The 55,199-nt window shown below is 41.7% G+C and carries 70 protein-coding genes and 1 pseudogene (1 of these 71 running past the window's edge); 9 read left to right on the top strand and 62 right to left on the bottom strand.

The window, feature by feature from the left end; genetic code table 11:
- On the bottom strand, positions 1-1,379 hold the 5' portion of the coding sequence (locus E4T82_RS05580; RefSeq protein WP_135181884.1) for a serine hydrolase. 214 nt of this gene lie to the left of the window's left edge; only the first 1,379 of its 1,593 coding nucleotides appear in the window; its start codon is at positions 1,377-1,379; its stop codon lies off the left edge, out of view.
- Between the two features lie 63 nt (positions 1,380-1,442).
- Between E4T82_RS05580 and E4T82_RS05575 the strand changes: the two are divergent.
- A pseudogene (locus E4T82_RS05575) lies at positions 1,443-1,586 on the top strand (MurR/RpiR family transcriptional regulator); the annotation flags it as partial.
- Between the two features lie 236 nt (positions 1,587-1,822).
- On the opposite strand, the gene E4T82_RS05570 reads toward E4T82_RS05575, so the two are convergent.
- The 54 genes from E4T82_RS05570 to E4T82_RS05330 all read right to left on the bottom strand — a co-directional run bounded on the left by E4T82_RS05570 (position 1,823) and on the right by E4T82_RS05330 (position 40,494).
- A complete protein-coding gene (locus E4T82_RS05570) occupies positions 1,823-2,053 on the bottom strand; it encodes a hypothetical protein (RefSeq protein ID WP_135181883.1) in 231 nt (76 codons plus the stop codon).
- Positions 2,054-2,203: 150 nt separating this feature from the next.
- Entirely contained in the window at positions 2,204-2,719 is a 516-nt protein-coding gene (locus E4T82_RS05565; RefSeq protein ID WP_135181882.1) for a hypothetical protein, read from the bottom strand.
- A gap of 261 nt (positions 2,720-2,980) precedes the next feature.
- Positions 2,981-3,739, bottom strand: a complete 759-nt coding sequence (locus E4T82_RS05560; protein WP_135181881.1) for a peptidoglycan recognition protein family protein — start codon at positions 3,737-3,739, stop codon at positions 2,981-2,983.
- Between the two features lie 10 nt (positions 3,740-3,749).
- A complete protein-coding gene (locus E4T82_RS05555; protein ID WP_135181880.1) occupies positions 3,750-4,028 on the bottom strand; it encodes a phage holin in 279 nt (92 codons plus the stop codon).
- 2 nt (positions 4,029-4,030) lie between these two features.
- Entirely contained in the window at positions 4,031-4,447 is a 417-nt protein-coding gene (locus tag E4T82_RS05550; protein WP_135181879.1) for a hypothetical protein, read from the bottom strand.
- Between the two features lie 8 nt (positions 4,448-4,455).
- Positions 4,456-4,611: a CD1375 family protein gene (locus E4T82_RS12480; protein ID WP_167753575.1), complete on the bottom strand. Its 156-nt coding sequence runs from the start codon at positions 4,609-4,611 to the stop codon at positions 4,456-4,458.
- Positions 4,612-4,648: 37 nt separating this feature from the next.
- On the bottom strand, positions 4,649-5,038 hold the full coding sequence (locus E4T82_RS05545) for a DUF1366 domain-containing protein (RefSeq protein ID WP_135181878.1): 390 nt from the start codon (positions 5,036-5,038) through the stop codon (positions 4,649-4,651).
- A 14-nt stretch (positions 5,039-5,052) separates the two neighbouring features.
- Entirely contained in the window at positions 5,053-7,086 is a 2,034-nt protein-coding gene (locus tag E4T82_RS05540; RefSeq protein ID WP_135181877.1) for a DUF859 family phage minor structural protein, read from the bottom strand.
- 2 nt (positions 7,087-7,088) lie between these two features.
- Entirely contained in the window at positions 7,089-9,665 is a 2,577-nt protein-coding gene (locus E4T82_RS05535; RefSeq protein WP_135181876.1) for a phage tail protein, read from the bottom strand.
- On the bottom strand, positions 9,666-11,162 hold the full coding sequence (locus tag E4T82_RS05530; RefSeq protein WP_135181875.1) for a distal tail protein Dit: 1,497 nt from the start codon (positions 11,160-11,162) through the stop codon (positions 9,666-9,668).
- Positions 11,159-14,509, bottom strand: a complete 3,351-nt coding sequence (locus tag E4T82_RS05525) for a tape measure protein (protein WP_228065066.1) — start codon at positions 14,507-14,509, stop codon at positions 11,159-11,161. Before E4T82_RS05525 ends, E4T82_RS05530 begins: the two co-directional genes overlap by 4 nt.
- Entirely contained in the window at positions 14,499-15,083 is a 585-nt protein-coding gene (locus E4T82_RS05520; RefSeq protein WP_135181874.1) for a Gp15 family bacteriophage protein, read from the bottom strand. Before E4T82_RS05520 ends, E4T82_RS05525 begins: the two co-directional genes overlap by 11 nt.
- A gap of 9 nt (positions 15,084-15,092) precedes the next feature.
- Positions 15,093-15,560 (bottom strand): hypothetical protein, encoded by a 468-nt coding sequence (locus E4T82_RS05515; RefSeq protein WP_135181873.1) that lies wholly within the window; start codon positions 15,558-15,560, stop codon positions 15,093-15,095.
- A gap of 44 nt (positions 15,561-15,604) precedes the next feature.
- The gene (locus E4T82_RS05510) at positions 15,605-16,054 is read right to left on the bottom strand and encodes a phage tail tube protein (RefSeq protein WP_135181872.1); all 450 of its coding nucleotides are present in this window, start codon (positions 16,052-16,054) and stop codon (positions 15,605-15,607) included.
- On the bottom strand, positions 16,051-16,455 hold the full coding sequence (locus E4T82_RS05505) for a minor capsid protein (RefSeq protein WP_135181871.1): 405 nt from the start codon (positions 16,453-16,455) through the stop codon (positions 16,051-16,053). Before E4T82_RS05505 ends, E4T82_RS05510 begins: the two co-directional genes overlap by 4 nt.
- A complete protein-coding gene (locus tag E4T82_RS05500; RefSeq protein ID WP_135181870.1) occupies positions 16,455-16,805 on the bottom strand; it encodes a minor capsid protein in 351 nt (116 codons plus the stop codon). Before E4T82_RS05500 ends, E4T82_RS05505 begins: the two co-directional genes overlap by 1 nt.
- Positions 16,805-17,146 carry a putative minor capsid protein gene (locus tag E4T82_RS05495; protein WP_135181869.1) on the bottom strand — a complete coding sequence of 114 codons (342 nt, stop codon included), beginning with the start codon at positions 17,144-17,146 and terminating at the stop codon, positions 16,805-16,807. Before E4T82_RS05495 ends, E4T82_RS05500 begins: the two co-directional genes overlap by 1 nt.
- Before the next feature lies 1 nt (position 17,147).
- Complete coding sequence (locus E4T82_RS05490; protein ID WP_135181868.1) at positions 17,148-17,540, bottom strand: hypothetical protein; 393 nt, start codon at positions 17,538-17,540, stop codon at positions 17,148-17,150.
- 26 nt (positions 17,541-17,566) lie between these two features.
- Entirely contained in the window at positions 17,567-17,758 is a 192-nt protein-coding gene (locus E4T82_RS05485; RefSeq protein ID WP_135181867.1) for a hypothetical protein, read from the bottom strand.
- Positions 17,759-17,773: 15 nt separating this feature from the next.
- The gene (locus E4T82_RS05480) at positions 17,774-18,583 is read right to left on the bottom strand and encodes a N4-gp56 family major capsid protein (RefSeq protein ID WP_135181866.1); all 810 of its coding nucleotides are present in this window, start codon (positions 18,581-18,583) and stop codon (positions 17,774-17,776) included.
- A gap of 3 nt (positions 18,584-18,586) precedes the next feature.
- A complete protein-coding gene (locus tag E4T82_RS05475) occupies positions 18,587-19,216 on the bottom strand; it encodes a hypothetical protein (protein ID WP_135181865.1) in 630 nt (209 codons plus the stop codon).
- Between the two features lie 96 nt (positions 19,217-19,312).
- A complete protein-coding gene (locus tag E4T82_RS05470) occupies positions 19,313-19,543 on the bottom strand; it encodes a hypothetical protein (protein WP_135181864.1) in 231 nt (76 codons plus the stop codon).
- Complete coding sequence (locus E4T82_RS12955; protein WP_265588306.1) at positions 19,536-19,670, bottom strand: hypothetical protein; 135 nt, start codon at positions 19,668-19,670, stop codon at positions 19,536-19,538. The genes E4T82_RS05470 and E4T82_RS12955 overlap by 8 nt, the downstream gene beginning before the upstream one ends.
- A gap of 60 nt (positions 19,671-19,730) precedes the next feature.
- Positions 19,731-19,958: a hypothetical protein gene (locus E4T82_RS05465; protein ID WP_135181863.1), complete on the bottom strand. Its 228-nt coding sequence runs from the start codon at positions 19,956-19,958 to the stop codon at positions 19,731-19,733.
- Positions 19,948-21,591 (bottom strand): phage minor capsid protein, encoded by a 1,644-nt coding sequence (locus E4T82_RS05460; protein WP_135181862.1) that lies wholly within the window; start codon positions 21,589-21,591, stop codon positions 19,948-19,950. The genes E4T82_RS05465 and E4T82_RS05460 overlap by 11 nt, the downstream gene beginning before the upstream one ends.
- The gene (locus tag E4T82_RS05455; protein WP_135181861.1) at positions 21,584-23,086 is read right to left on the bottom strand and encodes a phage portal protein; all 1,503 of its coding nucleotides are present in this window, start codon (positions 23,084-23,086) and stop codon (positions 21,584-21,586) included. The genes E4T82_RS05460 and E4T82_RS05455 overlap by 8 nt, the downstream gene beginning before the upstream one ends.
- Before the next feature lie 10 nt (positions 23,087-23,096).
- Positions 23,097-24,419 (bottom strand): PBSX family phage terminase large subunit, encoded by a 1,323-nt coding sequence (locus E4T82_RS05450; RefSeq protein WP_135181860.1) that lies wholly within the window; start codon positions 24,417-24,419, stop codon positions 23,097-23,099.
- Positions 24,412-24,696, bottom strand: coding sequence for a hypothetical protein (locus E4T82_RS13090; protein WP_322783538.1), 285 nt, complete (start codon positions 24,694-24,696; stop codon positions 24,412-24,414). The genes E4T82_RS05450 and E4T82_RS13090 overlap by 8 nt, the downstream gene beginning before the upstream one ends.
- A 198-nt stretch (positions 24,697-24,894) precedes the next feature.
- Positions 24,895-25,101 (bottom strand): hypothetical protein, encoded by a 207-nt coding sequence (locus tag E4T82_RS05440; RefSeq protein ID WP_135181858.1) that lies wholly within the window; start codon positions 25,099-25,101, stop codon positions 24,895-24,897.
- Complete coding sequence (locus tag E4T82_RS05435) at positions 25,101-26,186, bottom strand: DUF4417 domain-containing protein (protein WP_135181857.1); 1,086 nt, start codon at positions 26,184-26,186, stop codon at positions 25,101-25,103. Before E4T82_RS05435 ends, E4T82_RS05440 begins: the two co-directional genes overlap by 1 nt.
- Before the next feature lie 47 nt (positions 26,187-26,233).
- Entirely contained in the window at positions 26,234-26,698 is a 465-nt protein-coding gene (locus E4T82_RS05430; RefSeq protein WP_135181856.1) for a hypothetical protein, read from the bottom strand.
- A 361-nt stretch (positions 26,699-27,059) separates the two neighbouring features.
- A complete protein-coding gene (locus E4T82_RS05425) occupies positions 27,060-27,470 on the bottom strand; it encodes a transcriptional regulator (RefSeq protein WP_135181855.1) in 411 nt (136 codons plus the stop codon).
- Positions 27,467-27,736: a hypothetical protein gene (locus E4T82_RS05420; RefSeq protein WP_209304576.1), complete on the bottom strand. Its 270-nt coding sequence runs from the start codon at positions 27,734-27,736 to the stop codon at positions 27,467-27,469. Before E4T82_RS05420 ends, E4T82_RS05425 begins: the two co-directional genes overlap by 4 nt.
- The gene (locus E4T82_RS05415) at positions 27,733-29,061 is read right to left on the bottom strand and encodes an SNF2-related protein (protein WP_135181853.1); all 1,329 of its coding nucleotides are present in this window, start codon (positions 29,059-29,061) and stop codon (positions 27,733-27,735) included. Before E4T82_RS05415 ends, E4T82_RS05420 begins: the two co-directional genes overlap by 4 nt.
- The gene (locus tag E4T82_RS05410; protein ID WP_135181852.1) at positions 29,048-29,332 is read right to left on the bottom strand and encodes a VRR-NUC domain-containing protein; all 285 of its coding nucleotides are present in this window, start codon (positions 29,330-29,332) and stop codon (positions 29,048-29,050) included. The genes E4T82_RS05415 and E4T82_RS05410 overlap by 14 nt, the downstream gene beginning before the upstream one ends.
- Before the next feature lie 356 nt (positions 29,333-29,688).
- Positions 29,689-32,076: a DNA primase family protein gene (locus E4T82_RS05405; protein WP_135181851.1), complete on the bottom strand. Its 2,388-nt coding sequence runs from the start codon at positions 32,074-32,076 to the stop codon at positions 29,689-29,691.
- Between the two features lie 3 nt (positions 32,077-32,079).
- Positions 32,080-33,996: a DNA polymerase gene (locus E4T82_RS05400; RefSeq protein ID WP_135181850.1), complete on the bottom strand. Its 1,917-nt coding sequence runs from the start codon at positions 33,994-33,996 to the stop codon at positions 32,080-32,082.
- A 1-nt stretch (position 33,997) separates the two neighbouring features.
- Entirely contained in the window at positions 33,998-34,234 is a 237-nt protein-coding gene (locus E4T82_RS05395; RefSeq protein WP_135181849.1) for a hypothetical protein, read from the bottom strand.
- 228 nt (positions 34,235-34,462) lie between these two features.
- Positions 34,463-34,717, bottom strand: coding sequence for a hypothetical protein (locus E4T82_RS05390; RefSeq protein WP_135181848.1), 255 nt, complete (start codon positions 34,715-34,717; stop codon positions 34,463-34,465).
- Between the two features lie 163 nt (positions 34,718-34,880).
- Positions 34,881-35,381, bottom strand: coding sequence for a DUF1642 domain-containing protein (locus E4T82_RS05385; RefSeq protein ID WP_135181847.1), 501 nt, complete (start codon positions 35,379-35,381; stop codon positions 34,881-34,883).
- Positions 35,356-35,805 carry a hypothetical protein gene (locus E4T82_RS05380; RefSeq protein ID WP_135181846.1) on the bottom strand — a complete coding sequence of 150 codons (450 nt, stop codon included), beginning with the start codon at positions 35,803-35,805 and terminating at the stop codon, positions 35,356-35,358. The genes E4T82_RS05385 and E4T82_RS05380 overlap by 26 nt, the downstream gene beginning before the upstream one ends.
- Before the next feature lie 15 nt (positions 35,806-35,820).
- Positions 35,821-36,348, bottom strand: coding sequence for a hypothetical protein (locus E4T82_RS05375; protein WP_135181845.1), 528 nt, complete (start codon positions 36,346-36,348; stop codon positions 35,821-35,823).
- Entirely contained in the window at positions 36,338-36,571 is a 234-nt protein-coding gene (locus E4T82_RS05370) for a DUF3310 domain-containing protein (protein ID WP_135181844.1), read from the bottom strand. Before E4T82_RS05370 ends, E4T82_RS05375 begins: the two co-directional genes overlap by 11 nt.
- A gap of 42 nt (positions 36,572-36,613) precedes the next feature.
- Positions 36,614-37,177 (bottom strand): DUF2815 family protein, encoded by a 564-nt coding sequence (locus tag E4T82_RS05365; protein ID WP_135181843.1) that lies wholly within the window; start codon positions 37,175-37,177, stop codon positions 36,614-36,616.
- An 11-nt stretch (positions 37,178-37,188) separates the two neighbouring features.
- Positions 37,189-38,346, bottom strand: coding sequence for a DUF2800 domain-containing protein (locus E4T82_RS05360; RefSeq protein ID WP_135181842.1), 1,158 nt, complete (start codon positions 38,344-38,346; stop codon positions 37,189-37,191).
- Positions 38,346-38,669: a hypothetical protein gene (locus E4T82_RS05355; RefSeq protein ID WP_135181841.1), complete on the bottom strand. Its 324-nt coding sequence runs from the start codon at positions 38,667-38,669 to the stop codon at positions 38,346-38,348. Before E4T82_RS05355 ends, E4T82_RS05360 begins: the two co-directional genes overlap by 1 nt.
- A gap of 90 nt (positions 38,670-38,759) precedes the next feature.
- Positions 38,760-38,969 (bottom strand): hypothetical protein, encoded by a 210-nt coding sequence (locus E4T82_RS05350; protein WP_135181840.1) that lies wholly within the window; start codon positions 38,967-38,969, stop codon positions 38,760-38,762.
- The gene (locus tag E4T82_RS05345; RefSeq protein WP_135181839.1) at positions 38,966-39,301 is read right to left on the bottom strand and encodes a hypothetical protein; all 336 of its coding nucleotides are present in this window, start codon (positions 39,299-39,301) and stop codon (positions 38,966-38,968) included. Before E4T82_RS05345 ends, E4T82_RS05350 begins: the two co-directional genes overlap by 4 nt.
- On the bottom strand, positions 39,288-39,434 hold the full coding sequence (locus E4T82_RS12475; protein WP_167753573.1) for a hypothetical protein: 147 nt from the start codon (positions 39,432-39,434) through the stop codon (positions 39,288-39,290). Before E4T82_RS12475 ends, E4T82_RS05345 begins: the two co-directional genes overlap by 14 nt.
- Positions 39,431-39,583 carry a hypothetical protein gene (locus E4T82_RS12470; RefSeq protein ID WP_167753572.1) on the bottom strand — a complete coding sequence of 51 codons (153 nt, stop codon included), beginning with the start codon at positions 39,581-39,583 and terminating at the stop codon, positions 39,431-39,433. Before E4T82_RS12470 ends, E4T82_RS12475 begins: the two co-directional genes overlap by 4 nt.
- The gene (locus tag E4T82_RS12465) at positions 39,558-39,731 is read right to left on the bottom strand and encodes a hypothetical protein (RefSeq protein ID WP_167753571.1); all 174 of its coding nucleotides are present in this window, start codon (positions 39,729-39,731) and stop codon (positions 39,558-39,560) included. The genes E4T82_RS12470 and E4T82_RS12465 overlap by 26 nt, the downstream gene beginning before the upstream one ends.
- Entirely contained in the window at positions 39,728-39,997 is a 270-nt protein-coding gene (locus E4T82_RS05340) for a hypothetical protein (protein ID WP_135181838.1), read from the bottom strand. The genes E4T82_RS12465 and E4T82_RS05340 overlap by 4 nt, the downstream gene beginning before the upstream one ends.
- Before the next feature lie 91 nt (positions 39,998-40,088).
- On the bottom strand, positions 40,089-40,298 hold the full coding sequence (locus tag E4T82_RS05335; protein ID WP_135181837.1) for a helix-turn-helix transcriptional regulator: 210 nt from the start codon (positions 40,296-40,298) through the stop codon (positions 40,089-40,091).
- A 4-nt stretch (positions 40,299-40,302) separates the two neighbouring features.
- Positions 40,303-40,494, bottom strand: a complete 192-nt coding sequence (locus E4T82_RS05330) for a helix-turn-helix domain-containing protein (protein ID WP_135181836.1) — start codon at positions 40,492-40,494, stop codon at positions 40,303-40,305.
- A gap of 154 nt (positions 40,495-40,648) precedes the next feature.
- On the opposite strand from E4T82_RS05330, the gene E4T82_RS12460 reads away from it, so the two are divergent.
- The 6 genes from E4T82_RS12460 to E4T82_RS05305 all read left to right on the top strand — a co-directional run bounded on the left by E4T82_RS12460 (position 40,649) and on the right by E4T82_RS05305 (position 45,277).
- On the top strand, positions 40,649-40,906 hold the full coding sequence (locus E4T82_RS12460; protein WP_167753570.1) for a hypothetical protein: 258 nt from the start codon (positions 40,649-40,651) through the stop codon (positions 40,904-40,906).
- 166 nt (positions 40,907-41,072) lie between these two features.
- Positions 41,073-41,759, top strand: coding sequence for a hypothetical protein (locus tag E4T82_RS05325; protein ID WP_135181835.1), 687 nt, complete (start codon positions 41,073-41,075; stop codon positions 41,757-41,759).
- A 528-nt stretch (positions 41,760-42,287) separates the two neighbouring features.
- Entirely contained in the window at positions 42,288-43,121 is an 834-nt protein-coding gene (locus E4T82_RS05320) for a helix-turn-helix domain-containing protein (protein WP_135181834.1), read from the top strand.
- A gap of 72 nt (positions 43,122-43,193) precedes the next feature.
- Positions 43,194-43,709: a hypothetical protein gene (locus tag E4T82_RS05315; protein WP_135181833.1), complete on the top strand. Its 516-nt coding sequence runs from the start codon at positions 43,194-43,196 to the stop codon at positions 43,707-43,709.
- 62 nt (positions 43,710-43,771) lie between these two features.
- Positions 43,772-44,887: a tyrosine-type recombinase/integrase gene (locus E4T82_RS05310; RefSeq protein ID WP_135181832.1), complete on the top strand. Its 1,116-nt coding sequence runs from the start codon at positions 43,772-43,774 to the stop codon at positions 44,885-44,887.
- A gap of 90 nt (positions 44,888-44,977) precedes the next feature.
- Positions 44,978-45,277, top strand: a complete 300-nt coding sequence (locus E4T82_RS05305; RefSeq protein ID WP_135181831.1) for a YbaB/EbfC family nucleoid-associated protein — start codon at positions 44,978-44,980, stop codon at positions 45,275-45,277.
- 60 nt (positions 45,278-45,337) lie between these two features.
- Here the strand turns inward: E4T82_RS05305 and trxA are convergent, their stop codons facing one another.
- The 7 genes from trxA to treR form a co-directional block, all read right to left on the bottom strand.
- Entirely contained in the window at positions 45,338-45,652 is a 315-nt protein-coding gene (gene trxA, locus E4T82_RS05300; protein WP_135181830.1) for a thioredoxin, read from the bottom strand.
- 65 nt (positions 45,653-45,717) lie between these two features.
- Positions 45,718-45,993 carry a hypothetical protein gene (locus E4T82_RS05295; protein WP_135181829.1) on the bottom strand — a complete coding sequence of 92 codons (276 nt, stop codon included), beginning with the start codon at positions 45,991-45,993 and terminating at the stop codon, positions 45,718-45,720.
- 303 nt (positions 45,994-46,296) lie between these two features.
- The gene (locus tag E4T82_RS13165) at positions 46,297-46,485 is read right to left on the bottom strand and encodes a hypothetical protein (RefSeq protein WP_228065064.1); all 189 of its coding nucleotides are present in this window, start codon (positions 46,483-46,485) and stop codon (positions 46,297-46,299) included.
- Between the two features lie 38 nt (positions 46,486-46,523).
- Positions 46,524-48,857 (bottom strand): endonuclease MutS2, encoded by a 2,334-nt coding sequence (locus E4T82_RS05285; RefSeq protein ID WP_135181828.1) that lies wholly within the window; start codon positions 48,855-48,857, stop codon positions 46,524-46,526.
- 130 nt (positions 48,858-48,987) lie between these two features.
- Complete coding sequence (locus E4T82_RS05280) at positions 48,988-49,536, bottom strand: CvpA family protein (RefSeq protein WP_135181827.1); 549 nt, start codon at positions 49,534-49,536, stop codon at positions 48,988-48,990.
- Positions 49,533-49,844 carry a cell division protein ZapA gene (zapA, locus tag E4T82_RS05275; protein ID WP_135181826.1) on the bottom strand — a complete coding sequence of 104 codons (312 nt, stop codon included), beginning with the start codon at positions 49,842-49,844 and terminating at the stop codon, positions 49,533-49,535. Before zapA ends, E4T82_RS05280 begins: the two co-directional genes overlap by 4 nt.
- 68 nt (positions 49,845-49,912) lie before the next feature.
- A complete protein-coding gene (gene treR / locus E4T82_RS05270) occupies positions 49,913-50,626 on the bottom strand; it encodes a trehalose operon repressor (protein WP_135181825.1) in 714 nt (237 codons plus the stop codon).
- A gap of 192 nt (positions 50,627-50,818) precedes the next feature.
- On the opposite strand from treR, the gene treP reads away from it, so the two are divergent.
- Positions 50,819-52,795, top strand: a complete 1,977-nt coding sequence (gene treP, locus E4T82_RS05265; RefSeq protein WP_135181824.1) for a PTS system trehalose-specific EIIBC component — start codon at positions 50,819-50,821, stop codon at positions 52,793-52,795.
- Between the two features lie 320 nt (positions 52,796-53,115).
- Positions 53,116-54,741 carry an alpha,alpha-phosphotrehalase gene (treC, locus tag E4T82_RS05260; RefSeq protein ID WP_135181823.1) on the top strand — a complete coding sequence of 542 codons (1,626 nt, stop codon included), beginning with the start codon at positions 53,116-53,118 and terminating at the stop codon, positions 54,739-54,741.
- The last annotated feature ends 458 nt before the right edge of the window (positions 54,742-55,199 follow it).

Raw genomic sequence — 55,199 nt, 5'->3', positions numbered from 1 at the left:
TACTGGCTGCCTAAGACACTCTTAATGGGCGATAAATTTGGATTTTCAAACCACAGACCAACCTGCTGACCTGTTTTGTCGTTGGTAAAATACTCATAATTCCGTTGCCATAACTTGAAGAGTTCACGGCTACTATAATATGGATAGAGCTGTCTAGCAATACTGGTCCGCACACCTGCTTCGGATGCCCAAGCAGATAGACTGGAGAAACCGTAAGTATTGGCCAAATATTCATAGCCCTCATTGCTAGAATAACGCAGCACATTTTGCATGGTCCCAACACTATTTCTAAGAGCACGTGGGTTCTTAGCTGCTAGACTCGCAACAAATGGACCTTTTACAGTACTTGCTGAGTAGAATTGCTTGTCAGCATTATACTCCACTCCTTTTTTTGTATGGACATCCATCATGACAAAGCCTATATCATAGCCTTGTGCTTGGAAAGATTTGATTACTGTTACTAATTGAAGCTTGGCAGACGGTGATAAGAAATAGCCTCCGGAAGTTCCAATTTTAGCAGCAATAGCCTCATCATGCGCATACTGCGTTTGGATAGGATTCCCCAGGTGCAGAGCTTTAAATTTCACTCCTTCTTGCTGCCAATTATGCTTTGGTAAGATGCTGTATTCATTGGTATCAGTTGTCCAATGATGCAAACCACGTAGACGAGCATTGTATATACGGTAAATAGAAATATCTCCATCCGAATAAAATACTGGCTGACCGTTATTATCTTTTCGCCACCCATGACGACTAGTCAGAATAGCGACTTCATTCGTATCAGCCGTATAAAGATGATTTTGAAGAACTGGGTTATAGAGACGATAGACTGGTGTCCCCTTGCCAGGTGCATACCAAGCTACTCCCTCATAGCCCCACCCATGTCTACTATAGAGAACATTTTTCTCATTCACATCTTGTGTATATAAGTGTTCTCCATTCAATCGATTGTAGAGGCGATGGATAGCCACCTCAGTTATGGCGGATTCTTTTTCTGCTTCAGCAGTAGCTGGAAGAACATGCTCTTGATTTTCTAGATTAGAAGAATCAGATGACTCCAACACTGACTGTTCTGAATCTATTGTATCAGTCGCTGAGGTCGCCGGTTCCACCTCAACCACTTCTTCTAGACTTGTACTCGTCTCAGTATCCGTCGGGGCTTCACTCTGCTCACTCACAGTTACCTCTAGCTCCTCAGACTGACGAGTTGATGTTCCTTTTTGGCGGTTCGTTATTTCTGAACGAGCACCACTTTCTTCTACCACACTCGAAGACGACAAATTATCCATTCCTTGAGCTTGAAGAGAGGTCGGAGTTGCTCCCACAAACAATACCCCAAATCCCAATAATAGCACGCTTGCAACCGAAGATTTTTTCATACCATTCTCCTTTTTATATACCCCATTATTATACATGGCATTGATTGATTTGTAAATATCCGTTCCCTTGCCACATTAGCCCCGCTTACCCTCTTCGGCTTTAAGACAGATCTTTCTTATTTTCCTGATTTTGACGTCCACTCCGAGCTCCCTCTTTTTATCCTGTCACGCATTTTACTAGGCGCTTATGCCGCTAGCCTCCGTTAAAAATATGGTATAATGAAGAGTCTATTATATGACATCATCTTATCAGTCATGATGAAAAGGAGAATAACCCACTATGATGAACATGCAACAAATGAAACTCCATCTTTTCATTAATTTTAAATAGTTTTGAAAAACTTGTAAAATCAACGTTTCTAAGGGGTTGATTTCTACTAATTTTTAATAAATTTGAATACTTTTGAAATTTTTTGCCCCAAAATTGCCCCACGAAGACCTTTTTAAAGGGTCTTTTTTAGCTCCCGTCCTACAATATGTTGGTGTTGATTTGACAACATTATTAAATACGCTATTGCCAAACTAAGCACATCCGCATATTGAACTTTAAACACATCAAACTCATAGTAATCCAGATCGCCGTCCAGCCAGCGATGAATTATTTTCAGCGTTCCAATCACCGTAAGCAAATCCGATACCAGATACTCATATTCATCTAAGATATTATTTTCCATATATTCACCTCCTATCTATTTATTCGCAATTTTTGACAAAATCGTTGTTTTGTAAAAAAATTCCGATATAACGGCAATTATCAAAAAAGTCTGTTATAACAGCAACAAAAAAACACCAGCTCAGTGGCTGGTGCAGGAGATTATGAAAAATTAATTTAAATAATCTTTTTCAGTAATTTGTTTCAATCTATCTGTATAATTGACAAACGTAGAAAATTTGAATCGCCGAGGATCGTTTAATTTATTCAGATCATTTTGGCTAACAGCTTGATTATAATCTATAATAGATTTTATCAATTTATTAATAATCAGACGGTCATTGTCTACTATTTTGTAATAATCGACAACTTCTCTAAGTTGAAAATTTGTATTCAGTAAATATTTAGAATCCTCAACGACAAGTGTTTTTCCAATATCTAATCCCTCTATATAACCTGGCTTTTTGGAGTCCCGTAACTTATACTTCAATTGATACTTCTTAGGCATATTGCTTCGCAAAGGAATGGCAAAAATCAATCCTTGTATCTTAACTAAGACAGTGGCGAAACCACGACCTTTATTGTATATTCGCTTTGTCTTATAATCATAATCCATTGCTTGTTTTAAGTTATAATCGCGACACATTTTTAAATCAATCTGAGTTAATCTTAATCTCTTACTTTTCATTTACTACCTACAAAAGAAAAATCCTACCAACTGGGTATTGGTAGGACGCATTGCCAACGGGATACTTCTGTTAACGAGCGCGTCCCTCCGCCCCCTCATTGCCATAAGGCGTGGAGTTTAACGACAATCGAGGTCGGAACAAGCGAGGAGGTATCTTTTCCTGTATTGTTCAATATCATTATTTCATAACTTATCACAACTTGTCAAGGAAAAATATTCACAACAAAAAGACCCGCCCAGTTTCCTGAGCGGGGTTGTCTGCTATTTAGAACCACGTTTTTGCCATTCGTCAAACGTTCTTTGAGAAATCTGTACTACTTTGCTACCGATTCGTTCCTCAAGTTTACCTACGTCCTTAATATCAAGAACTGGCAAGAAACGACCTCCTTGCACCATCGCAATACCTCGTTTTTCTGCTGAAATTAAAATTGCCATATCGTCTGTCTCCTTTGTAATGTTTGTATTTTCTAAATTTTTACTGCTACCTGCAATCATCTCATCAACGGTTTTACCGATTGATTGATAATGCTTAATGCGACTAATAAAATAGTCTTTGACGGCGTTAACCGACTGACCATGTAAGTCCCAGCTTCTGTGTGGGCAACTAGTTGGAACAAACTCCCGGTGCAAGCGCACCGTTTCACGGTTGACTGGCAGATTGTAGAAAAGCATGTCTTCTGCAACTTGCATAAAGGTCATTTCTTCGTTAGCTAGAAAGTCTTTATCGCTAGCTCCCATAGACTGGCAGACCTCGTAGCCAATGTAGTTAGCGTTCCCACTAGTGGATGTAAAACCGTCTCCGGTATGATACGCAATCTTATCTGTATCAACCACACGAGCAATCGCATCTCTCGTGATGTAGTAGTGAGCAATCCCTAAGGATTTATCACGACCCCGTAGCCAATTGACATACCATTCAGGCGTTCCTAGAGTTGACCCTGCGTCATTGTGGATAACCACACCTTTGATAGACCATAAAGAGCCTGCATTCATCAATGATACATTTATTTTCTTTACCATTTAGTCTCCTTTACTTGTTTGGTCTCTCATAACCCATTGCACGTTCGCTATCAGATAGCCCCGCGGTTGTCGGGTCTGGCAGGATATTGATTGCGTTAACAATAGCTAGCCCAATTAGGTACGGGTTAGCCACAAAATCTAACAACACCTTTCCAACAGCCTGCCAACTCGTTAGGTCTTCAAATTTTAGCCCTAGGTAAGCCAAAACCGGCACAATGACCGCTAACGCAAAACGACTAATAAAAGCCTTGTTCTGCTTTGTAAATCGAATCTTCCAGTTGATTTTCATAGCTATTTCTCCTTTATTTCTAGCTCAACGTAACGACTATAGAGCTTATCGATGTAACCATTGCCACCGAGGGCTTTGTAATTGCGATACATACGATTGATGAATTCAAATTCTTTTGGACACGTATAGCCTAATTTGAGAGCTGTATTGATTTTCTCTTCTAAACGTCCATACATCGTAACTAAGTGACTTTCATTGTGATTAGCGATAGTCTGCTTCACATCTGCTAAGCTACGATTATTCGCGTCTCCTACTTCTTTCACATCGTCAACACTAGATTTGATGTCTGATAGCTCAGATTTGATGGTGCTAACCTGCTCTTTGTTTACGTGTTGAGCTTTCACGCCCAAATAACCGAAAAAAGCAGGAACACCGTACATCATAAGATGCGGAAAGACTTTATCAAAATAATCCAGCATATAGCCTCCTAGCCCTCTTTTGTTAGTTCTTCAAGCAACTCTTCATCTTCTACTACTTTTGCTAAGTAGTTCTTGATTTTTTGCTTGATTTTGGCTGAAAACGGCAATTCGGAAAACTTAATCGTACCTTCCATAATTTCAATCGCGTATAATTTAATCAACATATCTTCTCCTTTTCTGTTTAATAATAAAATAATAAGGCTATTCTTCATCGAACAAACCCAATTCTTCCATTTCTTCATCTGTCAACACTTCTTTCTCGTACAACTTCATCATGACTTTTAAGAATGCCCCACGAGATGTCGCTGAAAGCTCCTTGACATCCTGCGCTACGGAATTTACTCTGTCAATCGCATCATCGACCTGCGCTATCTTCTCTCCCATCGTGTTGAATTTCTCATTCTCGGCACGCATTGGGAAATTAACTTCATAGATCGTATCAAGCGCCTTCTCAAACAACTCCTGATTCGTCAAGTTAATCAAGTCAGCCGAAAGATAGACAGGTACATTGCCGCCCTCAGCTGTTGTCAAAATGACCTTGGTCAAGTCAGGGTCGTACTCCAGCGATTTTGAATGAAATTCAAACTTCATGTTCTTTCCTCCTTCTAGGCGGTTCGTCGCCACATATAAACTGTGATGTACGGTGGCATGTTTGACGGTGTATAATTGACTTCTGCTGAATTGTTATTTTTTGAGGTTGAAACAACAGCCCTACCAGCATAACTAGTTGCGGAAGACAAACCAAACGAAGCTCCGACCTTTTTTAAATCTGATATAGTTTTAGATCCGCCAGTTTTAGACGCTGCGTTAAAGTAACTATCGCTTTCGTCTACTCCGACGAGCATACGACCATTTCCAAAGCGCGTCCAAGTTCCACCCATGTATTGAGAGGGGTTGGTATTTGTGGTAGTGATATGAATTGATCCGACAGGATAAAAATTATCAATTCCAACAGCTTTAAATTCGCTGTATTCTCCTGTAGAGTAAGAGCGGTATCTACCGAATTGGGCACCGCCATCATGAGAGGTCCAAGTCTGAGTAGCCTCTTTTTCTGTCGTGTAGAAACTACTGAAAACACCGTTGCCAGTCCATCTTGAAAAAAACGAAGATATGAGGCCCCAAGCGAAGCCCGAAACAGACGGAGCTACACTTCCGACCCTTGCAAGAAATCCTTTCGCCGAATCTCCCGAAGTCAATGCGTGTTGCTGAATAGGTTTGTTATTGACAATAATATTCCCGTCTACGTACACATCGCCCTTGACATCAACTGCGCCACGTTCACGGATTTTCTGAACACCAACGCCGTATTTGTCATAGCTGACAACTACTTTTTCAGTTGCTACCGTCACCCGAAATTCGCTTCGGGTAAATTTATCGCTTAAAATTCCGATAACATCAAACGACTTATTCGCTGGATACGTTCCTGCTAGGTTCGCAGATGAATCGATTAGTTCGTGGCGTGTCGTCCACGTACCACTTGCTGGACCATTGTCTGCTACGAAATTTGAACTACCACTCGGCGCTACTTTGAACGCTAAGGCCATTTCATTCAATTGCTTGCCATTAACCGTAATAGGCGCTACTCGTGCTGTTCTCTTAACGGTGAAAGTACCTGCGGTCGCGCCGCTTCTGATAACATCAAAATTCAATATCGGCGCAAAATACGGCAATACGGTCACTTGCTTATCGATACTAGCGCTTGTCCGCCCTCGGCTGTCTGTAACACTAGCCCTGATTGTGATAGTTCCTGAATAGTTCATCGCTCCCAGCGTTCCGCCATTTGCGTTTGTGGATTGCTTCTTGCCGACAATTTCCGCTCGATAGCCTGTAATAGTTGACCCGCCAGCGCCCCTAGCACCGCCAAAGGTAACTTTGGGATTTGACAGGATTTGTAAGAACACCGACTGCCCCAATTGATGAGCGACAGCCGTATTCGTATCTGTCACACTAATTGAGGTTAAAGATGGTTTCATCACAGTAGGAACATTCGCAGTAAACGATACGCTCTTTTCCCCAATTTTAGAACTACCTTTGTACGTATCGACATAGATAATACCTGTTCCGCTCGTAGAATTTGGAATGTTGTTCGCAAAATCAAGCGGGATAGTCCAGTTGGTGCTAGTCTCTACGTTTGTCGCAATCGTTCCTGATTTCCCGAACCACTTGTAACGCAACGTGTGACGGAACTCCGATGAAGCCCGCTGGATATTGATTGCTAGACCACTTCCAATCGTTCCAGTCCCAACACTTGCGCTACTCGCTCGTGGAATCGTCGCTAGATTGACTGTTTGACGAACTGTGGCCGAACCGTAACCAACCGAATTGATGTCCAATGTGACCGATACTTCAAACGATTTTGAGCCATCAGAGTTATGCGTAATATCATACTCTTGCGACCAAATCAAATAGCTAGAAGACGTCCTCGTATTAATCGCCACTTGGTGAATCGCGCCACCCCCGTTGATATGAACGGTTAAAGGAGCGGTTATGCCGTATGGATAAGCGTACTGGTTTGTTATCAAGGTTGCCCATACACGCACCCTAGACTGGTTATTTGCGATACTTTGAGATACCGTGCCTGTTTGCACGTCAAGGGTCAGATTGTGGCCATATTGACCGCTAAAGGTTGCTTGTGCCATCGTTAACTACTCCCTCCTAAATCACCGACATAGCGAATGACATTCATGTCTAAATTTGCGTGATACTGCTCTGTCCGAAAGCGCCCAATTTGAATCGTCTTCGTGAAGACCCCATTGTCAATATGAATCACCCCTTGCGTTATCCACATGACTTCTTTACCAGCAGACCGCATGGCGATTCGGTCGTCAGAAATTAAAATCTCTGTCGCACTTTGCTTATCACCTATAATCAAGCCCTCATTTTGCGCCCGCATATAAGTATCAATGAAATCCCATTCTTGCGCCTTCTCGCCTAATTTCTCAATGTTGGCAATGCGCTCACTAGCTTTTACAAACGCAGCTTCTGATTCTGCTCTATGGTCTTCATCAGCCTCTACAAATTCTTTGTACGCCTTGACCCAGTCACGAATGATGGACATACTTTGTAGAGCCTCAAGCTCTGCCTTTTGCAAGGCTGCCTGTTCGCTCAATAACAAGAGCTGTTCTTGCGTGATCTGCATATCTGCCTTGCTTTCAATCGAAGTACGAATTTCAGTCAAGACCGTTTCGTCAACGGTACCAGGAGGGCCTTGTTCTCCTTGTGGTCCTTGCGGACCTGCAGGACCATCTGCCACACCGACAAAAGTCAATGTATCTCGTGCCACTTCTTGATTGCCGATAAAGGCTGCAACCGTCAAGACTTTGGTGTCTGATACTTCATTTGCACGCACGACAAATGATTTGCCAGCCTCTACCTCTTCTCCCCAATAGAATCGGAAAGTAGCGTTTGGGAACTCTCTAATACCTTTCACAAGGGTCGGGGTTACTCGACTGCTTCCCTCCGCATTCTTGAAAATAACGCCGTTGCTAGTCGTTAATCGCAAGAAATAAGGTTTTGCATCTTCGATCAGCTTGTCTAGTCGTTGCTGGATATTCTGTGATAGCTTATTCTCAAGCGCTTTGATATTGCTTATCTCTGTTTGATTTTGGCTCGGGTTTGTAAAACTGATTTTTTGCTTAGAAATGCGAGCTGACAAGACCAAAACATCTGTAAAGCTATCATCTTCAATGCGTATCGTGTCACCAATATCACCATCGACAAAACCTGTCACGCTATACGTGATGGCTGGATAACAATGTTCTTTCAAGTATTGATAGGCAAGTGCATTTAGTTCCTCAACACTATCCGCATCAAATTCCTTATCTCGTCTAATCCACTGGTCTTCTAGCGTGTCTGATGTAAAGGTTGATGGATAGAGCTGAACAGAAATAGGCGCATAGATTGCTGGACCTCGCTTATAGAACTCCTGTACACCTTTAGCATTCTTCTGCGACCAGTCTTTCAACTCTGTCAAATCAAATTCTTCATCGCTACTTTCGTCAACCTTGCTGACTTTCGTGCTACTAGATGAACTTCCTGCTTTGACCAATCGACTAGAGGTGTTGCTAGTTCCGTTTGGATAGCGCCACGTTACACGCTCTGTCACGCTTCTATCAGCCTTTGTAGTCGTCACCGTAGTTTTGGTCGACTGGTCTGGGTATTCCTCTTTCTTCGTATGGACAACAGTCTTTTGAACCGTACCATCACTCTTACGAACCGTCGTAGTCTTAGTTGTAGACTTGTCCGGATTCTCCTTAACCGTTGTTGAACTGGTCGATGTGACGGTGCTACTGCCTTTAGATTCTGACGATGTACGAGAGACCGTCCCGTCAGGATTCTTAGTAGCTGTGACGGTTTTACTTGAAACAACAGCGCCACTCGTTGAGTAGACTGTGGTTGTTGTAGTGCTCTTTGTATCCGAAACACTCACTTTCTCTGTAACTGTTGTTGTGCCATCAGGATTGATTACAGTTGTCTTTTTAGACTTCGTTACCTCGCTACGTTTCCCTACGGGATAAATAACATTAAAGACATTTGTCTTGCTTATCTTGCGACGAACGCCTCTCATGTTCTTGCCATACCGCATCACCAAATCATCACGCTTGCGCCCAACACCTTGGTGTTTCTCATCGTGCGCATGATAGGCATTCATCACAAAGCGTTTAATCGTGCTATCTGCGTTCAATTCTGTTTCGAACTCGATTTCAGCATTGAACTCACGAGCAAGTGCAAGCAAACGAGCTAGTTTAGTCTCCTGCTGCGTGAACTCCAACGGCTTTTTCACCGAAGCAATATCATTTCTGCCAATTTTGAGAAAAGAAAAAGAGCCAATCAGCTCCATCGTCTCGCAGTATTCTTTGAACGTCAGTGCTTTTGTAGCAGCGTACGGATTCGCGTATTCGTTTATCAACTCAAGATTGAGATTCTCACAATAACATCTGATAGTTGTTGCATCTTCTTCAACTTCCATCACGTTGAAAACATAGCTTTTCCCCGCATACTCAAATGACACAAACGCACGCTCATTCAAGCGATCAAATAGATAATCACGGCCAATATCGGTCCTAACCTCTTTTTTTACTGCGGTAAATTCAAAGACAGATGAGCCCGAATGCAGGTCCCTCGTCCACATGTCGTCAAAGAAATTCAAGGTGTCTTGCTTATCGTTATCAATCCAGCCGATTTTACGCAGACTAGCATCGTGAATCGTTAATAACATCTACAACCACCTTTCTTCGAATTTGACTGTGACTGTTGGTTTCGTTCGTATAAAGCTTGAGAAATACAACTCCAGCTTTGAATCACCCGGTGGGATAGATAGCCACCTTGAACCATGAACTACATCGCCCGGCTTCTTCATACCGTCAACCGCTACACTGTCCGTCTCGCTATCAATGACAACCGATGAACCATTCGGATAGCGGTTGGGAATATCCCGTGTAAACGGCACGTAGTCCTTGCGATAGTAGATACTATCCAGGTACATGTGAGTTACTAGCGGTCTATTTCCAACTGCTCCCAACGCAACGTGAATCTTTGCGGACTTTTTATTTCTGATTTGCGGTACTGGAATCTTATGATATCCGCCCCAGTAATAAACCGTCACGTAATCATTATTGCGTTTTAGATCTGACCAGCCACGATTTTGGTTAAACGGGTTGTGGTTGTCTTGATGAGTACATGAGAACTTCCACCGCTTCAAGATGTTATATCCGCCTTTACCGTCACTCGCAAAGAAATTGTATTGCGTGTCCAGTCCGTTCGAAAGTTTTATCGTCTCAACTCCGTATAAGAACTGACCTTGTTCGTCTGATACCGTAACCTTGATAAAGCCGAGCTGATTCGAGGCTCCTGCCCAAAATATCTGTCGCCACCAAATATAATCATTGAGCGACCCAACAGCTCCTGCGCTATCCGCAGGAATATCCCAAGTCAAACTACCCGCATTGTTTCCGCTCGTCCCTCCTCGATTTGTAAGATGGAGATGAGGACGACCCCAAGAATTATCAACGCCGATAGTACCTCTCAAGGTCTGTGAAGTGTCGTTCAAAACAGCCGTGTTTTTAGCAGTAGCAGACGACAAACCAGTGGTAATCTTACTTTCTCTGTAGTCAAAGAGAATTTCCGAGTGCTTGCCCGTTTCTTTGTCAGCTTCTTCTCGATTTCCCAATTCAAATGCGCCACTTGTATTTACCACACCGATATAGCCATTCTCCGCATGATGCTTAACGGTAATAATCGGATAAGCATTCACATTACCGTTATTTGTAAGATTGAATGTGACCTTATCGCTGGATACGGTAGGGCTATCAAATTGCTTATACGAGGTTGAATGGGCAACGCCGTCTGGAATCAAGAATTTCATTTCAGAACGCTGGAACCACCGAGTGATATTTTCAACCGTCACATCGCCGTACGGCAACCCCATGTAATATTTATCGGGTTCGTCTGAATACGTGATTTTAACCGCCTTAGAAACATTCAAAACGCCCGCTAACTCATGCTTCATAGCCTCCATATCGGCAGGTCTATGAGTCTTCATATCGAATTTAATCGTATGTTCTTTCGGACCTACTTTGATTTGTTGGATATTAACGCCCAACGCAGGCGCTTCATCAGTCATCACATTGCGAGTATTTCCAATCGGACGGATAATCTCTGTAATCCGAAAGAATCTTGACATATCAACGCCATTAAAGCGCATTGTAAAACTCATGTAGCACCTCTCATTCTATTTTGAATCAACACCTGCCTGTCATGGTATTCAGCAAACGCATCGCCCGTAGTACGTGCAATCTCTCTATCGCTTACACTTAGACTTACAGGGCGTTTAACAGCTTCTTCTGCTACCTCCAATGCCCGTTCGACCATTTGACCTGCCTTGTCAGTCATCAGCTCGATTTTCTCGCTAATTCTATGCGATACTGTGTTTTTCATAGTCACTTGACTAGCAAGCGACTTATCCACACCAAGCGCAACTTCTGGCGTAAATTGAATGGCTGAAGCTTGCCTCAATTTCTCCATTGATTTCATCACGACATCAGAATCCGCCTCAATACCAACCGCAATACCTTGCGGAATAAAACGCCCAACCTCATCGCGCATAACACGAGAAGGCGAATGAATTTCTAATGCTTTTTGAATTGTAGATTTCACACGATTAGCAACAGATTGTGCTGCAGCAATAACAGAACCCGAACCTGCATAAATCCCGCTTGCAAATCCAGACATAGCCATCACTCCTATGCTAGTAAATGCAATTGGCAACGAGATGAACGGAATCTGTACCTGACTAGCCAACACACCCATCTGAGCTACTACTCCAATACTTCCAGTCGTGATACCTTTGCTTAAACCTTGCGTGATAAAATCTCCAAACTCTGTAAAGATACGAGAGGGAGAATTGATACCCATATCTTCCTTGAAACGATTCCTAATGTCCTCGCTCAACTTTTGAGAGGAATCACTCGCAGTTTTTGCTCCTTCATCAATGCCTTTGGTCACTCCATTTGGAATCTCTTTTCCTAACGAAGCGAAATCAGCGCTTTCGATTTCAGCTTTTAGGCTATTCGTTTGATTCTGTACCAATCCCTTAATTGTATCAGTTAAACCCAAAGCACCCTCGTCCATTCCAGCAGTTAAACCTTTCACAGCAGAATCACCGCCTGCACGGAATTGAGTGTTTAATTCATATAATTTTTCTTGGGAAGCATTTACTAGCTCTTGAACATATAGACCGCCTTGTGGTCCCATTTCTTTTAATTTAGCAAGAATCCCCTCATCAACACCACGAGAGGCAAGCACATTCAAGTTATCTGCCCAAGCATTCATCGCTTCTTGGTTCTTTTGTAGATTTGCAATCATTTGGTCAACACTAATCGCAGACTTCATCTCGATTTGGTCAAACATATTAGTCGTTGTTTCAAGTAAATCATTGTACTTAGAGCGCATATTATCAATCGCAGTACGTTGAGCATCTGACATGCTTTCATAAGCGACAACCTGCCTATCCGCACCATTTTCTGCCGCTACCGCCATAGCTTCTGCGGCCGCTTGTTGAGCCTTGCTAGTAGCATCGTACTCTGTTTGTAATTCTGTTTGCTTCTCTTTGAGCGCGTCTTCTTCTTTAGTCAATTCTCGTATCTTAACCCGCTGTTGCTCGTAAGAAATAGTGGTATTGTCCGCCCATTCCTTTTTCAACTGCGCGATTTTGACCAACTGTTGACTGACGTCATTTCGCTCTTTCTCAATCTCCAAAAGATTTTTTTGACTTTGATTCCACTTGCTTTCCGCTTCTAATGCGTCAATCCGAGCTTGAATCTGCTGATTATTATGCGATAACGAATCCGTGTTCTTGTCGTACACGAGATTGAGACCTTCAACTGATTCATTCAAAACATCTACTTTCTTTTGCAGATTCTTCTTGTCCGCAGCAGACTTATTCTCTTTAGAAGACAGGGTTTGGATTTCCTGCGCAAGTTTAGCATAAGATTCCGTATTTGATTGAACAGATTCCAGCTCCTCCTTGCGAGTACGAGCATGAGTTTCTACGCTATCCACAAGGTCGTCTGTGCTCTTCTTTAGCTCATCTTGCTCTTCTTTCAAACGCTTTGTTTCTTCGCTGTCCCTGCTCAACCATTTCCAAAGAGCAATTGCTCCGACTGTAACCGCCGCTATACCAGCAACGACAAGCCCAAACGGATTCGCCAACCACGCAGCTTTCAACGCTCCGACCGCTGCTGTCCACAATCCAGTAGCTGCTGAAGCGGCAATTTGCCCAGCAGTTATAAGACTTAATTGTCCCGTTAATAATCCATACAAAACTGCGCCAGCTTTTAATACTCCTTGCTGATAAAGGAACGCAGCCGCATTTGCCATCTGACCACTAGTAGATAGAGCGATTGCCGCATTCATAACTTGAACCGCAACGCTGTAACCTTGAATAATCCCTGTGATAGAAGCAACCACTTTTTGAGCTATGAAAGCTGCTGTCATCGCAGCTATAAGAGGGGTAAAGAACCTCAAAACAGAGATACCGCCTTGAATCAGAGAGAAAAACACCTTAAACAAAGGCGTAGAGGCTTTGATAGCCCCATTCAAAATCTTAAACGTTATATTGATAATGCCTTTCAAACTGTCTAGGTTTTCCGCAATAGATTTTCCAGTCGCAGCCTTTGCCCACTCATCAAAACTCTTGATGATATTTGCTACACCTTTTACAACCGCATTTTTCAAGTTGCTAAATGATGTGCCGATACCTTTACTATTCTTCTTAGCGAGTTCCGCAAAACCACCAACGCCACCATTCAACTCAATCAACTTGTTTGAGAATTGGTCAAATGTAATATTGCCAGTTTTTAACGCGCCGTAAAAGTCATTTTGAGCAGATTTTCCAGCAAAGCCGAATGATTCGGCGGTCTTCTGCAAGGCGTAAGGCATAGTCTCTTGTAAAGTCCGCCACGATTGCATATCGACTTTTCCGCTAGACAACATTTGCGAGAATTGTTGCAGACCACGACTTGCGTCCGCACTAGAAGACCCTGAAGCCAAGAACGCATTATTCAAAGATAGCGTTAGATCTGTAGACTTACGCAAATCGCCAGTTAACGAGGTCAACCGTTGCGTGGTACTAACAACTTCGTCAAGCGTTGTAGGCAATCCATCAATACCATTTGCGAGCTTGTCCGTGGAAGCTGTAACATCTGCCACGCTATGCCCCATTGATTTCATCACGACTGGGAATTTCTCAAGCGTATCAAAACGCTTAATTGCCCCGTCTAACGAACTAGAAAGCAAATCCAAGCCTGCCTGTGCGACTTTAAACGCAGCACCACCTAGCGCAAAATTCTTAAAAGAGAAAGAAGATTTGTCAAGGCTTTTTCCGAGCATTTCTGCTTTTTCTTGCATTGACAAAAAGCGACCGCTAGCGTCATGCCAGCGCCCCTTGCTATCTTGAAAAGCTCCAGAATACTTTTGACCCAGTTTATCCAAACTGCCAGATAAAGCTTCAACTTTTTTCCCGTCAACATCGACTAATATCGTTACTTTTCCATCAGCCGCCATAGTCTTCCTCCTCTCTAAAATCTTCTAAGCTATATTTTGCTTTTAACCTACGCATTTCCTGCCTATACTCGTCGCTCTCGCCTTTTCTAGGCTTCCACGAGCGAATTTCAACAATCCGTTGCATGATGGTATTGTCTGGCAAAGCATTCAATAAAGCCCCGAACTCGACCCAAGACAGATTATCCTGTTCTTGAATCAAGTTCATTCCATACGCTTGCAAAAAACTAGCATAGATATACTCTGCGTCTTTCTCAAAATCAACCAATCGCGCCATATCCTCTGCTTTTTTTGTTTTTGGCATGGGATTTCCATGCAAATCAAGCTGTTCAGGTTCATCATCTGCTAAATCAATGAAATTTTGCTTGATATGAATCCACAAATCGACCACAAGCGGGAACTCTACCGCCCGCTCACCCGTGATAATTTCTACACACACCATCGCTTTTTCGACATCTGATAAAACATCATCACGAAGACAATCAAAAACATCAAGAACCCGATTAAACGCCAAATTCAAGGAGTACAAACGCCCCTCAAACTCAAATTCTGTTTCTAAAGGGTCATTTAACTTCATGATGTCACCTTATTTCTTCTTTTTACGAGTTTTCGGAGTTCCTTGTTTGGTGTACTTGGCGATACGGTCTTTCACAACTGCCTCACGCTCGATTTGCAATTCTTTTAGTTTCTCTTCAATCAAGGCGCAAACCTGCTCAAATGTATTCTCAAGAGCTTGATGATCTGGAAATTCTTTGTACAGTTTCGCCAAAGTCCCATCGCCGAACAACAAATCATATTGAATCTCAAGGAATTTCTTTTCGAGTTCCACTGCTCCTAAAACAGTATCTTTCGTAATTGAATCCTCTTCAATATCTTTCCCGATATTCGATTCAATAATAGCTTTTTCAAATTCGTTCAGTCGGCGAGTTGCTTCTTCTTCCAAATCAAAAAACTCTGCCAAACGCTCATTCGATGTATCAAACCACAGACCAACTCCGCCAATTGTGACCGGAAAGCCTGTACGCTTCACGTCAATATTCAAACCTGCTGTCATGCATTCCTCCTTATAAAAAAAGAGAGGGTTACCCCTCTCAAGCGTTAATTAACTGGTACAGACTCTTTTGGAATAGAATTGTACGAAATCTTGCAAGAGAACGCTTCGTAATCAGAAGCCGCTCCAGAACCCGCAACAATTTCTGACACAGTCGCAAGACCAATCCATTGTTTCTTACCATCAGATGACACGACCTTGTGCCACACCAAACGTTCATTGCCTAGCTTATATTTCAAACTCGCAATGTACGCCTGCGCTTTGTCCTCGGGGTCATAAACCCCCTCAACAGTATAAGCGCCTTTGACAGCCGTTACAGTTGTTTCTGCAGTACCGTCCCCGTCATAGTACGCTTCCTCGGTAGTTGTCTCATCTGTATCATCAGAAATATCTGAAATCCACTTTGCAATCTCTAACCACGCATTAGATTCAGGCTCTGCACCTCCTGCGACGTACGGTGCGATAAAATGTCCGCGCAAAGCATTCTTTTGTCTCATTTTTGTTTCTCCTTTTTAAATTGTGTAATATTTGCTTTTGCATTTAACAAAAAGACCAGCCAACCCCGCTCATGAACTGCGTTCACAAATGGTCTGCTAGCCACTTCTATATCTTCGAATGTAAAACTATCATCTGAACTCACTAACTCCGTCAACGATTCCAAATGGCTCGATATGCTCCACAAAGTAGCTTCTGCCATTTGGCCATCTTGTGACTTAATAGCAATTTCAAGATTCAATGTTAGTTCTTTAGTACCATCATAGTATTCCCGTTTAACTGCGCTGTTTGGCAACGTATAGACGACTAAACTCTCGCTATCATCTAAATATCCGACTTTCATCTTAAATGGCAAATCTGGAATCTGATTGATACTGTCTTTTAAGCGTTGTAAAAAATCCATTACAAACCAGCTCCTTTCGCGAAGACATCTTGCCAACGATTCATGTAGATAGCTTTTGCTTTCTCGTCCCACCGTTTACCAGTCCCGGGGGTTGAGTAATGTTGAAAACTCACAATCCCGTTAGTCCCATAGAACTGCGCTCGTGCGTAGACCGTATTCCACTCAATTCCGTTTCCATTTTCAATGACATGTCCAGAAGCACGCAAAGCACCTCCTTCGTTTGCCATAGGGACAAAATTGGTCATGTCTAGCAACATCTGATTCGCCATCGCTACTTTGCCAAGAAGAATATTTCGGTCACTTAATTTTGACTTGACACCGCTCAAATCAACCTTGATACGAATAGACATTAGACCACCTCCAGTTCATACGAATAGAGCTTATCTGCATCAAATTCCTTTGTTTTTATGACTTGAACAATAGTGTGTTCTTGCCCGTCAAACTCTAAAAGCGACTGCTCTTTGAACTCTGGAAACGGGTCTGTCAAGCTCTCATAACAAAATACTACTGCATTGTACAGCAATACTTTGCCATTTCCAGACCACGAGAATTTGGGGCTACGGTCAATTCGGACATGCTCGATAGTAACTCTATCAGCATATACCCGCTTATTGTAGTCACCCTCTCCGATATACTCACGATAGGCGACACTCTCAATCAAGCTAGCTTTTGGTGGTTTTGGTAACTTCATATCAAATCCCCCTGTAAAGCAAGCCAGTACAAGATAAGCAGACCAGCGTATCCGTCGCAACCAACGCTCGATTGCGATTGCTTGCTACCTGCCGTTTACCATTCATAGAAACAGTCGTGCGTCCAACCGTAACCGTATCAGGAGTACTATTCAATCCCTCTGCGGTGTCAGAATCCATATCGCTGAAATATAGCACTTGCGCGCATACAGCTTTCTTGAATTGCTTCACTCGGAACTGCACAGAATCTTCGTTAATATCGTTAAATTGGTAATAGCGCATAGTCAACTGATCTACGACCTCTTCTGCTTTTAGAATGTACTTATCAAATTGTTCTTCCGAAATCCTATCCTCTCCAAGAAACTTTCGGCACTCATCGAATGTTACGTAATCCATATCACCCCTACCTCCTGCTAACTCTATTATTCAGAGGCATCCTCTAAGACACCCTCCTTAAGGATGTCGACAAGCTCTATTCCTTCCCCGAAATAGAGCTTACCTGTCCTGTTGACTTCGTCAGCACGTTTCTTTGTGAGTTCTACAACATCTCCGATTTCGCAGAGAGTATTTGTATCTCTATCTGTATAGGCTTTTTTTACAATGTATTTAGGCATCTATTCGCTCCTTTCTTACACAGAAGGAGCAAACGTGATTTTAATTGCTTTTTCTGCCTTATACAGATACACTCCATAATGTTTGTTGGCGATAATTTTGTTAATCAGGCGTGATTTATCACGGTCTGTTTCAACCATCGTTTCACGTTTTAGAAGAATCTTCAACGCCCCTTTACGAACCATGAAACCTGTACCTTTTGGACATTTACGAGAGCGAATAATTTGCACACCCAAAATATCCCCATAAGTCCCCGAGATAAGACGAGACACCCCAGTCTCTGTATTGATGAATTCTTTTCCTGCTGCGATTCGCAAAGCGCTCGCATCTTGCGGATTCATCACCAAAACCGTTTCTGCATCGTCTTCGTCATTAAAGATATCCAAAGCTTTAGATACTCCATCAACGGTGATAGATGCCGTAACTGTCTGAGTAGAACCCTGAAGCGCCGTCAAAACATCCGCATCTACCTTGTGATCAATAGCTTCTGCGATTTGCTTTGCGGCTTGCCCTGCTGGATCACCGTATCCAGAAAGAAGAGATTCGTCTGTCAATTCTACCGATTTACCAATCTTCTTGATGGTCATTTGTGTTTGTGTGAAACCGAGTTTGGATGCTGGGATTGGCTCACCTTCTCCAACTTCTACCGCATCACCGATATAGTCCCATTTAGGAACTGTTAGGGTTGTACCCGGTCGTCCTTGAAGTGTTGTATCCACTTCTGCAAGGGGCGCGAAACGAATCGCTTTGCCAATTTCTGCGTCAATCATTGGTGCTAGGACTTGTGGATCCAGCATTTGCGCCATCATAGTTGTATTTTCTGCCATTTGTTAGTCTCCTTTTACTAATCGCTCAAATAGAGCTTGATTTTTCTGCTTTAACTCAACTCGTTCAAGATAAGTCATTTTGTTAAACTGCTCTTTTGTGACACTATCGCCAGTTTGAGCAGATGGATTCCCGGCAACTGTAATTGTCGGGACTTTTTCACCTTCAACTGCTTCCTGTTTGCTGAATTGAGGGTATTTTTTTAGCACTTGTCCAATTGCATCATCAATAGACATGTCATCTGATACTAAGCGCTCCGCGAGAATGATTACATCATCCACAGCTTCAGTGTTAACTCCCAATGTCAAGGCAGAAAGCTTCGCTTCTAACGTTTTCTTTTCTGATAACGCAGATTCTAGCTCTTGTTCTTTGACAGCTAACGCTTCTGCTTGTTTTTCTGATTCGCTCTTTTGAGAATCCTGCCACTCTTTTAGTTTTGCAAGCCCATCTTTTGCACTCTTGATATCTTCAAATCCTAGGCTTTTAAAGATTTTTTCCTGCGCCTTTTTGGACTCTTTCGCAACTAACCCCGTAACCTCTTCTTGTGTAAAAGTTTTAGATTCTTGAGTTTGAGATTCTACGTTTTCTCCAGTATTGACTGACTGGTCAGTTGTTTCTTGAATGTCTTCTACCATTCTTTTTTCCTCCTAATTTTTAGGTAATACCTTCCGCTCTTTAACGTCTACGGATAAAGACAAAATAAAAACCGTCTGGATTTCCACACGGGTAGATTATTTACGATTGAACCAAGATTTTTTTGAAATCTTATCAGCAACTTTCTTCTCAAGGTAATCAAATCTTGCATTAGTTGCCTGCACATTTTGCGAGTTAACTTGCTCCTGCTTCTCAACAAGATTCAAAAGTTGCCTGTTTTGCTCAATCAAGAGATTGATAGTACCCTCTGCAATTCGCAGACGGCTTTCAAGTCCATGCTTTTTCTTCTTTTTCATACGTCTATTCATGATTATTAACTCCTAAAAACTTATTTTTAATCTCTACAAGTAAATCGTATTCCGTTTTTGGAATAGTAATCATTTCCGGACCAGTTGTTTTTAGTCCGGTAAAATTGTTTTCTATATGTTTTTCCATTATTTCCTCCTGTTTTTGGATATAAAAAAGCACCTAGATTAACTAAGTGCTCTTGGTTTCTTAAAATACAACTTGCTTATCTAGCAAATTATCTTCCGTATATTCCACAGTAAAGGTATCTAACTCTTGAATACCTCGCCCCATCACAATATTGTGAAAGATATAGTTCTTGTCCCCAATAGTAATCATTCCATTGGGTTTAGAGTGGCTAAAATCTGGATTTTCCACAGTAACTGAAAGTAAGCCAACTGTCTTTAACGGAAAAGTTGAAATAACTTTATTTTTCATTTTCTAGTCCCTCCAATTCTTTTAGATAAGCTTTCAATGCTTTTCGAGTTTGTTCTACTTCTGATTTCGGTACGCTATATTTATCAGTGACCGATAACAGATACTTCTGCGCCGCTATCTCAGCTTCTATAATACTTTTACGATTGTTTGTATCAATCTCTCCTCTAAAATGTTGATTAGCATGGTAAAGTTCTTCTAGAATTTCAGAAATAATCGGTTTCTTTTGTAAAACAATTAAATCTTTACCCAAACAAATTGCATCCGCTCCTTGTAAATTTAAATACGCAAATGCTTCACTGTCCTGCCAAACCTTACCTCCACGTTCCCTGAAAGCCTTTGTTAGAGCTTTTTGTCTTACAACCGGAACAGGACGCCGCTTGTTCGGGTCTTTATTTCGTTTCATGCTTTCCACACTCTTATTATACACCTTATCTTTGCGACTTGCAAGCGACTTTCTCAACCTAATTTCCTGCTTCGCATAGCTATCCGGGTTGTAATAATAGCGCTCACGATTGACACGCCGAGCCAAAAATGGGTGTTCGTCAATATACGCACGATAAGTCGCATTTAGATTGACACCCTTCAAGCGGTACTTTTGAATCAGCTCTTCATCACCAATCGCTTTTGCGATATGCAACCGCTCTTTATTCTTGCGAATCTCACGCTCGAATGCACGTTGTTGAGCCTGCACTCTAGCATTTTCTTCTGCTTGCTCTGGAGTAACATTCTTCAAGTAATCAGGTAAATCAGGTTTGCGATTCACACCTACGACAAAAGGCGTTAAGAAATGCCCGCAATTTATCCCTAGACAGCCTCCAGCCGTCCCGTACCCATAATCACCCAAGGACAAGATTGAAACGCCGTCCTGCTCACGAGAAGCCCCTTTAGTGACAATCTGGTGTTGCAAAGGAGAACACATAGCACGAGCGCTAATCTTTTTTGAGTAGTAAAACGTATCAACTCCTAATTCTGCAGCAGGTCTTTCCCGCATATCCCGATAAACTCGGAATGTCGTAGTCTTGATAACAGTACGAGCATAGGCCTCGGCACGCCACGCCCTACCAGCCTTATCCGTAAAACCATAAAAACCCTTGTCAAACCACTTCATCAGCGTTTCAGATAACGCCTTATCTGCTGACTTAGAACCAATCACGACTCCAGCAACCGTCTGCTCTATGATTGACCTATAGACCTCTTGAACGCTCCGAGGCAAAGTTGTGTTAATCAAGTTCCCAAGCTCTAAAACAGTTTGATTTGCATAGGCTTTCAACGCTGCCTGCGTACCGTAGCGATTAGGAAGACTAGAAACGCCCAAATCATGCGCTAATTGCTCGTGAACATCTTGATAGACCTTATACCCCTCATTCTCGATAACGTCCCGTAAAACGGACTCTGCGACCTCTGAACGTTTAGCAATCAACTTGACATTTTCTTCCGTCAACATGTACATGTCATTCAGTTTCTCTAATTGCCAAATATACGGCTCTCGGATAAGGTCTGCCGTACCACGTTTCTTCAATCTACGAATGATATTCTCGAACAATTCAATAGATAATTGTCTGTAAATATCTGCAACCTGCATCATTTCCAGCTCAAATTGCTCATCTCCTTGCTCGAAAGGTAGCTTATTCATCGTACAAGTTCCTATCTACTTCGCTAAGATTTGGTCTCTCTTGACTAATTCTATCTATCATCTCCTGCGCTTCATTCTCTTTAATACCGAAGACTTTTTGAATTGCGTAAGATTTACTAACTAGACCACTCGCTAATGCTTTTGTCCAATAGTCCAGCTCATTGTTGCGATCTGTGAATACTCCGTCATCGAGGTTAACGACCACATCATCAAGACTTGGAATCTCGCCTGTGTATAATCGATACTTATCTGCACTTGCTAATTCTAGCATAGAAACGACTAGCTCTTTAATCGATTGCTCAACTAAACTAACAATGCTGTTTCGCATTTGGTAGGTATCGGAGTTCTCGGATACAATTTCGGTAGCTGTCTTCATGCTCTTGCCGTCAAAGGTAAACATACCCGCTGATACACCAATCTGCATTTCAAAGAGTGCCAATCCCTCGTTAATCGCCTTGATATAGTCATCAGAACGAATAGGAGTGGTTAGGTCGTGAATACCGATTTTCAATTCATCGCTACCGCCGTTGACTTGCATGTATACGTTTTGTTCGGGGTCAAACTTATTGCTCGCAAAGACTTGTTCACCTCTCTGGTCTAGTTCTAATCGCACAGTCTGTTCTGGCACGACCACCCTACGCTGTCCCATTCTGACTTCCCATTTAAACTCGTCGTAAGTTGTATTGATGAAATCAATCGTAGACTTCGCATTGTCAAAAACAGACAAACCAAGCGGACTGTTAATATCCTTGTTATTCATTCCCGGTGTTTTTAGATAGGTGAACAAAGGGCGACTAAGTTTATCAAATTTTACAACCTCTGCCAAATCCTCGTACAATTCTGCTAACGGCACTCTATCTCCGACGATTTCTGCTTGTTCCGATTTGTACAACTCGTTTGTAATCTGATAATCGCCATTTTGCCACTCATGCAACTCGATAAGCGTATAATACGCATTCTTTTTATTAACAGACTTGATCGTTTTTGTGACAATCGCAGCACTTGAAACATCCTGTGTATTTGATTGCAAGGGTAGAAAAACAGGCGCTTGGATAAAAGCGACCCTGACTCTATCATTGTCAATGTAGGGCCTCATAGCAAGACCGCCAAGAGCAAGGCAACTCTCAAGATATCGCTCAAAATTCTTATTAAAACGATCGCTTTTTAGCTGGTCTTGAATAAACCTGTTAGCTACTTTATTCTCGGAAACCAGAATCTCTGCTTGCTCATTGTAAACTAAGCTGGCAATCTTCCTACAAGCCGTTCTAGCAATAGGGAGATGGTTTCTCTCGCGCATTTTCTGTTCGTTATTCGAATTCGTGTACAAGACTTTATCCCATTCACTTTTGAAGTATTGTAAACTTCCTTGAATCCTCCTATACTCTTCTTCGCTTACTGCAATTTTAGGGTGGTCTGTAATTTTGACCAGATGTTGATTCGTCATGATGTACTGACCTCTTTTGAATAGATTTTTAATTCTCTGAACAATTCTCATTGCCAGCTCCTTATGTTTTCAATTCCAACAAACTAGCGTTATCAATGACGAAGTATTGCAAAGCGTCGCAAGTGTGGTCATCTTCCTTTACGACTTTTGGATCATCATTCATAACTGTTTTTTCGTCCCACATATACTTTTTGTGTTCTTCAATGAAATATCGCAGATTATTTTCACTCGGCAAATAGAAAAAGCGCCCCTCTGCGAGAAGCGACTGTACAAACTCAGTCATGACAATCTTTTTCTTTTTAGCGACTGGATGCCACGACACCCGATAGTCTTCCAAAAACTGGTTGCGCAACGCCCCTTCTGCACTATCAATCGTCTGTTTCACGATAGGAGCGTTAGGAAATAACACCATCTGCCTTTTCATAAACTCATAGACCTCACGAGTTAACACGCTAGGCGCTTTCTTATTAGCTTTTCCTGCGGGCGAATAATAATAGTTATCTACAAGGTAAATCTTGCTTTTATTATTCTCTGTCCTCTTGTTAGTCGTAACCAAGTGCAAACAAGTCGTAGCAGATTGAGCATGTCCCGTATCCATGGCAAAAAACTGCCCAATCACTCGCTCGCCATCTGGTATCTTTTCTATACGTTGAAACAAATCAATGTTATACACATTTGTCCCAAGCCCGACTGGCTCACCAAGATAGATATAGCGATAATAATCGTAATCATTCTGTTTTATCCGCTCAATATCCGCTAACATTTGGTCTGTCACAAAACCTAACTCATCATCAAGATAGCTGGATTCATGCACAAGATAATCAGGATTTTCTTTCAACTCCTCTGCCCATTCATTGATCCAACTATAAGGATTTCTAGGTGGATTGTAAGACCAAAAAAACTGAACGAAATCAGCTTTTGGGTGCTTCTGTCTCATAAAGGTAACGTTGGACTGGTCAAAATCCTCTTGACTAGCAAACTCTGCCGCCTCCTCATACCAAACCGCGATGATATTCCCAATGTCGTTTGATTTTAACTTTTGGAAATCATCTTGGCCGTAGAAATAAAACATTGAGCCTGTTCCTTTATGCTCAATCTTGAATGGCGATACCGTCATCTTGAATCTGTGGATAACTCCAAACATTCGCAACGCCCATTGAATTTTAAGGTACACGCTATCGCGTATTGTATTTCCAACCTTACGAATGACAACCACATTCGCCTTATCTCGCCGCATGATGTAACAAATCATTTTAAAAACAAGTAACAAAGCAACGACTGATGATTTGAACGAGTTCCGCCCGCCTTTCAAGATATTATACGGCTTTTTGGATTTCCAAACTGATTTGAAATGAGGATTCACATTTTTCTGAATATCAATCATCTTGTACCTCGTCTGCCCAAGAATCCACAATGATGATTTCGTCTAAACTGTCGTCACCAGACAAACCTTGTTTCCTCTTCTCATTCTCCAGCTCAAGAGCCTTAATCCTCTGTCTTTGCTCTTTTTTATCAAGGCTATCTTTAGTCTCAAGACTAGTCAACTTGCTTATCTGTTCAAAGGCTCTTACATCGCCTTTCATTGCTTTTTGGAGCATAATCATCGCAAGGGCCATTTCGTTTGTTGCTTCATAGCCCATGGCTTCGAGTTGAATTTTCATTTTTTCACTCGCTACATCTGACTGCAAAATAGTCTCAAAAGCCTTTTTTAAATTTGCTTTTTTTCTTCTAGCGATCCCAGAGGCTTTTCCGCCTTTTGATGCAATTTTTCTCTGTTCGCTCTCTGTTCGATTATTGAACGGCCTGAGATTTTCAGTACTACCTCTAGGCAATTTATGGCCTCCTTTCAAACAAAAAAATCATATGTCTTGTCTAATATCATAACCTCGTACCTTCGCTGTTTTCAAAACATGCTTCCAAGGGGCTTTAACCGGTATCCAAACACCATTACTAGGATTTAATTTTTCGGCAGTGCCTCCTTTTCCTTTTCGGTAAGTTGATTGTGCCCTTCCTTTATGATCCTTAATTTCTACGAATCTACCTACTTTGGCTCCGCGTCCACCCATTATTTCTTACCTCCTTGTTTCATTCGTTCCGTTGTCGCATTGTCAAAATAGACCACTTCTACATCTTGATAATCATAATCAACCTTACCACCATAAACTAATAAACGTTTAGGTGACAACTGTCTAATCATCTCGTCGACTCCTTTTCTCCATATTTCTAACTGTTCCTTGTTTTGCTTAACTCCAATAGTGCTGATTGCCAACGTGCTACGTTGTGGTAATCCATCAAAGCAAAACTCAAAACTATTCTCATAAGCCCAAGATACTGTTGGAATGACTACAATCCCATAATCTTGCATAATTTGACCAATCAAACGTGATCGATAAATATTCCAAACTTGCATGGCGACTGGCATGTCAAGATATAAGCTGAAATCGGGTGTTAATACACAATCAAAATCAACTAACTTCTCAATATAAAAATCTGGTCGTTGCCAAATTCTCTCAAATTGATAATCATCTAAAAAGAAATGAACACCCGCTACATAATCCGGCTTGTTCAAAACATAGTTAAACCCCTGTAACTTACCTGGTAAATGGTCAACCGGCTCAAGTATAGGAATATTAAACTTTCCTGCGATGCGTGTCTCATCATAATCATATAAATTGTATTGATTGATAGCGATCTGCCTATGAAATTCTTTGTCGCTGTCCTCAATATCCCCGTCATCACTAGCGGTTGTTTCATCAACGTCATCTATCCCGAAGTCTAACCCTGTGACTTCTAGTTCAAAGCCAAATTGCGACATATCAATTGTTTCAAAATCTATTTTCTCAAGGTTGAGTAACTCCATATCCCATTCTGCAAACTCGCCGACCTTATTATCAGCCAAGCGAAAAGCCTTGACCTGCTCTTCGGACAAATCATCAGCGATAATAACTGGCACTGCCTCAAGTCCCAATTTCTTCGCAGCCTTGTAACGAGTGTGTCCATTGATAATCTCGCCGTCCGATGTCGCAACGATTGGCACCTTGAAACCGAATTCTTTAATCGAATTAGCTACTGGACCTACTGCACTATCATTATTTCTAGGATTGTTGCTATATGGTCTCAATTCGCCTAAATTCATTTCAACAATCTGCATAAGTGCCTCGCCTCCTTTAACAATCAAAAAGTCACACGCTTGTGTGACTAAGTAATGTTTTTAAAATTGTTATATGTCTCTACCAATTTTATCAAGACCCTTAAAACCAAAAAAGAACTTACAAACATCATTACTGTTGTTGCTAACCACCCTGATATTAGGTATATAGAAATAGAGCTGGTATCCTCTTTGTCAAAGAACAAAGCTATAAACGATAATAATGAACTTACGAACGATAAAACAGTAGCGATTAATAGCCTATCCATTATTTTTATATCTGTCCCCAGGTCCTCCATCATACTTACTAATTTATTAGAACCTGAAGAGGGTATCAATGAGAAGCTAGCAAAAAAGATGGCTGTTACAATAGCCGAGAAAGATAATGAAGCAGACATAATTTCAGTAAAGTTATTTAAATTTTTCGGGCTGATTTTAAAATACAAGCTAACCAAAAACGTAGCTATACCCCAAAATATTACTAAAATATTCCTTTTCAATCTTCCTTTTTTCATAATTACACCTCAAAATGGACATTATAAATAGTTTTTAAGTAGTCGTAATAATAAGCATATGCAGTATTTAAAAAACCATAAACAGCCCGATCATCCAATACTTCATCATAATTTATATTGCCCTTTAAAAAAAATTAGCTTTCGCTTGCTTGCTTTTCATATAAAACACTCCATATTTTTATCACTTTAATAATACTACTAAAAAAGCCTTTACACAATAGTGCATCAGGCTTTTTTGATAAAAGTATGGAATTTTTTGCATAAAATGCAACGGAGAGTGCAGGATTCGAACCTGCCTCTCAGATTATTTGCATGATACCACTTTATCAGGAAAAAAGTGACAATTCAAGAGTTTTTTGTGTCATTTTCCCATTTTGTCCGCAAAAATTTCCAAAATACGCTGCCGTTTACGATAAATGCCTTTTGTTGAGGTCTGGATTTTTTCTGCTATCTCCTCCCATGTATTCAAAGAACCCCTGCCCCAACGCAATTCAAACACTCGGGTCAATTCGTCGTCCAGCTGCGCTAGTGTAGCCTTAACAGCCGACTGAAAACTCTCTAGCGACTTTATGCGCTCATCGTCTGCCCACTTAACTGCTATCGACTCTGTTGGTTTTGAGATAGCACCGCTACGACTGCCGCCTATATTTTTGTCGCTATTCTCTTTTGATTGTAGCTCAAGTTTTCGTATCGCTATTTTCTTTTCGCAGTCGCAATACTCAAATAACCATTCATCAAACGCTTTTAACTGTGCTTTAGTTAATCTGCTCATTCCTTAAACACCTCTCCTTCCCGAATAAGAACCATGGCGCGACCACCTTTATGGTTTGCGGAAATAAGTTTCATCCTTGAAAATATATGGCGCTCAGACCAGCCCTCCTCCACTACAAAATGATTGGCGCGTAATCCGTAGTAATAGTCATCATTTTTCAAAATCATACAGCACGATCGCGCATGAAATGCATTTAATTCATCAATTTCCACAGAAGTTAAGTTCTCAACCGTGTTACAGAATATTATCTTCTCTTGTGTCTTCAAATCAATCCTCCAATCTGCGCCTTTACCGCTTCTAGCAAGGCGTTCTGTTTTGCTTCTTTACCCTGTAAGATTTTTAAAACTCTTTCATCAACAGTATTTTGTGCCACTAGATGATGAACAATGACAGGTTCGGTCTGACCTTGTCTGTCCAGACGTGCGTTCGCTTGTTGGTAGTATTCCAAGCTCCACGTCAAACCGAACCATACAATGATATGCCCGCCCTTTTGTAAATTTAGACCATGCCCTGCAGATTGTGGGTGACATAGAAGGATAGGAATGTCACCCCTATTCCATCTTTCTACCGAGGTCAATTCTTCTGCTTGCGGGAATCGTGCTTTTATTCGCGCTAAATCATGCTGGTACTGATAAAAGACTAGAATAGGCTGCCCTTGGCTATCTTCAACGATATTTTCCAAGGAATCCAGTTTGTCATCATGGATAGTAACGACATTTTTATCGTCATCATAGATAGCGCCATTGGCCAACTGCAACAACTTGTTTGCCAATACTGCTGAATTAGTAGCAGTAATCTCCTTGCCTTTAAATTCCAATGCAAGCTCACTCTCCATCTGCTTGTATTCTTTGAGATTAGACAGCTTAACAGGTACTATGTTGTTCGTTCGCTGCGGTAGATTCAGATAGTCTTTAGCTTTCATACTAACGCAGATGTCATCTAGCTTATCGTAGATTTCATCTTCTGCACCTTCTCGCAAAGCCCAACTATACACAATCGGACCATTTCGTTTATCTGGCGTAAAATATCGTTCTTTAAATCGAGTTTGACTCGTCTCTAGTCGTTCTCCCCTGTCCATCAGATAGATTTGTGGCCAAAGGTCTATTAAACTGTTTGGCGCGGGTGTGCCAGTTAGCCCAACCAGCCTTTTGATTTTTGGTCGAACCTTACGCAAGGCTCTAAAACGCTTTGCCTTGCTAGACTTAAAACTGGACAGTTCGTCAATGATAACAAAGTTGAACGGCCACTTTGTTTTGAAATGTTCCACAAGCCAAACTACGTTCTCTCGATTGATCAGATAGAGATCCACATTTTCAGACAAAGCTTTTTCACGCTGCTTAGGACTTCCTAGAACTTTCGTATAGCTTAAACCAAATCCCCATTTTTCAATTTCAGTGGACCACGTTTCCTCTGCTACTTTCTTAGGAGCTATCACAAGGATTTTCAAATCCTCGCAAAAGACATTTTTCAATTCATCAATCGCGGATAAAGTAGTTAACGTTTTACCCAATCCCATATCTAGCAACAACCCACAATAAGGATGTTCTAAAATCCAATCTCTGGCATACTCTTGATACTCATGTAGCTTCAATCTCTCCCTCCATTTCTAGTAGTGCCCTATCCACGGATTCGTAGGAGTCAACAACCCAAACCTTGTGCCCTAGCCGTTCAAACTTCTTATGGAGAATCTGCTGGCTCTTCCTCGGCTTTTTGCCAGAGGCTTTCACCTCGACAAAAAACACACCTCTCTGATTGATGATAATTCGGTCTGGCACTCCTATTGTCCCAGGGCTAGTAAATTTCAGGCACAGCCCTCGGCACTTTCGTTTTAAATAATTTTCAATATCCCTTTCTGATTTCATCTTTCCTCCAAAATTAGGGTAACAAAATTTTTCAACTTATTATTTCTCTATATATTTTATATACACATACACCTTATATATACACTATATATATTATTTATTATTATATATAGCTAATAGAGAAAAGATGTTACTTTGTTACCAATCATAGCTAAAAACTTGATATAACAGCCATTAAAGAGGTAACAGAAAAGTAACAAAGGTAACTTTTTGATAGGGATTTTTATAAAATTTTCAAATTGTGGTAACAAAGTAACATCTTTTTTCAACTGATAAAATTTTTTTGAGTTTGAAATTCTTGTTACTTTGTTACCCCAAATTTTCAAAATCCCAAAAATGTTACCCCGAAATGTTACCTAAAAATCATCTAATAGTTTGAACCCTGTCCAAGATCGTACCGGCTTCTTGCCAATTTTTACAAGTTTATCTTCAAAGCCCAGCTCTCGCAAACGCTGAATAAATGTATTTTTAGCTAATGGTTTGTATCCCGAGTCCATACAATATTGCTTGTAAGCTGGATAGACTTCAGCTACTGGAGCTTTATTGTCTTTGCCCACTGCGCATTCGTCTTCCAGGAACATAGCGACGACGTCGTTTCCACGTTCCCACTTTTCAACACTTTCTACCATAGTTCCGCTCAAGCTGAAAGCCTTAGTCTCTAATAATCTTCTTAACCCATCCATGGACTTGTTGAAGATACCAGGTAGCTCAGACATAATCGTTTTAAGTGGGTATTTGGATTTCACTTCGTCTGTCAGAATCTTGTTCATTTCAAGAATCATCATCCGGCGTTTCAGACCGCCGCTAAAGTCTCGCATGGGTGGAAGTTCGTTCATGGCAAATGTTAGTTTGGCATAGTTGTAAAAGGTAATTGGCTCTTTATTCTTTCTATCTGCGTAGATAGAATCCTCTCCGGTTAACATCTTTAAAGTCGCTCCGTCTGCTAGATATTGGGGCTTTGCATCCGTGTCAAAGTTGGCAACTTTGCGATATAGTCCAATTTTGGCAAAACGTTCGGTCATCAAACCTTGCAAGGTGACTGCCGCATAGCTATCACTGCCAATCATCTCCCGCAAGATATTGATAATCGTTGACTTACCTGTGCCACCCTTACCCTGGATAAATAACATTTTTTGAATCGTGTATTCGCGGTAAAAATTGTAACCGAACCATTCGTAGACAAAATCTATGTTTTCAGCGCCCACAGTCTCACGCAGAAAACCGTCAAAGTTGGGGCACTCTGCCCCTGCCTCATATCTTACAGGGTGGCTTGACCTTGCGTGTAGTTCAGGATCAAACTGGCCAACAAAGCTGTCCTCTTTCAAATCATACACACCGTTTGTTAGAACAATCTTGTGTATGTCGCTTTCCTTGAAAACTTCCTTAGAGAACGCCTGCGCCCTAATCGCTACGATTGTTTCGTTGATATGCCGAATCTTCGTAATTTTGCCTAATTTCTTCGTTGAAATATAGCTGCGCAGGTATTCTTCTGCATTTGGAATCCAAATTCCCTTTTCAGCTTCATACCTCAAGAACTCCAGTCCATCGTACCATACTGGAACCTCTCTCAATATCTGTTGAGCTAGCAGATAGCTATTAACCTCAGGATTTCCCCTCTCATCAATTTCTAGCCATTCCCGTTCATCTTCTACGCCCTCTGGCGGTAGTACCTCGTCAAAGTCGCCAAGCGCTTCATTCATCAGTTCTTCACGAATAACTGGAAGCTCTGCCACCCACTCATTCATAGCCTTACTAGAAGGCAGTTTATTAGTGGGCGCCCCATCTTTCGCGTCTCCGTCCATGTCTCCAAATTTGTGAATCCGTACTAGGTCATAGCTGTTGACCAACCTATCCCCAACCGGGTCTGTCCCGTGGTGACTGTAGGCAAACACATCATCATAGATAACCAAACCATTCGCCGTAGAGCCTTCTACATAGGTATAGCGATCGGGCGTTGTTCCTTCCGCATAGATATCCGGTAAGAACTCCACAATTGCTTGTCTGATGTCATAGTTTCGACAGAAAGCTCCAACTAGCCCCTTCTTGCTCAAGGGGTCGCCCTGCTTCTTCGCTTCGGATTTCCGCCTCACGGTGTGTGTAGGGCTTTCTGGCCAAAAGCTAGAATCTTTCCAGTCCGGGTAGGTCGCCAGTACCTCATCTACATCTAGAAACGCTTCATCATTTACCTTAAAGATAAACTCCGCATCTCGTGAATGGCTGGGGAAATACATCATTCGTACACCTTGGTAAGTCGTATCATCAAAGTTTCCCATGCCTAGCTGATTCGCTAGATAGCGGGCCACTGGCTCGTATTCATCCGGCAACATTAAGCGGTCTGTCGGAATAATGATGCGGTATTTAGGGGCTTTGTGAGAGTGACTATGCGTGCTGTACAGTACATAGGCATAATCTGCCATAAGCTCCAAACGGTCAAGAAAATCACCGCTCGGGCTATCTGCATCTAGCGCCACAAGTGAACGACTCTGCACATGCCCATTCTTTCGTTGTCCCTTTTTCAGCCATCCACCCACGAACCCGCCAACGTCTTTGATCTGACCTTTTTCAGCCCGTGACATCTTCTGGTATTCCGCAAAAGTCTCTTGCGTAACTGTAGGATTTCCTAAGCGTTCGACCAGCTCTTGCCACGTGCATGTCTCATTTTTCCATTTTTTTGTCGTTCTAGAAGCACCGACGGATAGATGAATTTCTTTCATCGGGGCATGTCTTATTTTTAATTCTTCCATACATCAATCCTTCTTATAGTATTTTGTTACATAGCCCTCGCTATTTAGCGGAAGACCTTCTGCCCACTCTGGACACTGAGCCATAAGGCTGTTAATCGTCTCAATATCGGTGCCTGCGCTCTCTACAATACACTCATCATGGACATGAAAGACAACCGGATATCCTGCCTCTTCAAGCCTTAAAATAGCTTCTGCGAGAACGTCCCTAGCGGTTGCTTGTACAATGTTTTCGACCAGCTTTCCACCGTAGGTTTCTTGTTTCGTGAAATAGGCCCTATCTCCTTGCCCCTCATAGACAATCTTGTCCCCAAAATCTCCAGCCTCTAGCTTTGCCTTAGCATACGCTAGGGAACGACCACCGGGAAGCTGGATCAGCAAGAAACCTTTTCGATACTTAAACTTTAACTGCCCAAGCTTGACTACGGCTCTAGTCCGTATTGCTTTAATCGCTGCCTTCTGAACATCTTTCCAAAATTGAACAATTTTAGGATTAGCACGGCGCCAGTCATCAACTAGACTTTGTAGCTCGTTTTCAGCCACTCCCATCTCTAAAGCCCCCATCTGCTTGAGGGCCCCTGGTCCTCCTTGATAACCAAGCGCTAACTCTGCAATTTTTCCTTTTTGCCGTAGTTCTTTATCCACTTCTTCAATCGGGATATGGAACATCTGACTAGCAGATGCCTCATAGATTTTGCCATGGGTACTAAACACATCAAGTCGCCATTTTTCGCATGCATACCAAGCAATCACTCGGGCCTCAATAGCAGAGAAATCGGAAACGTAGAACTCTTTATCCCCTTCTGCCACAAAAGCTGTCCGGACTAGCTGCTTTAAAGTGTCATTCAAGCTGTCGTAAAGAATCTCCACAGCGTCAATATCTCGCCTTTTCACGAAGTTTCTGGCGTCGTCTAGATCCTTGAGATAGTTTCTCGCTAAGTTCTGAACCTGCACTACTCGACCAGCCCAACGACCTGTCCTGCTAGCTCCGTAGAATTGTAGTAGTCCGTGAACTCGTCCGTCTGAACAGACAGCACGCTCCATGGCTTCGTACTTCTTCAAGCTAGACATAGCTGTCTGAAGTTTCAACTCAAGCACTCTCTTGAGCTCTCCTGTCGCTGTTTTTAACGTAGACTGGACATCGGCCTTAGTTAACCCTTCTGGCTTATAGCCGTGTTCTTTTAACCAAGGAAGCAGTTTAGCGCGACTATTGGGGTTATCTAATCCCGTAATAGCTTTTAACTCATCAAAGAGCATTTCCATTTTGACATCTTTACAGTAAAGCGCTGACTGGACTAATTCACTATCAAGGGCAACTCCTCTATCGTTTATCCGCTGATCAGCAGCATAGTAGTCCCACTCACGTTCGTGCACTGGGAGAGCGGACAGCTTTTCGGCTATGGCCATTTCGACCACAACGTCCTGTTTACAGTAGTCACTAAACATCTGCCACTTCTCGAGGTCGTGTTCGGGAAGATTTCTAGTTCTGCCACCGTTTGCCTTTGTTGGTTTACAGGGTACTGAAAAATACTTGATAAGATTCTTTCCTGCGGTATCCTTTTCCTCTGCCAAGTTAAGATACAGGGCACAGCGCTCCAAGCTTGCAGGCAATCCTAGCTCCTGCGCATGAACCATGGTACAACGCCATTCTCTAGGGTCAAGCTGAACGCCTAAATACTTCCCTAGACACACACGTTCAAATTGAGCATTGAAAGCGTGCTTGATAACCTCACTTGACAAAATTTCTTGTTTAACCCCTTCTGGAAGCTCTTCTTTTGTCAAGTCTAAGCACTCCACATCGCCCCCGTCAAAAGAATAGGCGAACAGCAGAATCTCAAAGTCAGGAGCGTCAACATACTTATAGACACCGTCTTTAATGTCATTTGATGAGAAAGTTTCAATGTCAATTGATAAGTGTTTCATGTTAATCCTCCACAGCTTTTTTATAAGGCTCCCAAAAATCTTCCAGTTTCCCCGATAGCGGTAGCTCTCCGTAATGAATGTAGCAACTAATAGCATTTTGCAAGTTTGTACTATTCGTGCCACAGAAAGGCACATCTTCTAAATCAAGCCCATCTAAAAGTTCTGATTCTAAGCGCTGAACGAGCTTCATTCTGCTTCTGGCATTCTTTAGTTTGGCAAAAAACTCCTTTTTGGTCATCTAATCACCCTCCCGGATACCCTACGTACCTATTCATCTCCTGCAGCTGCTGCGTGATGACTTCGTTGTGCTGATGTAAGTGCTCTACTTTGAATTCTAGCTCATCAATTCTTTTTTGCTGAATAGCAACTATATGTGTCAAGAATGCTACGCTCAATATAAGACCTGTAATACAGCCTAAGATGCCACCTTTTGCAAATCCTTGTCTAAAACTGTTAGTTATTCTAATCACCTCAACAACTCCTTCCCGTTCGTAAATTCTTGCGATAGTTTTTGTAGGTCTTCATCTGAAATATATGTCACACCTTTTTTCTCAATTGCAGACAAAATGTGATTGTATGTAGGTATATATTTGGGAACTTTCAGCCAGCCGTGATCATTTTTAAAGCGAGAGTAGAGAACACCCTTTCGAACTTCGAAGATTACAATATTTTTCCATGATTGGATTCGAAACGGTCTGTATTCATCCATATGTGTGGTCATTTGTTCACCTCCTAGAAATAAGTTCTAATATCTGTTTTATAACCGCAGACAATACATACATCTTGTTCAATCCACCCATGTTTTTGGTCTTTGTAGTTCATATCCTCGAAATATACAGGGACTAGTTTGTGTAAGCTAAGTTTACACCTTAGTTTTCTAAACATCACTCCACCTCCTCTACTTCAAACATACTATTGCCAAACACACCGCCAAAGCCTGCTTCTTCCAATTCATCCTTTGTGTGACTTGTAGAAAATGTGTCTATTTCTAACATTGACACAAATATCCATTCATCATATTCTTTATCATAGTTAAGATAGAGTTGACGCTCTGCAAGATTTTTGAATTTAACCCTATATCTCTTCTCCTGCTCTATCTCATATCCGTCAAGCCAAGCACGAGTGAATATTTCTTCGTTGTTGTTCATATCTAGCCAATTTATGATAGCCTCATTATTATCACCAAATAGAGCAGTAAATAATTTTTTCCCACGCTGTTTTTGCTGTTCTAAATAATCCGCCACAAACTGCGGGATTTTGACTTTCGGGCGGTCGTTCAGTTGCCTCACCAGCTCCAGCACGCTATCTTTTGAAATGACTACTTTCTTGTCAATCAAATGTGACGGCAACTGCTCAATTTTATTTAGTATTTCTTGTGTGTTCATCGGTTTCCTTCCACTCAAAATTGATAATAATCTTTATGATGGCGACAATAGCTTTATGCGCTCTATCATTAGCGCTTGAAGACCATTTATCCCACGTATCGCGTAACGGCATGAACCCTTTATCAAAACAATATTCCATAAATTCTGTAGAAAAAACATCCTCTTTTTCTAAAATATCAAAGTGTTCATCTAATTGATGACGGTATGCCTCACCTAAAATCTTTGTAATTTCGAAACTTGTGTCAGTGCAATCTCTTAGATAAGACTTGCGAAGATTATCCAAATAAAGTAACTTGTCCTCAAATGTATAATCTTTGTTTGTTCCTTTTGTAAAGTTCACAAAACTCTTTTTAACCAAATCTTCAAGATTTTCAGGTAAACATTCAGTCTCAATCGGCTCAACATAAGGTAGTCTAATTTTCATCTGTTTTCTCCGTTTTTAATCTATAATCATATTTGTAAATACAATCTGTCTATCAAGCATTCCGTGACATACATAGATGCTCTGAAAGTTAGGGCTATTTTTTAAAACCATACTCTCATCAAAAAACTTTATCCTGCCTCGGGGAATCAAAAGCTCAAAATCATTATTTCGGAACAATTCAAATCTTGCTCTACTGTCAAATATCCCATTGCCATTCATAACTAGAGCGAAAGGAATCTTTAATTCATATAATCTCTTAAAAATAGCATCACGTTTTGAAAATGGCGGGTTGCTGACTACACAATCAGCATTTTCAGGCAAATTCTGCTCAAAGAAATCTTGGCCTGTCTCAATATGCCCAAATACGACCTCAAACCCTTCTCTTTTTAAAATTTTGACAAACTCACTATGTGCTTTATCGAACGGACACCAAATTTTAGTAAATCCTTTCGCTTTCAAATACGGCACAATAATATCTACAGCATATTTAGGTGTATAATATTCATCTGATTTCGATGTTTTTATTTGTTGACTAAAACTCATTCTCCATTTCCTCTATCAACCAATCCAAGTGCTGACGAGCCTTTTTCAAGTCCTCAACACCGTTTTTCTTTTGAAAGCGCAGTAGGTATTTCATCGTATTCCACCAAGCTCCTGCTGCAACCCCCTTCAAATCCCACATAAAATTTCTGATAACATCCATAGCTTCAAGTCCATGCTTGCCTTGGTAGTGTTTCGGTTTCGTTATGTTGTTAAATTGTTCCATTTGCTTTTTCTCCTTAAAATGAAGAGGGGGATTTTTCCCCTCTTATAAGAAATCGTCTTCCTCTTCTTCATCATCCCACTCATCGAAGTCAGCATCAGCAGACGAACGGCCGCCTAGGTAATCACCTTTAGCCACAATCTGAACATTGTTTAGCCCACAAGAAATCCCTTTGTTTCCCGCAGTATTATAAGCGTATGCGTTAAGAGAGACCCGTGCATATACTCCCGAATACACCTCGTCTGGTGAATCAATTAGGTTCTTGTATCGGTCAATGATTTGTGGTTTTGTTTTGCTAGATACAGACATAAAATAGTGTCCAGCGTATTCTGGATGCTCTTCCGTATCCATTTCTTCATCGCCATCACGCAGTGTTGTTTTTACTCGCTCCCATTTGATGCCTTTTAACTTACTATCTTTAGCTGCTTCAAACGCGGCTTTTTGTGCCTTTTTGATACGATTGATTGTTTCTTTATCCGTTTTAGGAATCAAGATGACCGTTGAGTATTTCGCTTCTTGGCCCTCAAAAGCCTTTGGTTCTAGCAGCGCTACATAGCTAAGACGTACTTTACCAGTAATAATTTTAGTCGTATTTTGTGTTGTTACCATATTTATTTCTCCTATTCAAAATCTTTAATTGCTTGCTCTAAGCTGTTCATTGCGGGTCTCTTGTCACTATTCGGAACAAGGACAGGTTTACCTTGTGGCTTATCAATCACTTCTGCCAGAAGTTCCGTAAACGTTGATTTTCCGATGAGCTTCTCAAGTGCCCCCATAGCTAGAAGCTCTTTTGGCTTGTAGATTTCATCGTCAAACCCGTTATCGTGTAGAATGTCTACGGCTTTATCCTTATCTGTAATGACCCGATTACTTCTACCCTCGACTACTTTATAACCTGGCACTTCTTCACCCGCTAGGGCTTGCTTGAGAGCATAGGCTTCGACGGATTCAATCCACTTCTTAAACTCACTAGCCCTATCTAGGATTTCAGCGATTGCTTCACCATCTAAATAGATTGGCTCTTGAAGCTCGTAGCGATCTATTAGTTCCCAATTAGCTTGAGCCCTAGGCACCAACTTAGCCGCAACTGGGGACCACTGTAGAACCTTTTCATTCAAGTCCCAGTCACCAATCCCTGCGTCTGCCTGAGCCGCCATTGGAAGAACTACGTTATCCGCCCAATAAAGCAACTCTTCGACAAAGATCTCAACCGTGCTAACACTATCAAGTCTGGGCTGAACAATCGTCATGCGGATTTTATCGAAATCATAGATCATGTCATACGTCGCATAGGCTCCAAGGGCATACAAACCCATTTGCGGGTTTTGCTTAGCAGATACTGGCATACCTTTACCATATTTCAAGTCAATGATTTCAATAACCCCGTCAGAAAGTATCACTGCATCTGATGTACCAAACCCGTTAGGGACCCACTCAGAGAAGTCAACTCGCTTCTCCAATTCAATTTCGGCGCTATCATAACTATTGAAATGTTCCATGACAATGTCTGTATAGAGCTCTGTCATCTCTTCCATTTCTTCGTTGTAATAATCGGTGCTTTCTTTAAACTCTTTTAAGCGTTTGTTAAACTCCCGCTTTTTGATTTTTCCGGACTTATACATCAGCTTAATCTCGGACAGCTCGTGAGCTGCTGTTCCTTCTTGCGTATAAACAGTATCCCTGCTAGGATACTCCGCCTCTAAGCGTGGCAACATCGGGCAATAGAGCCAACGATGTGCGCTTGACGCAGAAAGCAGTGCGTGATTTTCAACTGGCATTACAATTCCTCCAAACTAGCATAGAAGTCAGCGTATTGGTCTTCGTCCAATTGATCAATCTTCTTGATTCCCAAATCAGCAAGTAGTCCCTTGATAGCTTTAGACTTTTGTTCCTCCATTTTAGCCTTGGCCAACGTCTTGATTTCAGCAAGCGTTACAGAAGGGGTATCGTCGTCCTCCGGGTCTTCTTTAGACTTCGCGGTCTCGGCAACTTTTTTCGCATCGATCTCCAAGGTCCCTGCGGAGCTAATACCGCCTAGAGTGCGAGCTAGCGCGTCTGTTACTTCTTCAATTGTTTCCCCAGTAATTTTAATTTCAATCATCTTTTTACTCCAATCTATGTTATAATGGTTGTGTGTTATTATTCATGGCGGTCTATTCTTAGGCCGTCTTTTTAGTTACAATCAATTACATCACCCCCTTTCTAGTAAATCCTTAGCCTCCTGAAGGTCATGTGCGATAGAAGCTCTATAATGCGGACTATTGTGCCGACCGCGAACAAATTTCGGGTGATCAATTTCCACCCACTCACCGTCAAGGTTCTCCACATCAAGATAAGGATTGTCGCAAAGAACTAACTCTTCCTCAAGATATGCTTTTGCATATTCTAGGTATTTCCTCATCTGTTCACCTCTGCAAAATACAAACGGATTTCTTTTGAAAATTTCAATAGCATTTCATCATCTGTCATAGCTTTAGCACGGTCAACAAGGATTTCCAACATATCCCAGATAGCCCGCTTTGCAGGGTCAACAGTCGCATTATCAGGGATTTCAAAGGTATCTTGATAGATAATACCGCCGTTTTCATCTTTCGACAGCATGTGCCGTTTATGATCACGCCATAAATATTGCTTGACATTCTCATACTCAAGACCAGTCTCAGCAACGCAGTCTCGTATTGTCTTACCAGGGTTCGCCCTAAAGTAAGAGCGCACTTCTTCAATCTTTGTCATATTTCTCCTCCAGCTGTTTAATAATTTTTCTTCTCTGCTCCTCTGTCAGATGGCTTGCTAAGAAGACCATATCGCCTTCTACCCAGTAAAACCCTCTTGAGTTTGTCAGGGTATCTACTACCGTTACTTTCATGCGACTAGCTCCCTCTCCCTATTCCGAATCAGCAATAACTCAAACGGCGACATCGTTTCCAGCTCCTCACGCTGAGCTTTTGATACGAACAGCCCTTGTAACTTCACATAGCGTTCAATCTCATCAATAATGTTCATTTTTCCGATCATTATCTGAACTCCCTCCTCCAAATCGTAGCTTTAGTTCTTCGTGGTAAATCTGTTCCCTAAACTCATCAGAGTTCATTTGTTTTGTAAGTTTGTAGGCATATCCGATAGCAAATCCAGCTACCCCAGCCATTGCATAAAATCCGATCATCTCTTTAATCTCCTTAATTTCTTTCTGTTTGTTTCCAGTTCATTTTTCCATTCTAAGCTACCCCTGTAATCTAAGTAGCGTTTAAATACTTGGGCATCTACTAGTCTTCCATGGTCCGACAGGAGGGCATTCCAGCGTGGAATATCTTTCATTTCACGTCTACACGTCCCTGCGTGCTCCTTGGTAATACTGAAGGTTTTAGCAGCAGTTTCATCGTCAAGCAGAAGCGGTGTAATAATAACTTCTTTTACTAGCGTTACTTCCATAGCTTTTTATCCTTTCTTGTGATATAATTTAAATAATTTTTTTGGTAAGTCACTGTTTCCGCAGTGGCTTTTTTGTGTTTAAAACATATGATTATACGAAATTTTCATATTTTTTGCCTAAAAAAATATCATCGAATTGTACGTTGAAATAATCCATGTACTTTTTAAGCAACTGATAGCCTATATCAGAACTATCTTTTTCCAAACGCGCAATAGTTTGACTGGAGACCTCGAATTTTTTTGCAAGCTCTCCTTGTGTCAACCCCTTATTTATTCGCATAGCTTCTAACGTCCACTGCACCCTCTCACCTCCTTCTAAATTCGTCCAAGCTGACATCTAGTGCGTCAGCGATTTTAACCATGTTATCAAAATAAATACGTTTGCTTCGACCAGCTTTCAAATCAATCAATACATTATGATTGATACCAGCTTTCTTACTAACGGCGTACATCGTCATACCTTTCGCGTCCATAATTTGCTTAATTCTCTGCCACATGACATTTTCTCCTTGAACACTATATATAGCGTCTTAATTCTATTTTTATATCATTTATATGCAATATATTGACAAAACAATATATAGGCGATATAATACTTTTGAATAAAACCTTTACACTCTTTTATTCAAAGTTAACGGAAAGGAGAACTCCATGGAACAACCAACATTTGATTTTTATCTTCTTAATACTTATGAAATCCCAGAAGGTGTACAAATGGGAGAATTCAGAATTGAAGCAAAGTTAATTTATGAATTTTTAAACTCAAACCCAGATGTCTATTTCCAAAGGTTTTATATATTTGAAGATAATATTGTTATTCTTGAAGAACGAATTGGCGACAAGATATTCCTAAAATCCAATAAAACGATTGTCGTCGACGATAATTTTAATGTGACGCTCGTTAATTAACTTATGAACTACTTTTATAACCGGAGGGAAATACACCACCTCCCTTGAGTCTATCTTTAACACGATAGGCTCTTTTTTCTTTCCGCTATACGGATAATGTTTAGGTCTCACTTCTCCCCACCTCCTTTCTATGGTATAATGAAAATAAAATAATCGGAGAAATTTTATGGAAGTAAAACTCAGAATCAATCATCATCACTCTAAAACTGTTACAATTGCAGATGTTTGTCCAAACTGTAAAAAACCGACAAACCCACACTTGATAAGCTCTGACTACATCTCGCTTGACAATTCTAGAAATAGTGTTGTTGCAACTTTCAGATGTCTAGGTTGCAAGCATTTTTGGGTAGAAGAATTTATCGCTACAGAACGTCACATTAACAGTCAAACAATATATAATATTGAACATTTAGAAGTTATTCCTAAACTTCCAAGCGATATTCCAATTTCAGAGGATGTTGAGCTTGTTTCTCCAACAGGAAAACAAATTTATGTTCAAGCTCTCAAAGCCGAGCATGAGCGATTGGATCATATCGCAGGTATTGGTTACCGTAAAGCTTTAGAGTTCTTTGTCAAAGATTTCTCAATTCTAACTAATTCAGAGGACGAAGAAAAAATCAAGGATATGCCATTAAAACAAGTTATTGATAAATATATCAATGATGATGATTTAAAAACGTTCGCTCTAGCTTCTGCTTACATCGGAAATGATGAAGGGCATTTTTATCGAAAAAATCCTGATAAAGACTTTACACACCTAAAAAAATACCTACATGGTGTTATTTACTACATGGAAAAACGACTTATGTTTCTTGACGCTCAAGAACTTGTGAATCGTTCAAAGAAATCTTAGAATCAATTTCATCCATTTTCTCTGCTATATACGTCACAGTCCTTAATATTTCATTGAGGGCTGTTCTTTCAAGTTCGTTCATCACTTCTTCCTCCGCTTCACAATCTGCCGTGCTACGAATGACACCAGCACTAACACAGCTAAAATTTTCATATTGATTTTCCAAGCAAATGGTGGTACACTAAAGATAAGAGGTTGGGGCGTTTGCCCCTTGCTCTTACTTTTTAAGCTTACGCTTGTGTTCAAGTATTTGCTTGTGCCACAAGCGAGCTTCTCTTGCTAAGCCTAAGCCTAAGACTATTAGAACTGTGCCGAGTTCTTCTGGTTTTAGGCTTTTTATAATGTCCACCATTTGCTTCGCTCCTTTCGTTTTTTTAGGTCATTTCCTTGACCTTGATTATATTATAATACGATTTTTTCGTATTGTCGATGGTTTTTATCAAAAAATATGTTTTTTTCGTATTTTTTGATTGATAAAGAGCCAAAACTGATATATAATATAGTTAGAAGGAAACGAGGAGGCAAAAAATGAATGAGATAAAAAGGAGGCAAATCATTGCTGACAATATCACATACTATAGAAAACAACGAGGTATCACACAAAAAGAACTCGCTAAAAAAATAGGAATCTCCGCTAGTACGATGACTGATTATATGAAGTTGAGAAGCGCACCTTCTTTTGGAGTCATTCAAAAATTAGCTGATTTTTTAGAAATAAAAAAGTCAGATATAGATTCAACATTTAAAGATTCTCAATCCTCTGCAACTAATCCACACATCGAAATCGCCCCCTCACCAGACGCAAAAAATAGCACCGTACAGGCGATAACAGACAAGGTGGTACAATTACACCCCGAGCGTCAAGAAAACGTCCTAGAGTACGCCACAGAGCAACTAGACGAGCAGGAAAAAACAACTAGGGAAATCCAAGAAGAACCAGCTGAATACAATTCAGATAAAATTGTTTCATTTGATGAATATCGAAAAAAGGTACCAGAAATTGTCGATTTCGCCGCTTCAGCAGGTACTGGAGTGTGTCAAGAAGATAACCTTGGCATGGAAGTAATGTTCTACGAAGACGAGTTGGCAGAAGATTATGACAGTATCGGAATTGTTATGGGAAGCTCAATGGAACCCGTCTTAAAAAACGGGGACTACATATTCGTTAAAGTTACAACTGACATACCGAACGGAGCTATCAGTATCTGGCAGGTCAACGGCGAAAACTATGTCAAGAAATTCCGAAATAATAGGCGACCCTACTTGGAAAGTCTGAATCCTGAGTACGACGATATAGATTTAGACGAAGACGACAACATCCGACCGCTTGGAGTTGTGGTGGATGTGTATAGAGAAAATTAAAGCCATAGCAGATGAAACCATGATCAAGGAAGAATTTTATAACTTAATTGGATAATTTATAAGGAGAATTTTATGAAAAAGAAATATTTGTACTGTGCTACATTGCTGGCTATCCTTGCTTTGTCCGCTTGCTCAAATCACCCCGAAGCTACGGCTGACGATTCGAGTGCTACCACAACTACAACATCATCTGAAATAACGACTGATGAAGACTATTTTGATGCTTTAGTTGCAAAAGTAGAAACAATAACAACTGATAATTACAAATCAGATGACTATCTTGGCTGGGATTATAAAACATTACTGCGAGAACCAAATAAATATTTTGATGTCAAAATGAAACTCATCAATTTGAAAATATTGCAAGTGATGGACGAAGGGAAATATAAAAAGATTTTAACCGTTGCTCCGAACAGCGAATACTATATGCTGTTTATTGAAAACAAACGCCTCGAAACAAATCTTTTAGAAGATGACGTAATTTTCATCAACGGAAGATATATGCTAGATTACGACTATACTACGATAAGCAATACTGCAAAAAAAGTTCCACTGGTCTACGTTGACGGGTATCTTTTAGACAAATAAAAAAACTCCCCACACTCGCAACCGCCAAGTCCGAGTGTGAGGAGAAATAAGGAGGTGATAGCATGTATGTCGAAGAACTACCGAGCGGAAAATTGAGGCTAGTTGAACGCTACAAAGATCCATACACAAATAAAAGCAAGCGTGCAACGGTCCCCCTCACCTCTCGCACTCCTCAAGCTATCAATAAAGCCTCTCGATTACTCAACGAGAAAATAGCGGACTTGTTTATCGAAAAAGGCATAGGAGACATCACGTTTGGCAAACTCGTAGAAGAGTGGAAGGAATCTCACTCAAAGACCGTTAAAACCAGAACAATGAAAGTCTATGAGCACCCTATAGAGAAAATCCAGAACTTTATTTCAGAAGAGGTCCTTGTAAAAAATATCGACGTCAAACTGCTTCAACGATTTATGGACGATCTCCGGTCTGAATATGCGGACAACACGGTCAATTTGATTAAACAACCACTGAACCTTATGCTACGGTATGCAGTCACGATGGGCTACATAGCTGAAAATCCGTTAACAAAAGTCATCAGCCCTAAACGCACTAAGAGGACCAGTCAAATCGAATATAGTTTTTTAGGCAGTGAGCAGATTAAGAAAATTATAGAAGAAATACGGTCACACCCAGACAGTTCTCATATCGCAAACTTTGCCGAGGTTCTTTTCTTGACTGGCATGCGCCCCGGGGAGCTTCTAGCATTACCGTGGTCAAAAGTAGACTTTAAGAAAAAGCTTATCTATATCGAATACACGCTAGATTACTCGACGAATGGACACGCAAACGCAGAACCAACTAGCACAAAAAATGACGGTTCAGAACGAGTCATTAGCGCCCCAGAACGCGTCTTAGAAATCTTTAAGGAAGAGCGTAGCTACCAAAAAATACATAAGCTGGAGCGAGACTTCGTTTTTGTCAGCCGACGAGGGAACTATCTCTCTATAAATACGATTGATAGGCGCATGAAGAAGGCATCTGATAAATTGTTCGGCGTCAAGCTGACAGCTCACAAATACAGACACGCGCATATCACACTACTTGCTGAACTAAACGTACCACTAAAAGCAGTTATGCAACGGGTGGGGCACGTAGACAGTGAAACCACTATTAAGATTTATACCCACGTTACCGAAAAAATGGGCAATGATTTATTAAATAAATTGAATCAAGTTTAATAATTTTTGCCCCAAACTTGCCCCAAAACAACAAACAACAAGATATAAAAATCTATAGAAACGTTGATAAATAAAGGAGAATAACCCACTATGATGAACATGCAACAAATGATGAAGCAGGCGCAGAAATTGCAAAAACAAATGGAGAAAAGCCAGGCTGAACTTGCCGCAACAGAATTTACAGGGGCATCTGCCCAAGACTTGGTCTCTGTAAAATTTACAGGTGATAAGAAACTTGTAGCCATTGAGTTTAAGCCCGAGGTGGTAGACGCGGAGGATATGGAAACCTTACAAGTGATGACCATTCAAGCGGTCAATCAGGCTCTGGCAAAAATCGACGAGACAACTCAGAAAAAATTAGGGGCTTTCGCTGGAAAATTACCGTTTTAAGCTAGCTTTCCGTCATAAACAAACGAAAAAACCAAGGAAATCCTTGGTTTTTTCGTTTGTTTATGCCAACTCAGCAATAATCGCTTTGAGTTGCTCTTTGCTGTGGACACCAGCGACTTGTTTTACGACCTCTCCGTCTTTCTTAAATAAAAGCGTTGGAATAGACATAATACCAAATTCGCGGGCGGTGTTTAGGTTTTCATCGACATCCATTTTCAAAATTTTCAACTCATCTTCATGAATTTCTTCTGCTAGTTGTTCCAAAATCGGTGCCTGCATGCGGCATGGACCGCACCAAGTTGCCCAAAAATCGATTAAGACAAGGCCTTCTTTGGTTTCTTCGACAAAGTTTGCATCAGTAACTGCTTGAACCATAATTGTTCTCCTTTTTTCGTTGTACTGTTATTCTACACCAAAAGAAAACTTTTTCAAAATATTTGCTACGGTCGCAAAATATCCACTACGTAGGTGAATTCTTGGTAGCATTCCTCGATGTCAAATAAGGCCAAATCTGCCTGAGCCGTCACAATGTAAATCCCCTCGCGAAGGTAGTAGGGTAGGGCTTTCCCAGTCATATCTTTCAGAAATAGGCCTCCCTCTTTCAAATCCACGCCAAAGCGAAACGCAGGGGTTGTCTTGGGTTGACCAATGACGAGGTAATCACTACAGACGAGCTTGCCACCCCATTTTTGATAGAGATGATGGATCTCCTGCATGGTTGATAGTCGTATCGTACTTCACACATACGTTCTGTCCATCGGGGAGGCTCTTTAACGCTCATCATGGTAGCCCGCTTCCTTACTACTGAACTAGAAATAATCAATTTGTAAATCGTAGCAAATAGCCATTGGGGTCTTGCAGGAGAAATTCGATTTGCTCTCTACCAATACCATTCACGAGATACGAAGTTCTTGTCAATTCTCTATAAATCTCGATTTGCTCCTTTTGAATCGTTCGATAGAGCTCTTCCACATGGTCACAAGCGATTGAAAAATTGATTCCCCGCCCTAAGGGATATTCTAATTTACCAATGTTCCAGCATCATCGTGGATTTGCTCAAACATAAACTGGCTATCCTCAAACGTCATAAAAGCAAACTTGTCTTCTTTTCGCTCATACTCTAGTTTAAAGCCTAGGGTTGCATAAAAATCTTTTGTTTGCGTGATGTCAAAGACAGACAATTCTGGAATAAGTTTATTGAAATGCATAGCAAGTTCTCCATATTTTTAAAATCATCTACTACTCATTACTTAAAGTTCACAATGGTCGCACCACTTCCTCCTGCGTTCTGCGGTGCATAGCCAAATTCTTTGACCTGCTTGTTGCGACGGAGGTACTTGGTCACTCCCTCTCGGATAACCCCTGTCCCGATACCGTGAATGATATCCACTTGAGACATATTGTTGAGAAGAGCCTGATCGATAAATTCATCCAGTTCCTGCATGGCCTCTTCGTAGCGTTTTCCTCGTAAATCAAGTCTAGCCTTCGGCCCTTTTCCAGTGGTGCGTTTGACAACATGGACTTGTTTTTGTTTGGGTTTTTCTTCTTTTTCAGCCTTAATAAGTGTAAATTCGTCCACTTTTAGGGTCATCTTAATCAAACCAACTTGGGCTTCCCAACGTCCGTCTCTGAGCTGCTTGGTCAAGGTTCCCCTCTGTCCATAACTGGTCACCAAAATATCATCACCCACGCGCGCAGCCTTTTCTTTCTTTGCCTTTTTCAAGACCTTGTTTTTAGACAGGTCCACCATTTCTGGTGCTAATTTTTTCAGCTGACTTTTTGCTTCAATAATCTGATGCGGTTTGAGACTGGCCTGACTATGGAGATTTTTCAGGATCTCATCACTTTCAGCCAAGGCCATGGTGACAATCTCTTGGGCTTCTAGACGGGCCTTATTGAGCTCTGTTTCTTTCTCTCGTGAAAATTCATGATAGAGTTTCTTCAAAACACGGTTCATCTTGAGATTTTCCTGCTCGACCTCACGAATCCTATCCAAGCGTTTCCGACTTTCCACCGTTTGGGCTTCTAACTTTTCAATGATGTGATTGACATCCGTTTCTGCTCTTGTCATGCTTTGGGCATCGCTAATAATAGCTGATGATAGACCGAGACGCTTGGCAATCTCAAAGGCATTGGAACGTCCGGGAACACCCTGCATAAATTTGTAGGTCGGTCGCAGGCTCTGGCTATCAAATTCCATGCTGGCATTTTCTACACCAATTGTCTCGATTCCGTAGGCCTTTAACTCAGGATAATGAGTGGTTGCCATGGTTTTAATGCCTCGCAAGCGCAAGTCTTCTAAGATTGCCATGGCTAGAGAAGCCCCTTCTTGCGGATCCGTCCCCGCCCCCAATTCATCAAATAGGATAAGGGAATCTTGGTCAGCAGTCGCTAAAATATCTACTGTATGGGTCATGTGACTGGAGAAAGTTGAGAGGTTCTGCTCGATGGATTGCTCATCTCCAATATCTGCAAAAATATCATGGAACAAGCCAACCCGACTGCCCTTATCGGCCAAAATCGGCAAACCCGATTGCGCCATAAGGTGGGTCAACCCCAGTGTTTTCAACATAATGGTCTTACCACCCGTATTAGGACCCGTAATCACAATGGCTATCATCTCTTCCCTGAAATATAAATCATTGGGGACAGGGGTAGCCAAGAGCGGATGACGAATATTTAAAAGAGCAATATCCTTTGTCAAGGATAAGATTGGAATAGTAGCCTGATAGGTACGGGCAAAGACATGCTTGGCACGAATGAAGTCTAGATGCCCAATCACCCAAGCGTTGTTGCGAATGACACGACTATGGGGACGTAGCATATCGGACAATTCCTGCAAGATACGGCTGATTTCATGGCGTTCTTCTGCCTTGGCATGGGTCAGTTCTTCATTGAGGGAGACGACCGCACGCGGTTCGATGTAGACAGTCGAACCAGAAGCTGAAATATCATGCACGACACCTGAGATGCGATTGCGATAGGTATTTTTCACAGGTAGGACATTGCGCCCGTTCCGACTGGCTAAGACGGTATCTGTCAACATATCGCTCTTGCTCTTGAGCATGTCTTGTAAGACCTGCCTGATTTGGTCTTCGGATTCGCGAATCTTTCTGCGAATCTTGGTCAAGGTTTCACTAGCAAAGTCTTCGACAAAACCTGCATTGTTAATGGCCTGTAAACTCCCTTGGATATGGGGGAATGGCTCAATCTTTTCAAACAAGGACGGCAACTGAATCAGGTCCACATTTTCCAACTGCTGGTAAAAATCGGCCAATTCCTTTGATACTTCTAAGACTTTTTTGACCGCCAATATCTCAGAAATATTGAGGTCTGCTTCCAAGTCCAAACGTTTCATGGCAGGTGCGATATCAATCGTAGCTCCCAAGCTAAAACGAGGATGCTCTACGAACAACTGGGCCATATCTGTCACTTCATCAAAGGCCTGCTGAATTTTCACCGCATCTGTCATAGGCATGAGCTCTCGTAGTTCAACAGCTCCTTGTTCTGTCAAAACAAGAGGTTCCAACAAGGACTTGACCTTGTGAAACTCCAGGGTTTCCATCATTTTTTGATTCATATTCTTTCTCCGAGGTTTTTCCTCTTTTATTCTTTCCGAGTGCTATTCTTGGTAAAAACAGAGGGACTGGACACCCTGTGCTCAACCCCTTTTTACAAATGATACTCTATAAAACAGCTCAACCGACGGCCTAATGTCCAATGGTGCCAATCCACAGATTTTTGAACAAACTGCTAGTTATCGGTGTGTATTGGATGATTGCATTGGCAAGCCAGCTCTTGTGGAGGGCATCCTGCACCAGCGCTAGAGGAATGGTCCCTGCAATCGTTAGGACAATCTGCAAGGAGATAAGGGCCACCACCACTGCCAACACACCACTCACCACATTGGTTACGGTCGTGTCTGGATCAGCAACTCTCACCAAGTGCATCAACAGACCGACGAATCGCATCACGGCATAAACAAGCGCATAGACTACTAAAAAGGCGAGCCCAGCATAAAAAATCTTATCTAAGCTGAACAGGTACTTGCTATCAAAATAGTAGGTGCTTGCTCCTTGAGAAGCAGTCGCAAAAGGCACCCAAAGATATAGGAGGCCAATCAGCTTTTTAAATTGACCCGCTGCAATCATCAAAGCAAAAATGCTCGCAAAGGTATAATAACTTTGCAAGACCAAACCCCGACTATAGCCGATGTAAAAACTCCACAGTAAAATAAGCAACAATAATACTGTAATCATGACAGCTCCTCAAGTTCATCTAAGTCTAATAGGGTCACGTTTTTCTTGAGAACCTTTTCTTTCATACTAGCCAATTCAGCTTCTACCTTCTCATGCTCCATTTCCCGCTTCAACTGAACAGACAAGGCATTGATTGCCAGCAATAGCGCTAGGGTCTCAGAATCTGCAGTCGACATCTTTTCCTTAATCGCCTGATATTTTTCCTGCGCAATTCGCTCAATCTCTTCCATAAAGAGATTGTCATGCTCTGTCGTGAGCGTTAACTGTTTGTCTCCGAAAGTAAATTTGTATCGATTTAAGTTTGCCATAACATTACCTCACCCACTATTATATCGTAAAATTAGCCGTTTGGCTAATCTCCATGCTCCTTAAAAGGTCAGAGAATATTCTTTCTCCGTGCAAAATCAACAAAGCGAAATTTATCGATTTTATGCTTACTCTCCGTGTATTGAAACTGCTGGGTGTTGCCTAGAAAGACGCGGGAACGAATCTGAACTAGATAATCGTCCTTGCTCTGCATCAGCTTTCTTTCTTCCCGATTGGTCGGCTCCACCGTGATTTCCTTTTGGGCATAGGCAATATCCAGTCCCAATTCTCCCTCAAGATAGGCATAGATAGACCCCTCTCCAATCTCCTTGGTCAACTGTGGCACCAAGTCCTGCGACAAGTAATCCGTATCGAGGACCGACACCTTGCCATCAATTGATCTTGTACGGACAAGTTTCCAAACCTGACTGTAGGGCTCAAAGCCCGTCAACTGGGATAAGCTGCTGGTCACGGTCAACAAGTCCAAACTCACCACTTCCGTATGACTATCCATGTGGAGCGACTCGGTTAATTCTTGATAAGAAGTGAGACCTGAAACAGGAAAATCAAGCAATTCTTGCTTTAAGACCAAGGATCCCTTGCCCTGTACCTTTTGAATCAAGCCACGTTCCGTCAGCATGGTCAAGGCCTTGCGAATCGTGTCACGGCTCACCTGATACTGAGCCTGCAAGTCTTTTTCCGTGGGCAGGACATGCTCTGCAGGATAGACATTGGTTGCTATTTTTTCCTTTATATCATTGAAAATTTCTTGATATTTTTTCATAACTCTTTCCATTGGTCTGCTTTTTATCATACAACAGTTCCTATTATAACAAAATTTAAAATTTTTTTACAAAAAAGCTTGCATTCTGTCTTGAAATCGGATACAATACTTTTGTCTCATAAATTTGTCCGTACAAATTTCGCAAAAAAGAAAGGAGACATCGTTCAACGATTGTCTAAAGGAAATATTTCAATGGGAAAATTTGAACAAGATGCTAAGACCTTGCTTGATGCGGTCGGCGGCAAGGAAAACGTTACAGCTATCACACACTGTGCGACGCGGATGCGTTTTGTATTGGGAGACCCGAAAAAAGCGGATGTAAAAACCATCGAAAACATCCCTGCGGTTAAAGGAACCTTCACCAATGCCGGTCAATTCCAAGTCATTATCGGAAATGACGTTCCTATCTTCTACAATGACTTCACAGCCATTTCAGGCATCGAAGGCGTTTCAAAAGAAGCTGCTAAATCAGCTGCTAAAAGCAACCAAAATGCGCTTCAACGCGTGATGACCATGCTGGCTGAAATCTTCACTCCAATTATTCCAGCCTTGGTTGTTGGAGGATTAATTCTTGGTTTCCGTAATGTCCTTGAAGGCGTTCAAATGGAATGGCTCGGTCAAAAAATCGTTGACGGCGTCAAACAAGTCATGCCCGATGGTTCTCCTAGATACAATACAATCGTTGATGTATCAACATTTTGGCATGGGGTCAATGACTTTCTCTGGCTCCCAGGTGAAGCGATTTTCCAATTCCTCCCCGTCGGAATTACTTGGTCCGTCAGCCGTAAAATGGGAACCAGCCAAATCTTGGGAATCGTCCTCGGTATCTGTCTTGTTTCCTCTCAGTTGACCAATGCCTATGACTATACAAAAGCAGTAACTGAAGGAACCTTGCAATACTGGGATTTCGGATTCTTCTCGGTTGCTCGTGTCGGTTACCAAGCACAAGTCATTCCAGCCCTCCTTGCTGGTCTATCACTCGGCTACCTTGAACGGTTCTGGCGCAAGGTGGTACCAGAAGTCATTTCAATGATCTTCGTTCCATTCTTATCCCTTATCCCAGCTCTTGTACTAGCACACACCGTTCTTGGTCCTATCGGTTGGACCATCGGTAAATGGATTTCTGCTGTCGTATTGGCTGGATTGACAGGTCCCCTTAAAGCCCTCTTTGGTCTTATCTTCGGTGCCCTCTATGCTCCGTTCGTCATCACAGGTCTCCACCACATGACCAATGCTATTGACACGCAGCTCGTGGCGGATACTGGCGGAACAGGTCTATGGCCCATGATTGCTCTTTCAAACATCGCTCAAGGTTCTGCTGTATTTGCCTATTTCTTCATGAAACGTCACAATGAACGTGAAGCACAGGTCGCTCTTCCAGCTACCATATCTGCCTACCTCGGTGTTACAGAACCAGCCCTCTTCGGGGTCAACATCAAATATGTCTACCCGTTTGTCGCAGGAATGATTGGATCCTCTCTAGCAGGTCTGGTCTGCGTCATGCTCAATGTCCAAGCCAACGCCATTGGAGTCGGCGGACTACCAGCTATCCTTTCCATCAAGTCTAACTACTTCGGTGCCTTTTTACTAACCATGGTAGTTGCCATTGTCGTACCCTTTATCTTGACATTCGTCTTTGCAAAAACTGGTTTATTCATGAAAAAAGAAGAGATCACAGAAGAAGTTATAACTGTCGCAGAAACAACGGAAGTAAAAACTCCCGCTGAAATTATCAGCCCCTTGACTGGTCAAGCAAAAGAACTCTCTACTGCGACTGACCCTGTCTTTGCTTCTGGCGTCATGGGACAAGGAATCTTGATTGACCCAAGCGAGGGCGAATTAGTGGCGCCGATTGACGGTGTCGTATCAGTCCTCTTTCCAACCAAACACGCTGTCGGTATCACAAGTACAAACGGTGTTGAAATGCTCATGCACATTGGTATGGATACCGTGACCCTTGAAGGAAAAGGCTTTGACGCACACGTTCAACAAGGTGACCACATCAAAGCTGGCGATAAATTGATCAGCTTTGACATCAACGTGATTAAAGAAGCAGGACTTGTTGTTGAAACACCTGTTATCATTACCAACCATACTGATTTCCCAGCAGAAATCATCGGAGACTTGCCACGTGAAGTAATGCGCGGACAGGCTATCCTTGAAGCATAATACCCATCAAAATCAACAATTGAAGCTGAGCTCTCGTCCCTTACCATCTACTGTGGTCTAGTCAGAAGAACTCAGCTTCTGCTATTATAGTCGTTTCGTTTATTTTTAGTACTCGCTCCAATCGTCTGGAAGACTGTTGGAGGTTGGAAATAAAACGAGTATAACTCGTGTCAACGAGCTTTTGTATCTTATAATGGAACACGCCCTAAACTCTTAGTGAAAAAGAGACGTAGCCGTTGCGAACGTTGTTCGCTTACGGATAGGGGTACCTTTAGGTATAAACGAAATGAGTATACATTCGCATAGAACAGGAGAAACATATGGCAATCGATAAACGCAAGGTCGTCTATCAAATTTATCCAAAATCTTACAAGGATACGACTGGAAATGGTGTCGGAGATTTGCAAGGAATCATCCAAAAACTGCCTTATCTGAAGGAATTAGGCATCGACATGATCTGGCTCAATCCCTTCTATCCTAGTCCTCAACATGACAATGGATACGACATTTCAGACTACACGGCAGTCAATCCTGATTTTGGGACGATGGCAGATTTTGAAGAGATGATTGCAGCCGGGCAAGAACTGGGCATTGATTTCATGCTCGACATGGTGCTCAACCACTGCTCAACAGACCACGAATGGTTCCAAAAAGCCCTTGCTGGCGATCCCTACTACCAAGATTTCTTTATCCTGCGCGATGAACCAACCGACTGGGTGTCGAAATTTGGCGGAAACGCTTGGGCGCCCTTTGGCAATACTGGCAAATACTACCTCCACCTCTTTGATGTGACCCAGGCTGATCTCAACTGGCGCAACCCGCATGTCCGCGAGGAATTGTTCAAGATCGTGAATTTCTGGAAAGAGAAGGGTGTCAAGGGCTTCCGTTTTGATGTCATTAACCTCATCGGAAAAGATGAAGTGTTAGAAGATTGCCCGATAAACGACGGAAAACCTGCCTACACAGACCGTCCTATCACCCATGACTACCTCAAGATGATGAACAAGGCGACTTTCGGAGCTGAAGAGGGCTTTATGACGGTCGGAGAAATGTCTGCAACCACGATTGAAAACTGTATCCTCTATACCGCTCCTGACCGCGAGGAATTGTCCATGGCCTTTAATTTCCACCACCTCAAGGTGGATTACAAAGATGGTCAAAAATGGACCATCATGAATTTTGATTTTCCAGAATTAAAACGCCTCTTCCACACTTGGGGAGAAGGCATGAGTGAAGGCAATGGTTGGAATGCACTCTTTTACAACAACCACGATCAACCGCGAGCCCTCAATCGCTTTATTGATGTGGAGAATTTCCGTAATGAAGGGGCAACCATGCTGGCAGCCTCTATCCACCTTTCCCGCGGAACACCTTACATTTACATGGGCGAAGAAATCGGTATGATGGATCCAGACTATAATTCGATGGCAGATTATGTCGATGTGGAAAGCCTCAATGCCCATCAAATCCTGCTAGAGGAAGGAAAAACACCTGAGGAAGCCTTCGCCATTATCCAAGCAAAATCCCGTGACAATTCTCGCACACCAATGCAATGGGATGCGAGTGAAAATGCTGGATTTACCACAGGAACGCCTTGGCTCAAGGCAGGAAAATCCTACCCAACCATCAACGTGGCTGCTGAAAAGGAAGGTCCAATCTTCACCTTCTATCAAGAATTGATCCGCTTACGCAAGAGCCTTCCAATCATTGCAGAAGGCGACTACGCCGCAGCCTATAAGGATAGCGATAGCGTCTATGCCTTTGAACGGAGTCTCGGAGAACAAAAACTCCTCGTCCTCAACAACTTCTTTGCCAAAGAGGTTGAACTGGAATTGCCAGCAGGCTATGAAAATGGCTACAGGCTCATTAGCAACTACACCGATACAACGATTCACAAAACCATCACCCTCAAACCCTATCAAACCCTAGCGATTTTGAAAAAATAAGATACGAGAGCGTATAAAAAGCGACTGTATCACAAGGGTATCCATATCCGTAAGCGAACACAGTTCGCAACGGCTACGGCAAAATTAGGAAACATGACGAGTGAAAAGCTCCAGTGGAGGTTTTCAGCTGTAACTCACCAAGGCAAGAACAGCTATGTCTCTTTTTCACACAGTGCTTAGCTCGAATTCAATTTTATAAGATACGAGGGCGTGAAAAAGTGAATAAATAATAGAAAAATTGCTTACCATTACAAGGGCGAAAACCTTTATGTTAAGCAATTTTTTCTTATCTTATTTTCTAACACATTTCTATTCAGGAAAAATCTTCCCGTATTTAGGGAGCGTTGTATCAACGGCCTTTTTGAGAGCCTTAGCGGCTTCACCCTTAATAGCAGTATCTAGCTGTCCGTAGATACCTTTCACTGCGCTTTGAGTATGCAAAACAATACCCTTGCCAT

Source organism: Streptococcus cuniculi, assembly GCF_004570575.1.
In the GTDB taxonomy this organism is placed as follows: Bacteria; Bacillota; Bacilli; order Lactobacillales; family Streptococcaceae; genus Streptococcus; species Streptococcus cuniculi_A.
This window is presented reverse-complemented; position numbering and strand designations above follow the sequence as displayed.

What these genes read in the sequence shown, in the direction of transcription:
- E4T82_RS05570 (WP_135181883.1), bottom strand. Translation starts at nt 2,053, where the DNA reads ATGGAAAATAATATCTTAGATGAATATGAGTATCTGGTATCGGATTTG.
- E4T82_RS05565 (WP_135181882.1), bottom strand. Translation starts at nt 2,719, where the DNA reads ATGAAAAGTAAGAGATTAAGATTAACTCAGATTGATTTAAAAATGTGT.
- E4T82_RS05560 (WP_135181881.1), bottom strand. Translation starts at nt 3,739, where the DNA reads ATGGTAAAGAAAATAAATGTATCATTGATGAATGCAGGCTCTTTATGG.
- E4T82_RS05555 (WP_135181880.1), bottom strand. Translation starts at nt 4,028, where the DNA reads ATGAAAATCAACTGGAAGATTCGATTTACAAAGCAGAACAAGGCTTTT.
- E4T82_RS05550 (WP_135181879.1), bottom strand. Translation starts at nt 4,447, where the DNA reads ATGCTGGATTATTTTGATAAAGTCTTTCCGCATCTTATGATGTACGGT.
- E4T82_RS12480 (WP_167753575.1), bottom strand. Translation starts at nt 4,611, where the DNA reads ATGTTGATTAAATTATACGCGATTGAAATTATGGAAGGTACGATTAAG.
- E4T82_RS05545 (WP_135181878.1), bottom strand. Translation starts at nt 5,038, where the DNA reads ATGAAGTTTGAATTTCATTCAAAATCGCTGGAGTACGACCCTGACTTG.
- E4T82_RS05540 (WP_135181877.1), bottom strand. Translation starts at nt 7,086, where the DNA reads ATGGCACAAGCAACCTTTAGCGGTCAATATGGCCACAATCTGACCCTT.
- E4T82_RS05535 (WP_135181876.1), bottom strand. Translation starts at nt 9,665, where the DNA reads ATGTTATTAACGATTCACGATGCTAGTCTGCGTAAAATCGGCTGGATT.
- E4T82_RS05530 (WP_135181875.1), bottom strand. Translation starts at nt 11,162, where the DNA reads ATGAGTTTTACAATGCGCTTTAATGGCGTTGATATGTCAAGATTCTTT.
- E4T82_RS05525 (WP_228065066.1), bottom strand. Translation starts at nt 14,509, where the DNA reads ATGGCGGCTGATGGAAAAGTAACGATATTAGTCGATGTTGACGGGAAA.
- E4T82_RS05520 (WP_135181874.1), bottom strand. Translation starts at nt 15,083, where the DNA reads ATGAAGTTAAATGACCCTTTAGAAACAGAATTTGAGTTTGAGGGGCGT.
- E4T82_RS05515 (WP_135181873.1), bottom strand. Translation starts at nt 15,560, where the DNA reads ATGACAGCAGGTTTGAATATTGACGTGAAGCGTACAGGCTTTCCGGTC.
- E4T82_RS05510 (WP_135181872.1), bottom strand. Translation starts at nt 16,054, where the DNA reads ATGAGACAAAAGAATGCTTTGCGCGGACATTTTATCGCACCGTACGTC.
- E4T82_RS05505 (WP_135181871.1), bottom strand. Translation starts at nt 16,455, where the DNA reads ATGGATTTTTTACAACGCTTAAAAGACAGTATCAATCAGATTCCAGAT.
- E4T82_RS05500 (WP_135181870.1), bottom strand. Translation starts at nt 16,805, where the DNA reads ATGTCTATTCGTATCAAGGTTGATTTGAGCGGTGTCAAGTCAAAATTA.
- E4T82_RS05495 (WP_135181869.1), bottom strand. Translation starts at nt 17,146, where the DNA reads ATGAAGTTACCAAAACCACCAAAAGCTAGCTTGATTGAGAGTGTCGCC.
- E4T82_RS05490 (WP_135181868.1), bottom strand. Translation starts at nt 17,540, where the DNA reads ATGGATTACGTAACATTCGATGAGTGCCGAAAGTTTCTTGGAGAGGAT.
- E4T82_RS05485 (WP_135181867.1), bottom strand. Translation starts at nt 17,758, where the DNA reads ATGCCTAAATACATTGTAAAAAAAGCCTATACAGATAGAGATACAAAT.
- E4T82_RS05480 (WP_135181866.1), bottom strand. Translation starts at nt 18,583, where the DNA reads ATGGCAGAAAATACAACTATGATGGCGCAAATGCTGGATCCACAAGTC.
- E4T82_RS05475 (WP_135181865.1), bottom strand. Translation starts at nt 19,216, where the DNA reads ATGGTAGAAGACATTCAAGAAACAACTGACCAGTCAGTCAATACTGGA.
- E4T82_RS05470 (WP_135181864.1), bottom strand. Translation starts at nt 19,543, where the DNA reads ATGAATAGACGTATGAAAAAGAAGAAAAAGCATGGACTTGAAAGCCGT.
- E4T82_RS12955 (WP_265588306.1), bottom strand. Translation starts at nt 19,670, where the DNA reads ATGGAAAAACATATAGAAAACAATTTTACCGGACTAAAAACAACTGGT.
- E4T82_RS05465 (WP_135181863.1), bottom strand. Translation starts at nt 19,958, where the DNA reads ATGAAAAATAAAGTTATTTCAACTTTTCCGTTAAAGACAGTTGGCTTA.
- E4T82_RS05460 (WP_135181862.1), bottom strand. Translation starts at nt 21,591, where the DNA reads ATGAATAAGCTACCTTTCGAGCAAGGAGATGAGCAATTTGAGCTGGAA.
- E4T82_RS05455 (WP_135181861.1), bottom strand. Translation starts at nt 23,086, where the DNA reads ATGAGAATTGTTCAGAGAATTAAAAATCTATTCAAAAGAGGTCAGTAC.
- E4T82_RS05450 (WP_135181860.1), bottom strand. Translation starts at nt 24,419, where the DNA reads ATGATTGATATTCAGAAAAATGTGAATCCTCATTTCAAATCAGTTTGG.
- E4T82_RS13090 (WP_322783538.1), bottom strand. Translation starts at nt 24,696, where the DNA reads ATGAAAATTCAACTCGAAGCCATGGGCTATGAAGCAACAAACGAAATG.
- E4T82_RS05440 (WP_135181858.1), bottom strand. Translation starts at nt 25,101, where the DNA reads ATGGGTGGACGCGGAGCCAAAGTAGGTAGATTCGTAGAAATTAAGGAT.
- E4T82_RS05435 (WP_135181857.1), bottom strand. Translation starts at nt 26,186, where the DNA reads ATGCAGATTGTTGAAATGAATTTAGGCGAATTGAGACCATATAGCAAC.
- E4T82_RS05430 (WP_135181856.1), bottom strand. Translation starts at nt 26,698, where the DNA reads ATGAAAAAAGGAAGATTGAAAAGGAATATTTTAGTAATATTTTGGGGT.
- E4T82_RS05425 (WP_135181855.1), bottom strand. Translation starts at nt 27,470, where the DNA reads ATGAGCAGATTAACTAAAGCACAGTTAAAAGCGTTTGATGAATGGTTA.
- E4T82_RS05410 (WP_135181852.1), bottom strand. Translation starts at nt 29,332, where the DNA reads ATGAAATCAGAAAGGGATATTGAAAATTATTTAAAACGAAAGTGCCGA.
- E4T82_RS05405 (WP_135181851.1), bottom strand. Translation starts at nt 32,076, where the DNA reads ATGGAAGAATTAAAAATAAGACATGCCCCGATGAAAGAAATTCATCTA.
- E4T82_RS05400 (WP_135181850.1), bottom strand. Translation starts at nt 33,996, where the DNA reads ATGAAACACTTATCAATTGACATTGAAACTTTCTCATCAAATGACATT.
- E4T82_RS05395 (WP_135181849.1), bottom strand. Translation starts at nt 34,234, where the DNA reads ATGACCAAAAAGGAGTTTTTTGCCAAACTAAAGAATGCCAGAAGCAGA.
- E4T82_RS05390 (WP_135181848.1), bottom strand. Translation starts at nt 34,717, where the DNA reads ATGACCACACATATGGATGAATACAGACCGTTTCGAATCCAATCATGG.
- E4T82_RS05385 (WP_135181847.1), bottom strand. Translation starts at nt 35,381, where the DNA reads ATGAACACACAAGAAATACTAAATAAAATTGAGCAGTTGCCGTCACAT.
- E4T82_RS05380 (WP_135181846.1), bottom strand. Translation starts at nt 35,805, where the DNA reads ATGAAAATTAGACTACCTTATGTTGAGCCGATTGAGACTGAATGTTTA.
- E4T82_RS05375 (WP_135181845.1), bottom strand. Translation starts at nt 36,348, where the DNA reads ATGAGTTTTAGTCAACAAATAAAAACATCGAAATCAGATGAATATTAT.
- E4T82_RS05370 (WP_135181844.1), bottom strand. Translation starts at nt 36,571, where the DNA reads ATGGAACAATTTAACAACATAACGAAACCGAAACACTACCAAGGCAAG.
- E4T82_RS05365 (WP_135181843.1), bottom strand. Translation starts at nt 37,177, where the DNA reads ATGGTAACAACACAAAATACGACTAAAATTATTACTGGTAAAGTACGT.
- E4T82_RS05360 (WP_135181842.1), bottom strand. Translation starts at nt 38,346, where the DNA reads ATGCCAGTTGAAAATCACGCACTGCTTTCTGCGTCAAGCGCACATCGT.
- E4T82_RS05355 (WP_135181841.1), bottom strand. Translation starts at nt 38,669, where the DNA reads ATGATTGAAATTAAAATTACTGGGGAAACAATTGAAGAAGTAACAGAC.
- E4T82_RS05350 (WP_135181840.1), bottom strand. Translation starts at nt 38,969, where the DNA reads ATGAGGAAATACCTAGAATATGCAAAAGCATATCTTGAGGAAGAGTTA.
- E4T82_RS05345 (WP_135181839.1), bottom strand. Translation starts at nt 39,301, where the DNA reads ATGACAAAGATTGAAGAAGTGCGCTCTTACTTTAGGGCGAACCCTGGT.
- E4T82_RS12475 (WP_167753573.1), bottom strand. Translation starts at nt 39,434, where the DNA reads ATGAAAGTAACGGTAGTAGATACCCTGACAAACTCAAGAGGGTTTTAC.
- E4T82_RS12470 (WP_167753572.1), bottom strand. Translation starts at nt 39,583, where the DNA reads ATGATCGGAAAAATGAACATTATTGATGAGATTGAACGCTATGTGAAG.
- E4T82_RS12465 (WP_167753571.1), bottom strand. Translation starts at nt 39,731, where the DNA reads ATGATCGGATTTTATGCAATGGCTGGGGTAGCTGGATTTGCTATCGGA.
- E4T82_RS05340 (WP_135181838.1), bottom strand. Translation starts at nt 39,997, where the DNA reads ATGGAAGTAACGCTAGTAAAAGAAGTTATTATTACACCGCTTCTGCTT.
- E4T82_RS05330 (WP_135181836.1), bottom strand. Translation starts at nt 40,494, where the DNA reads ATGTGGCAGAGAATTAAGCAAATTATGGACGCGAAAGGTATGACGATG.
- E4T82_RS12460 (WP_167753570.1), top strand. Translation starts at nt 40,649, where the DNA reads ATGGAACAACCAACATTTGATTTTTATCTTCTTAATACTTATGAAATC.
- E4T82_RS05325 (WP_135181835.1), top strand. Translation starts at nt 41,073, where the DNA reads ATGGAAGTAAAACTCAGAATCAATCATCATCACTCTAAAACTGTTACA.
- E4T82_RS05320 (WP_135181834.1), top strand. Translation starts at nt 42,288, where the DNA reads ATGAATGAGATAAAAAGGAGGCAAATCATTGCTGACAATATCACATAC.
- E4T82_RS05315 (WP_135181833.1), top strand. Translation starts at nt 43,194, where the DNA reads ATGAAAAAGAAATATTTGTACTGTGCTACATTGCTGGCTATCCTTGCT.
- E4T82_RS05310 (WP_135181832.1), top strand. Translation starts at nt 43,772, where the DNA reads ATGTATGTCGAAGAACTACCGAGCGGAAAATTGAGGCTAGTTGAACGC.
- E4T82_RS05305 (WP_135181831.1), top strand. Translation starts at nt 44,978, where the DNA reads ATGATGAACATGCAACAAATGATGAAGCAGGCGCAGAAATTGCAAAAA.
- trxA (WP_135181830.1), bottom strand. Translation starts at nt 45,652, where the DNA reads ATGGTTCAAGCAGTTACTGATGCAAACTTTGTCGAAGAAACCAAAGAA.
- E4T82_RS05295 (WP_135181829.1), bottom strand. Translation starts at nt 45,993, where the DNA reads ATGCAGGAGATCCATCATCTCTATCAAAAATGGGGTGGCAAGCTCGTC.
- E4T82_RS13165 (WP_228065064.1), bottom strand. Translation starts at nt 46,485, where the DNA reads ATGCATTTCAATAAACTTATTCCAGAATTGTCTGTCTTTGACATCACG.
- E4T82_RS05285 (WP_135181828.1), bottom strand. Translation starts at nt 48,857, where the DNA reads ATGAATCAAAAAATGATGGAAACCCTGGAGTTTCACAAGGTCAAGTCC.
- E4T82_RS05280 (WP_135181827.1), bottom strand. Translation starts at nt 49,536, where the DNA reads ATGATTACAGTATTATTGTTGCTTATTTTACTGTGGAGTTTTTACATC.
- zapA (WP_135181826.1), bottom strand. Translation starts at nt 49,844, where the DNA reads ATGGCAAACTTAAATCGATACAAATTTACTTTCGGAGACAAACAGTTA.
- treR (WP_135181825.1), bottom strand. Translation starts at nt 50,626, where the DNA reads ATGAAAAAATATCAAGAAATTTTCAATGATATAAAGGAAAAAATAGCA.
- treP (WP_135181824.1), top strand. Translation starts at nt 50,819, where the DNA reads ATGGGAAAATTTGAACAAGATGCTAAGACCTTGCTTGATGCGGTCGGC.
- treC (WP_135181823.1), top strand. Translation starts at nt 53,116, where the DNA reads ATGGCAATCGATAAACGCAAGGTCGTCTATCAAATTTATCCAAAATCT.